Annotated in this window: 54 protein-coding genes and 1 pseudogene (1 of these 55 cut by a window edge); 21 read left to right on the forward strand and 34 right to left on the reverse strand. The window is 71.1% G+C overall.

Going from position 1 to position 55,531, the window contains the following annotated elements; all coding sequences use genetic code 11:
• Window positions 1-72 precede the first annotated feature (72 nt).
• The 9 genes from lpdA to G407_RS0117205 all read right to left on the reverse strand — a co-directional run bounded on the left by lpdA (window position 73) and on the right by G407_RS0117205 (window position 10,821).
• Window positions 73-1,476 (reverse strand): dihydrolipoyl dehydrogenase, encoded by a 1,404-nt coding sequence (lpdA, locus tag G407_RS0117165; protein ID WP_029031811.1) that lies wholly within the window; start codon window positions 1,474-1,476, stop codon window positions 73-75.
• Window positions 1,477-1,551: 75 nt separating this feature from the next.
• A complete protein-coding gene (gene odhB / locus G407_RS0117170) occupies window positions 1,552-2,826 on the reverse strand; it encodes a 2-oxoglutarate dehydrogenase complex dihydrolipoyllysine-residue succinyltransferase (protein ID WP_029031812.1) in 1,275 nt (424 codons plus the stop codon).
• A 78-nt stretch (window positions 2,827-2,904) separates the two neighbouring features.
• Complete coding sequence (locus tag G407_RS0117175) at window positions 2,905-5,868, reverse strand: 2-oxoglutarate dehydrogenase E1 component (protein WP_029031813.1); 2,964 nt, start codon at window positions 5,866-5,868, stop codon at window positions 2,905-2,907.
• Between the two features lie 178 nt (window positions 5,869-6,046).
• A complete protein-coding gene (sucD, locus tag G407_RS0117180) occupies window positions 6,047-6,931 on the reverse strand; it encodes a succinate--CoA ligase subunit alpha (RefSeq protein WP_029031814.1) in 885 nt (294 codons plus the stop codon).
• 23 nt (window positions 6,932-6,954) lie between these two features.
• Window positions 6,955-7,359: a PIN domain-containing protein gene (locus tag G407_RS0117185; RefSeq protein WP_052341508.1), complete on the reverse strand. Its 405-nt coding sequence runs from the start codon at window positions 7,357-7,359 to the stop codon at window positions 6,955-6,957.
• Window positions 7,360-7,363: 4 nt separating this feature from the next.
• Complete coding sequence (locus G407_RS0117190) at window positions 7,364-7,606, reverse strand: ribbon-helix-helix protein, CopG family (protein ID WP_029031816.1); 243 nt, start codon at window positions 7,604-7,606, stop codon at window positions 7,364-7,366.
• Window positions 7,607-7,647: 41 nt separating this feature from the next.
• Window positions 7,648-8,844: an ADP-forming succinate--CoA ligase subunit beta gene (gene sucC, locus G407_RS0117195; protein ID WP_029031817.1), complete on the reverse strand. Its 1,197-nt coding sequence runs from the start codon at window positions 8,842-8,844 to the stop codon at window positions 7,648-7,650.
• Window positions 8,845-8,925: 81 nt separating this feature from the next.
• Entirely contained in the window at window positions 8,926-9,888 is a 963-nt protein-coding gene (mdh, locus tag G407_RS0117200; RefSeq protein ID WP_029031818.1) for a malate dehydrogenase, read from the reverse strand.
• 321 nt (window positions 9,889-10,209) lie between these two features.
• A complete protein-coding gene (locus tag G407_RS0117205) occupies window positions 10,210-10,821 on the reverse strand; it encodes a TetR/AcrR family transcriptional regulator (RefSeq protein WP_245259119.1) in 612 nt (203 codons plus the stop codon).
• Between the two features lie 265 nt (window positions 10,822-11,086).
• On the opposite strand from G407_RS0117205, the gene G407_RS0117210 reads away from it, so the two are divergent.
• Window positions 11,087-13,150 carry a methyl-accepting chemotaxis protein gene (locus G407_RS0117210; RefSeq protein ID WP_029031820.1) on the forward strand — a complete coding sequence of 688 codons (2,064 nt, stop codon included), beginning with the start codon at window positions 11,087-11,089 and terminating at the stop codon, window positions 13,148-13,150.
• Between the two features lie 53 nt (window positions 13,151-13,203).
• Here the strand turns inward: G407_RS0117210 and hisD are convergent, their stop codons facing one another.
• Together hisD and G407_RS0117220 are read right to left on the reverse strand one after the other, a co-directional pair.
• Window positions 13,204-14,496, reverse strand: a complete 1,293-nt coding sequence (hisD, locus tag G407_RS0117215) for a histidinol dehydrogenase (RefSeq protein WP_029031821.1) — start codon at window positions 14,494-14,496, stop codon at window positions 13,204-13,206.
• Window positions 14,496-14,966: a DUF2948 family protein gene (locus G407_RS0117220; RefSeq protein ID WP_029031822.1), complete on the reverse strand. Its 471-nt coding sequence runs from the start codon at window positions 14,964-14,966 to the stop codon at window positions 14,496-14,498. Before G407_RS0117220 ends, hisD begins: the two co-directional genes overlap by 1 nt.
• A gap of 200 nt (window positions 14,967-15,166) precedes the next feature.
• Between G407_RS0117220 and G407_RS30645 the strand changes: the two genes are divergently transcribed.
• On the forward strand, window positions 15,167-15,811 hold the full coding sequence (locus tag G407_RS30645) for a DsbA family protein (RefSeq protein ID WP_029031823.1): 645 nt from the start codon (window positions 15,167-15,169) through the stop codon (window positions 15,809-15,811).
• Window positions 15,812-16,254: 443 nt separating this feature from the next.
• Window positions 16,255-16,527 (forward strand): GIY-YIG nuclease family protein, encoded by a 273-nt coding sequence (locus G407_RS0117230; RefSeq protein ID WP_043540103.1) that lies wholly within the window; start codon window positions 16,255-16,257, stop codon window positions 16,525-16,527.
• Window positions 16,528-16,723: 196 nt separating this feature from the next.
• Here G407_RS0117230 and G407_RS0117235 read toward each other — a convergent pair whose 3' ends face one another.
• Entirely contained in the window at window positions 16,724-19,213 is a 2,490-nt protein-coding gene (locus G407_RS0117235) for a ligase-associated DNA damage response DEXH box helicase (protein WP_029031825.1), read from the reverse strand.
• 55 nt (window positions 19,214-19,268) lie between these two features.
• The gene (locus tag G407_RS0117240; RefSeq protein WP_029031826.1) at window positions 19,269-20,189 is read right to left on the reverse strand and encodes a LysR family transcriptional regulator; all 921 of its coding nucleotides are present in this window, start codon (window positions 20,187-20,189) and stop codon (window positions 19,269-19,271) included.
• Window positions 20,190-20,301: 112 nt separating this feature from the next.
• Between G407_RS0117240 and cuyA the strand changes: the two genes are divergently transcribed.
• The 11 genes from cuyA (at window position 20,302) to G407_RS28360 (ending at window position 28,900) form a co-directional block, all read left to right on the forward strand.
• Entirely contained in the window at window positions 20,302-21,318 is a 1,017-nt protein-coding gene (cuyA, locus tag G407_RS0117245; RefSeq protein ID WP_029031827.1) for a D-cysteate sulfo-lyase, read from the forward strand.
• Window positions 21,319-21,361: 43 nt separating this feature from the next.
• The gene (locus tag G407_RS0117250; RefSeq protein WP_029031828.1) at window positions 21,362-22,264 is read left to right on the forward strand and encodes an amino acid ABC transporter substrate-binding protein; all 903 of its coding nucleotides are present in this window, start codon (window positions 21,362-21,364) and stop codon (window positions 22,262-22,264) included.
• 334 nt (window positions 22,265-22,598) lie between these two features.
• Entirely contained in the window at window positions 22,599-23,318 is a 720-nt protein-coding gene (locus G407_RS0117255) for an amino acid ABC transporter permease (protein ID WP_029031829.1), read from the forward strand.
• Window positions 23,319-23,321: 3 nt separating this feature from the next.
• Window positions 23,322-23,975 (forward strand): amino acid ABC transporter permease, encoded by a 654-nt coding sequence (locus G407_RS0117260; protein WP_029031830.1) that lies wholly within the window; start codon window positions 23,322-23,324, stop codon window positions 23,973-23,975.
• A complete protein-coding gene (locus G407_RS0117265; RefSeq protein WP_029031831.1) occupies window positions 23,972-24,703 on the forward strand; it encodes an amino acid ABC transporter ATP-binding protein in 732 nt (243 codons plus the stop codon). The genes G407_RS0117260 and G407_RS0117265 overlap by 4 nt, the downstream gene beginning before the upstream one ends.
• Before the next feature lie 121 nt (window positions 24,704-24,824).
• Window positions 24,825-25,880: an imelysin family protein gene (locus G407_RS0117270; RefSeq protein WP_029031832.1), complete on the forward strand. Its 1,056-nt coding sequence runs from the start codon at window positions 24,825-24,827 to the stop codon at window positions 25,878-25,880.
• A complete protein-coding gene (locus G407_RS0117275) occupies window positions 25,870-26,991 on the forward strand; it encodes a DUF1513 domain-containing protein (protein WP_029031833.1) in 1,122 nt (373 codons plus the stop codon). The genes G407_RS0117270 and G407_RS0117275 overlap by 11 nt, the downstream gene beginning before the upstream one ends.
• Before the next feature lie 66 nt (window positions 26,992-27,057).
• Window positions 27,058-27,429 carry a YkvA family protein gene (locus tag G407_RS0117280; RefSeq protein WP_029031834.1) on the forward strand — a complete coding sequence of 124 codons (372 nt, stop codon included), beginning with the start codon at window positions 27,058-27,060 and terminating at the stop codon, window positions 27,427-27,429.
• A gap of 63 nt (window positions 27,430-27,492) precedes the next feature.
• The gene (locus tag G407_RS31840) at window positions 27,493-27,855 is read left to right on the forward strand and encodes a hypothetical protein (RefSeq protein WP_156917623.1); all 363 of its coding nucleotides are present in this window, start codon (window positions 27,493-27,495) and stop codon (window positions 27,853-27,855) included.
• Window positions 27,818-28,258 (forward strand): helix-turn-helix domain-containing protein, encoded by a 441-nt coding sequence (locus G407_RS30650; protein ID WP_156917624.1) that lies wholly within the window; start codon window positions 27,818-27,820, stop codon window positions 28,256-28,258. Before G407_RS31840 ends, G407_RS30650 begins: the two co-directional genes overlap by 38 nt.
• Window positions 28,259-28,333: 75 nt before the next feature.
• Complete coding sequence (locus G407_RS28360) at window positions 28,334-28,900, forward strand: DUF421 domain-containing protein (protein ID WP_043540096.1); 567 nt, start codon at window positions 28,334-28,336, stop codon at window positions 28,898-28,900.
• On the opposite strand, the gene G407_RS0117295 is transcribed toward G407_RS28360, so the two are convergent.
• The 6 genes from G407_RS0117295 to G407_RS0117320 all read right to left on the reverse strand — a co-directional run bounded on the left by G407_RS0117295 (window position 28,870) and on the right by G407_RS0117320 (window position 36,428).
• Window positions 28,870-29,724: an ABC transporter ATP-binding protein gene (locus tag G407_RS0117295; RefSeq protein ID WP_029031835.1), complete on the reverse strand. Its 855-nt coding sequence runs from the start codon at window positions 29,722-29,724 to the stop codon at window positions 28,870-28,872. The genes G407_RS28360 and G407_RS0117295 overlap by 31 nt on opposite strands.
• Before the next feature lie 226 nt (window positions 29,725-29,950).
• The gene (locus G407_RS0117300; RefSeq protein ID WP_029031836.1) at window positions 29,951-31,282 is read right to left on the reverse strand and encodes an ABC transporter substrate-binding protein; all 1,332 of its coding nucleotides are present in this window, start codon (window positions 31,280-31,282) and stop codon (window positions 29,951-29,953) included.
• Between the two features lie 91 nt (window positions 31,283-31,373).
• A complete protein-coding gene (locus tag G407_RS0117305; RefSeq protein WP_029031837.1) occupies window positions 31,374-32,459 on the reverse strand; it encodes a branched-chain amino acid ABC transporter permease in 1,086 nt (361 codons plus the stop codon).
• A gap of 112 nt (window positions 32,460-32,571) precedes the next feature.
• On the reverse strand, window positions 32,572-33,528 hold the full coding sequence (locus G407_RS0117310; RefSeq protein WP_029031838.1) for a branched-chain amino acid ABC transporter permease: 957 nt from the start codon (window positions 33,526-33,528) through the stop codon (window positions 32,572-32,574).
• Between the two features lie 16 nt (window positions 33,529-33,544).
• Window positions 33,545-34,411 carry an ABC transporter ATP-binding protein gene (locus G407_RS0117315; RefSeq protein ID WP_029031839.1) on the reverse strand — a complete coding sequence of 289 codons (867 nt, stop codon included), beginning with the start codon at window positions 34,409-34,411 and terminating at the stop codon, window positions 33,545-33,547.
• Window positions 34,412-34,445: 34 nt separating this feature from the next.
• Entirely contained in the window at window positions 34,446-36,428 is a 1,983-nt protein-coding gene (locus G407_RS0117320) for an AMP-dependent synthetase/ligase (RefSeq protein ID WP_029031840.1), read from the reverse strand.
• A gap of 260 nt (window positions 36,429-36,688) precedes the next feature.
• Between G407_RS0117320 and G407_RS0117325 the strand changes: the two genes are divergently transcribed.
• Complete coding sequence (locus tag G407_RS0117325) at window positions 36,689-39,532, forward strand: PAS domain-containing protein (RefSeq protein ID WP_029031841.1); 2,844 nt, start codon at window positions 36,689-36,691, stop codon at window positions 39,530-39,532.
• A gap of 54 nt (window positions 39,533-39,586) precedes the next feature.
• Here G407_RS0117325 and G407_RS30655 read toward each other — a convergent pair whose 3' ends face one another.
• Window positions 39,587-40,204, reverse strand: a complete 618-nt coding sequence (locus tag G407_RS30655) for an I78 family peptidase inhibitor (RefSeq protein ID WP_052341510.1) — start codon at window positions 40,202-40,204, stop codon at window positions 39,587-39,589.
• Window positions 40,205-40,431: 227 nt separating this feature from the next.
• Between G407_RS30655 and upp the strand changes: the two genes are divergently transcribed.
• Window positions 40,432-41,061 (forward strand): uracil phosphoribosyltransferase, encoded by a 630-nt coding sequence (upp, locus tag G407_RS0117335; RefSeq protein WP_156917625.1) that lies wholly within the window; start codon window positions 40,432-40,434, stop codon window positions 41,059-41,061.
• A 19-nt stretch (window positions 41,062-41,080) separates the two neighbouring features.
• Here upp and G407_RS28370 read toward each other — a convergent pair whose 3' ends face one another.
• From G407_RS28370 to G407_RS32605, 13 genes and pseudogenes are all read right to left on the reverse strand, one after another.
• Window positions 41,081-41,674, reverse strand: coding sequence for a TadE/TadG family type IV pilus assembly protein (locus G407_RS28370; protein WP_052341511.1), 594 nt, complete (start codon window positions 41,672-41,674; stop codon window positions 41,081-41,083).
• A gap of 14 nt (window positions 41,675-41,688) precedes the next feature.
• Entirely contained in the window at window positions 41,689-42,192 is a 504-nt protein-coding gene (locus G407_RS28375) for a TadE family protein (protein WP_052341512.1), read from the reverse strand.
• A gap of 249 nt (window positions 42,193-42,441) precedes the next feature.
• A complete protein-coding gene (locus tag G407_RS0117350) occupies window positions 42,442-43,488 on the reverse strand; it encodes a MaoC family dehydratase (RefSeq protein ID WP_029031843.1) in 1,047 nt (348 codons plus the stop codon).
• Window positions 43,489-43,649: 161 nt separating this feature from the next.
• Window positions 43,650-44,804, reverse strand: coding sequence for a glutamate 5-kinase (gene proB / locus G407_RS0117355; RefSeq protein WP_029031844.1), 1,155 nt, complete (start codon window positions 44,802-44,804; stop codon window positions 43,650-43,652).
• Window positions 44,801-45,205, reverse strand: a complete 405-nt coding sequence (locus G407_RS0117360; protein WP_029031845.1) for a type II toxin-antitoxin system VapC family toxin — start codon at window positions 45,203-45,205, stop codon at window positions 44,801-44,803. The genes proB and G407_RS0117360 overlap by 4 nt, the downstream gene beginning before the upstream one ends.
• A 14-nt stretch (window positions 45,206-45,219) precedes the next feature.
• Window positions 45,220-45,660, reverse strand: coding sequence for a hypothetical protein (locus tag G407_RS0117365; protein WP_029031846.1), 441 nt, complete (start codon window positions 45,658-45,660; stop codon window positions 45,220-45,222).
• Between the two features lie 80 nt (window positions 45,661-45,740).
• A complete protein-coding gene (gene obgE / locus G407_RS0117370; RefSeq protein ID WP_029031847.1) occupies window positions 45,741-46,778 on the reverse strand; it encodes a GTPase ObgE in 1,038 nt (345 codons plus the stop codon).
• 37 nt (window positions 46,779-46,815) lie between these two features.
• Entirely contained in the window at window positions 46,816-47,517 is a 702-nt protein-coding gene (locus tag G407_RS28380) for a GNAT family N-acetyltransferase (protein WP_084327608.1), read from the reverse strand.
• 211 nt (window positions 47,518-47,728) lie between these two features.
• Complete coding sequence (rpmA, locus tag G407_RS0117380; protein ID WP_029031848.1) at window positions 47,729-47,995, reverse strand: 50S ribosomal protein L27; 267 nt, start codon at window positions 47,993-47,995, stop codon at window positions 47,729-47,731.
• A 73-nt stretch (window positions 47,996-48,068) separates the two neighbouring features.
• On the reverse strand, window positions 48,069-48,467 hold the full coding sequence (gene rplU / locus G407_RS0117385; RefSeq protein WP_029031849.1) for a 50S ribosomal protein L21: 399 nt from the start codon (window positions 48,465-48,467) through the stop codon (window positions 48,069-48,071).
• A gap of 271 nt (window positions 48,468-48,738) precedes the next feature.
• Window positions 48,739-49,269 carry a helix-turn-helix transcriptional regulator gene (locus G407_RS0117390; RefSeq protein WP_029031850.1) on the reverse strand — a complete coding sequence of 177 codons (531 nt, stop codon included), beginning with the start codon at window positions 49,267-49,269 and terminating at the stop codon, window positions 48,739-48,741.
• A complete protein-coding gene (locus G407_RS31255; protein ID WP_342418140.1) occupies window positions 49,256-49,456 on the reverse strand; it encodes a hypothetical protein in 201 nt (66 codons plus the stop codon). The genes G407_RS0117390 and G407_RS31255 overlap by 14 nt, the downstream gene beginning before the upstream one ends.
• Before the next feature lie 147 nt (window positions 49,457-49,603).
• A pseudogene (locus tag G407_RS32605) lies at window positions 49,604-50,097 on the reverse strand (IS1 family transposase); the annotation flags it as partial.
• A 235-nt stretch (window positions 50,098-50,332) separates the two neighbouring features.
• On the opposite strand from G407_RS32605, the gene sugE reads away from it, so the two are divergent.
• Window positions 50,333-50,653, forward strand: coding sequence for a quaternary ammonium compound efflux SMR transporter SugE (sugE, locus tag G407_RS0117400; protein ID WP_029031852.1), 321 nt, complete (start codon window positions 50,333-50,335; stop codon window positions 50,651-50,653).
• 36 nt (window positions 50,654-50,689) lie between these two features.
• Here sugE and hydA read toward each other — a convergent pair whose 3' ends face one another.
• Window positions 50,690-52,120, reverse strand: coding sequence for a dihydropyrimidinase (gene hydA, locus G407_RS0117405; RefSeq protein WP_052341513.1), 1,431 nt, complete (start codon window positions 52,118-52,120; stop codon window positions 50,690-50,692).
• 127 nt (window positions 52,121-52,247) lie between these two features.
• On the opposite strand from hydA, the gene G407_RS0117410 reads away from it, so the two are divergent.
• From G407_RS0117410 to G407_RS0117425, 4 genes are all read left to right on the forward strand, one after another.
• Window positions 52,248-52,913 (forward strand): GntR family transcriptional regulator, encoded by a 666-nt coding sequence (locus tag G407_RS0117410; protein WP_029031854.1) that lies wholly within the window; start codon window positions 52,248-52,250, stop codon window positions 52,911-52,913.
• A gap of 101 nt (window positions 52,914-53,014) precedes the next feature.
• The gene (locus G407_RS0117415; RefSeq protein ID WP_052341514.1) at window positions 53,015-53,434 is read left to right on the forward strand and encodes a VOC family protein; all 420 of its coding nucleotides are present in this window, start codon (window positions 53,015-53,017) and stop codon (window positions 53,432-53,434) included.
• A gap of 97 nt (window positions 53,435-53,531) precedes the next feature.
• Window positions 53,532-55,097: an ABC transporter substrate-binding protein gene (locus G407_RS0117420; protein ID WP_029031856.1), complete on the forward strand. Its 1,566-nt coding sequence runs from the start codon at window positions 53,532-53,534 to the stop codon at window positions 55,095-55,097.
• A 73-nt stretch (window positions 55,098-55,170) separates the two neighbouring features.
• On the forward strand, window positions 55,171-55,531 hold the 5' portion of the coding sequence (locus tag G407_RS0117425; RefSeq protein ID WP_029031857.1) for an ABC transporter permease. The gene runs 605 nt beyond the window's last position; only the first 361 of its 966 coding nucleotides appear in the window; the start codon lies at window positions 55,171-55,173; the stop codon falls past the right edge of the window.

Below are 55,531 nucleotides of genomic sequence, written 5' to 3' on the forward strand. Positions count from 1 at the left end.
CCTTCCCCTACAGGGAAGGAGAAGGGGGGCGCGCCCGCCGAAGGCCTCCGCGACGCGGCTCGTGCCGCGCCCTCACATGTGCAGCGCGCGCTTCTCCACCGCCAGCGCGGCTTCCTTCACCGCCTCGGCCAGCGTCGGGTGCGCGTGGCAGGTGCGGGCGACGTCCTCGGAGGAGGCGCCGAACTCCATGGCGACCGCGATCTCGTGGATCAGGTTGCCCGCCTCCGGCCCGACGATGTGGGCGCCGAGCACGCGATCGGTCTTGGCGTCGGCCAGGATCTTGACGAAGCCGTCGGTCATCAGGTTCGCCTTGGCGCGGCCGTTGGCCGTGAAGGGGAACTTGCCGACGTTGTAGGCGATGCCCTGAGCCTTCAGGTCCTCCTCCGTCGCGCCGACGGCGGCGACCTCCGGATAGGTGTAGACCACGTTGGGGATGACGCCGTAGTTCACGTGCCCGCCCTTGCCGGCGAGCATCTCGGCCAGCGCCACGCCCTCGTCCTCGGCCTTGTGGGCGAGCATCGGGCCGGTGGTGACGTCGCCGATGGCGTAGATGCCCGGGACGTTGGTGGCGTAGTGCGCGTCGATGGCGACGCGGCCCTTCTCGTCCTTGGCGACGCCGACCTCCTCGAGGCCGAGCCCGTCGGTGTAGGGGCGCCGGCCCACCGCCACGAGCACCACGTCGGCCTCGATGGTCTCGGCCTCGCCGCCCTTCGCCGGCTCGACCTGGAGCGTGACGCCCGCGTCCGTCGCCGTCGCCGCGGTGACCTTGGACGACAGCTTGAAGGTCATGCCCTGCTTGGCCAGGATGCGCTGGAACTGCTTCGCCGTGTCCGCGTCGATGCCGGCCAGGATCCGGTCGAGATACTCGATCACCGTCACCTTGGCGCCGAGACGCCGCCAGACCGAGCCGAGCTCGAGGCCGATCACGCCGCCGCCGATCAGGACCAGGTGGCCCGGCACCTGCTCGAGGTCGAGGGCGCCGGTGGAGGAGACGATGCGCTTCTCGTCGATCGTGATGCCGGGCAGCGAGACCACCTCCGAGCCGGTGGCGACGACGATCGACTTCGTCTCGAGCGTCGTCTTCGTGCCGTCGTCGGCGGTCACCTCGACCTTGCCGGCGGCCAGGATCCTGCCGGTGCCCCGATGGGCGTCGATCTTGTTCTTCTTCAGGAGGAACTCGACGCCCTTGGTGTTGCCGGCGATCGCCTCGTCCTTGAAGGCGAGCATCTTCTGGAGGTCGATCTTGGGCGTGCCCACCTCGATGCCGAAGGCACCGAAATGATGCGCCGCCTCCTCGTAGAGGTGGGACGCGTGGAGCAGCGCCTTCGAGGGGATGCAGCCCACGTTGAGGCAGGTGCCGCCATGCGCCTCGCGCTTCTCGACGACGGCGGTCTTGAGCCCCAGCTGCGCCGCGCGAATGGCGCAGACATAGCCGCCCGGGCCGGTTCCGATGATGACGAGATCGTAGGTGGACATGAAGCAAGCCTCGAAGTCGTGGGCGGCGCGCGGAGGTGCGCGCGCCGGTAAATCGGGAGGGTGGTCGGCGCGGGATCAGAGATCCAGAACGAGCCGCGCCGGGTCCTCCAGCGCCTCCTTCACCCGCACGAGGAAGGTCACGGCCTCCTTGCCGTCGACGATGCGGTGGTCGTAGGAGAGCGCGAGATACATCATCGGGCGCACCACCACCTGGCCGCCGCGCACCACGGGGCGCTCCTCGATGCGGTGCATGCCGAGGATGCCCGACTGCGGCGCGTTGAGGATCGGCGTCGACATCAGCGAGCCGTAGATGCCGCCGTTGGTGATGGTGAAGGTGCCGCCCTGCATCTCGTCGATGGAGAGCTTGCCGTCGCGGGCCTTCTTGCCGTAGACGCCGATCTGCTTCTCGATCTCGGCGATGGACATCTGGTCGGCGTCGCGCACCACCGGCACGACGAGGCCCTTCTCGGTGCCGACCGCGATGCCGACGTGATAGTAGTTCTTGTAGACGAGGTCGGTGCCGTCGATCTCGGCGTTGACCGCCGGGAGCTCCTTGAGCGCCTGCACGCAGGCCTTGGTGAAGAAGCCCATGAAGCCGAGCTTCACGCCGTGCTTCTTCTCGAACACGTCCTTGTAGGTCTTGCGCATCTCCATCACGGCCGACATGTCGACGTCGTTGAACGTCGTCAGCATGGCGGCGGTGTTCTGCGCGTCCTTGAGGCGGCGCGCGATGGTCTGGCGCAGCTTCGTCATGCGCACGCGCTCCTCGCGCGACGCGTCGTCGGGCGCGGAGGGGGCGCGCATCTGCGCGGGCGCAGGGGCGGGAGCGGCCGGAGCCTGGGCGCCGCCGCCGGCGATGGCGGCGAGCATGTCGCCCTTGGTGACGCGCCCGTCCTTGCCCGAGGCCGCGACCTGCGCCGGGTCGACGCCGCTCTCGCGGGCGAGGCGACCCACTGCCGGGCCGTGATCCTCGGTGGCGAGGCCGGTCTTGGGCGCATTGCCGTAGCCCTGCGTCGAGACGGCCGGGGCCTCGGCGGGCTTCGCGGCGGGCGCAGGCTTCTCGGCCGGCTTCTCCTCCGCCTTTTCCGTCTTCTTCGCGGCCGCGGCCGTGCCGCCCTCGTCGATCGTGCCGAGGACGGCCCCCGGCTCCACCGTCGCGCCCTCCGCCTGGACGATCTCGGCGATCACGCCGGAGGCGGGCGCGGGCACCTCGAGCGTGACCTTGTCGGTCTCGAGCTCGACGAGGGGCTCGTCGGCGGCGACGGCCTCTCCGGGCTTCTTGAACCAGCGGGCGATGGTCGCCTCGCTGACGGATTCGCCGAGGGTGGGGACGCGGATCTCAGTGGCCATCGGTTCGGGTCGCTTCATCGCACGGGAGAGGAGGGGCGGGGTGCCCGCCGCGCGGGGCGGCGGGCCGGGGCACCGGCGTCAGCCGGCATAGACCTCGTCGAGGAAGGCCTGGAGCTGGTGGAGGTGCTTCGACATCAGGCCCGTGGCGGTGGCGGCCGAGGCCGGGCGCCCGGCATAGCGCGGGCGCGCCACCTTGGAGCCGGCGTGCCGCAGCACCCACTCGAGGTAGGGCTCGACGAAGGTCCAGGAGCCCATGTTCTTGGGCTCCTCCTGGCACCAGACCACGTCGGCGTTCTTGAAGCGCGAGAGCTCCTGCTGCAGCGACTTGAGCGGGAACGGGTAGAGCTGCTCGACGCGCAGCAGGTAGACGTCGTTGACGCCGCGCTTCTCGCGCTCCTCGAACAGGTCGTAGTAGACCTTGCCGGAGCACAGCACCACGCGGCGGACCTTGTCGTCGCGCACGAGCTGGATGTCGCCGACCCCGTACTGGGCGTCGTCGTGCAGGATGCGGTGGAAGGCGGAGTCCGGCCCGAAATACTCCGCCGTCGAGACGCAGCGCTTGTGGCGGAGCAGGCTCTTGGGCGTCATCAGGATCAGCGGCTTGCGGAACTCGCGCTTGAGCTGGCGCCGCAGGATGTGGAAGTAGTTCGCCGGCGTCGAGACGTTGGCGACCTGCATGTTGTCTTCCGCGCACATCTGCAGGAAGCGCTCGAGCCGTGCGGAGGAGTGCTCCGGCCCCTGGCCCTCGTAGCCGTGCGGAAGCAGGCAGACGAGGCCCGACATGCGCAGCCACTTGCGCTCGCCCGAGGAGACGAACTGGTCGAACACGACCTGCGCGCCGTTGGCGAAGTCGCCGAACTGCGCCTCCCACAGGGTCAGCGCGTTGGGCTCGGCCAGGGAGTAGCCGTACTCGAAGCCGAGCACCGCCTCCTCCGACAGCATCGAGTTGATGACCTCGTAGTGCGCCTGGTCCTCGGCGATGTGGTTCAAGGGCGTGTAGCGCTCCTCGGTCTCCTGGTCGAGGAGCACGGAATGGCGCTGCGAGAACGTGCCGCGCTCGCAGTCCTGGCCGGAGAGCCGCACGCGGTGGCCGTCGAGCAGCAGCGAGCCGAAGGCCAGCGCCTCGGCGGTCGCCCAGTCGATGCCTTCGCCGCTCTCGAGCATCTTCCTGCGGTTGTCGAGGAAGCGCTTGATGGTGCGGTGGACGGCGAAGCCCTCCGGCACCGTCGTCAGCGCCGCGCCGATCTGCTGGAGCATCTCGGGCTCGATGCCGGTGCGGCCGCGGCGGGGATCGTCGACGTCCTCCTTGACGGCCTTGAGGCCGGCCCAGCGTCCGTCGAGCCAATCCGCCTTGTTCGGCTTGAAGGCGGTGGCGGTGTCGAACTCCTCGTCGAGGCGCTTGCGGAACGAGGCCTTCATCTCCTCGATCTCGGCCTCGGTGACGGTGCCGTCGGCCACGAGCTTGCGGCCGTAGAGCTCCAGCGTCGAGGGATGCTCGCGGATGATCTTGTACATGCGCGGCTGGGTGAAGGACGGCTCGTCGCCCTCGTTGTGGCCGTAGCGCCGGTAGCAGAACATGTCGATGACGACCGGCTTCTGGAAGCGCTGGCGGTACTCGGTCGCGACCTTGGCGGCGAAGACCACCGATTCCGGATCGTCGCCGTTGCAGTGCAGGATCGGCGCCTCGACCATCTTCGCCACGTCCGACGGATAGGGCGAGGAGCGCGAGTAGCGCGGGTTCGTGGTGAAGCCGATCTGGTTGTTGATGATGAAGTGGATCGAGCCGCCGGTGCGGTGGCCCTTCAGGCCCGACAGCCCGAGGCACTCGGCCACCACGCCCTGCCCGGCGAAGGCCGCGTCGCCGTGCAGCAGCAGCGGCAGCACCGCCGTGCGCAGGTCCGGCGGGCACTTGTGCTGGTCCTGCTTGGCGCGCACCTTGCCGAGCACCACGGGATCGACGATCTCGAGGTGCGAGGGGTTGGCGGTCAGCGACAGGTGGACGTTGTTGCCGTCGAAGGTGCGGTCCGACGAGGCGCCGAGGTGATACTTGACGTCGCCGGAGCCCTCGACCTCGTCGGGGGCGAAGGAGCCGCCCTTGAACTCGTGGAACAGCGCCCGGTGCGGCTTGCCCATCACCTGGGTGAGCACGTTGAGGCGCCCGCGATGGGCCATGCCCAGCACGATCTCCTTAACGCCGAGGTTGCCGCCGCGCTTGATGATCTGCTCGAGCGCCGGGATCAGGGATTCGCCGCCGTCCAGCCCGAAGCGCTTGGTGCCGGTATACTTGCGGTCGAGGAAGGTCTCGAAGCCCTCCGCCTCGACCAGCTTGTTGAGGATCGCGCGCTTGCCCTCGCGGGTGAAGGCGATCTCCTTGTCGGGACCCTCGATGCGCTCCTGGATCCAGGCCTTCTCGACGGGATCCGAGATGTGCATGAACTCGACGCCGAGCGTCTGGCAGTAGGTCCGCTCCAGGATCGCCAGGATCTCGCGCACGGTGCCGAACTCGAGGCCGAGCACCATGTCGAGGAAGATCTTGCGGTCGTAGTCCTCCGGCGCGAAGCCGTAATGCGCCGGCGAGAGCTCCTCGTCGGAGACGCGCTTCTCGAAGCCGAGCGGGTCGAGGTTGGCGTGCAGGTGGCCGCGCATGCGGAAGGCGCGGATCATCATCAGCGCCCGCAGGCTGTCGCGGGTCGCCTGCTGGACCTCGGCCTGGCTGATCTCGACGCCCTTGGACTGCGCCTTGGCCTTCAGCTTGTCGCCGACGTGCTTCTCGACCTCGATCCAGTTGCCGTCGAGCGCGGAGACGAGCTCGCCGTTCATCGGGATCGGCCAGTTCGGCCGCTTCCAGGAGGCGCCCTGCGCGTTCTTGGCGACGGTGGTGCTCTCCTCCTTCATCGCCCCGAAGAAGGCCTGCCACTCCGCGTCGACCGCGTGCGGGTCGCGTGTGTAGGCGGCGTAGAGCTCCTCGATGTAGGCCGCGTTCGTGCCCGAGAGGAAGGAGGTCTGGAGGAAACCTTCGTTGGCGTCGTTCTGGCGTGCCATGGCGTTCGTTCGTCCGGTTCAGCGCGGTTGCGCTCCGCGCCGGGATCTCGTGGGGGCGATGCCTCGCCCCCGGCTGCCTCACCCGGCCTCCCCCCGGGGCGCGCGCCCCGGCCGGGTCTGGGTAGAGGACGCGGATCCTACCGCGGCCTCCTTCTCGTCGCGTTAACCAACGCGCGTCTCAGCCCTTCAGGACCTCGACCAGCGTCTTGCCGATGCGCGCGGGCGAGGGCGAGACCCTGATGCCCGCCGCCTCCATCGCCGCGATCTTGTCCTCGGCGCCGCCCTTGCCGCCGGAGATGATGGCGCCGGCATGGCCCATGCGCCGGCCGGGAGGGGCCGTGCGGCCGGCGATGAAGCCGACCATCGGCTTCTTGCGCCCGCGCTTGGCCTCGTCGGCCAGGAACTGCGCCGCGTCCTCCTCGGCCGAGCCGCCGATCTCGCCGATCATGACGATCGACTGCGTGGCGTCGTCGGCGAGGAAGTGCTCGAGCACGTCGATGAACTCGGTGCCCTTCACCGGGTCGCCGCCGATGCCGACCGCGGTGGTCTGGCCCAGGCCCTCGTTCGAGGTCTGGAACACGGCCTCGTAGGTCAGCGTGCCCGAGCGCGAGACGATGCCCACCGAGCCCTTCTTGAAGATGTTGCCCGGCATGATGCCGATCTTCGATTCGCCAGCGGTGACCACGCCGGGGCAGTTCGGCCCGACGAGCCGCGACTTGGACCCGCAGAGGGCGCGCTTCACCTTCACCATGTCGAGCACCGGGATGCCCTCGGTGATGCAGACGATGAGCGGGATCTCGGCGTCGACCGCCTCGAGGATGGCGTCGGCGGCGCCCGGGGGCGGCACGTAGATCACCGAGGCGTCGGCACCCGTGGCCTCGCGGGCCTCGCGCACCGTGTCGAAGACGGGCAGCCCGAGGTGGGTCGCGCCGCCCTTCCCGGGCGAGGTGCCGCCGACCATCTTCGTGCCGTAGGCGATGGCCTGCTCGGAATGGAAGGTCCCGTTCTTGCCGGTGAAGCCCTGGCAGATGACCTTGGTGTTCGCGTCGATGAGAATGGACAAGTGAGCCTCCGGGCCGGGCAGCCTCAGTTCGGGCGAAACGGATTGACGACTTGGACGGCGCCGTAGCGCTGCCCGTGATTCAGGTCTTCGGTGTAGAGGACGGGTGCGTCGAGCGCGTGCGCGGCGGCGAGGATGGCGCCGTCCCAATACGAGATCCGGTACTCGGTCGCGATGGCTGCGCCCCGACGCACCAGCGCGGCGTCGATCGGAATGCATGGCATCGGGCGGAGCGCGTCCAGCCAAGCCTGCGCATCGGCAGTCGACCAGGAGCGGTGCACCTTGCGGGTGGTCGTGACGATGAACTCCTGAAGCACCTGCGCGGAGATCCCGATCCGAAGACGGTCGAGGAGATCGGCGGCGGCGCGCGTCTTGTCGGCGTCGATCTCGGCATGAGAGGCCGCGTAGACGAGAACGTTCGTGTCGACCATCGCATCAACGCTCATAGAGCGACTCCCGCGTCCAGGTCACGGGCCCGACCTCGAGCGGTGACTGCGCGCGTAGCTCGCGAATGCGACGGCGCATGGCCTCGAGATCGGCATCCGCATCGGTCGGCCCCTTCGCGAGCTGCTCCAGGTAGTCCCGCAAGAGCCCGTCCGGCGTCGTGCCGCGGGCCGCCGCGTGGGCGGCGACCTTCTCGAGCAGCTCGTCGTCGATCTCGACGGTGATGGACGTCATGACGTCTCTCCTCGGGCAGCGCGCGTCGGCGCCTTCCTCAGTTAGCCCCCGCGGACCGCGGCGACGATCTTCTGCGCCGCGTCGTCGAGGTCGTCGGCGGGGATGACGTTGAGGCCGGACGAGCGGATGATCTCCTTGCCCTCCTCGACGTTCGTCCCCTCGAGGCGCACGACCAGCGGCACCTGCAGGCCCACCGCCTTCACCGCCGCGATCACGCCCCGCGCGATGACGTCGCACTTCATGATGCCGCCGAAGATGTTGACCAGGATGCCCTTCACGTTCGGGTCGGCGGTGATGATCTTGAAGGCCGCGGTGACCTTCTCCTCGGAGGCGCCGCCGCCGACGTCGAGGAAGTTCGCCGGCTCCTCGCCGTAGAGCTTGATGATGTCGAGCGTCGCCATGGCGAGGCCGGCGCCGTTGACCATGCAGCCGATCGTGCCGTCGAGCGCGATGTAGGCGAGGTCGTACTTCGAGGCCTCGATCTCCTTGTCGTCCTCCTCCGTCAGGTCGCGCAGCTCGGCGACCTCGGGATGGCGGAACATGGCGTTCGAGTCGAAGGAGACCTTGGCGTCGAGGCAGCGCAGCCGGCCGTCCTTGGTGACGATCAAGGGGTTGATCTCGAGCATCTCCACGTCCTTCTCGACGAAGAGCGTGTAGAGCTGCCCGATCAGCGTCGCCGCCTGCTTGGCGAGATCGCCCGAGAGGCCGAGGGCCTTGGCCACCGAGCGGCCGTGATGCGGCATCGGGCCGGTGACCGGGTCGACGGTCAGCGTGAGGATCTTCTCGGGGGTCCGGTGCGCGACCTCCTCGATGTCCATTCCGCCTTCGGTCGAGACCACGAAGGCGACGAAGCCGGTCGAGCGGTCGACGAGGGCGGAGAGATAGAACTCCTTCTCGATGTCCGAGCCGTCCTCGATGTAGAGGCGGTTGACCTGCTTGCCCTCGGGCCCGGTCTGGGCGGTGACCAGCGTGTTGCCGAGCATCTCGCGGGCGAACTGCTTCACCTCGTCGACGGACCTGGCGAGCCGCACGCCGCCCTTCTCGCCGGCGGCGGCCTCCTTGAACTTGCCCTTGCCGCGGCCGCCCGCGTGGATCTGGCTCTTGACGACCCAGAGCGGGCCGCCGAGCTCGTTGGCGGCGGCTTCCGCCTCCTCGGCCTTGAAGATCGCGACGCCGCGGGAGACGGGCGCGCCGAACTCCTTCAGAAGCGCCTTGCCCTGGTATTCGTGGATGTTCATGAGATCGGTCCACCCTTGTGGGGATCGGGACGGGCGGCGGCGCGGCCGGGGGCCTCGCGCCGTCGCGTGCGATGCGTGACGTCAGGCGAGCGCCGGCTCGATGCCCTTGCAGGCCTCGATCAGCGTCTTCACCGCGGCGACCGACTTCTCGAACATCGCCTTCTCGTCGGCGGTGAAGGAGACCTCGACGATCTTCTCGACGCCGTTGGCGCCGATCACGATCGGCACGCCCACGAACATGTCGGAGACGCCGTACTGGCCCGTGAGGTGCGCGGCGCAGGGCAGGACCCGGCGCTTGTCCTTGAGGTAGCTCTCGGCCATGGCGATGGCCGAGGCCGCCGGCGCGTAGAAGGCCGAGCCCGTCTTGAGCAGGTTGACGATCTCGCCGCCGCCCTTGCGGGTGCGCTCGACCATGGCGTCGAGCTTCTCCTGGGTGGTCCAGCCCATCGCCACGAGGTCCGGCAGCGGGATGCCGGCGACCGTCGAGTAGCGCACGAGCGGGCACATGTCGTCGCCGTGGCCGCCGAGCACGAAGGCGGTGACGTCCTCCACCGAGACCTGGAACTCGTCGGCCAGGAAGTGGCGGAAGCGCGCACTATCGAGCACGCCGGCCATGCCGACGATCTTGTTGGCGGGCAGCCCGGAGAACTTCTGCAGCGCCCAGACCATGGCGTCGAGCGGGTTGGTGATGCAGATCACGAAGGCGTCGGGGCAATGCGCCTTGATGCCCTCGCCGACCGCACGCATGACCTTGAGGTTGATGCCGAGCAGGTCGTCGCGGCTCATGCCCGGCTTGCGCGGGACGCCGGCGGTGACGATCACCACGTCGGCGCCGGCGATGTCGGCGTAGTCCTGCGTGCCCCTGTAGGCCGCGTCGAAGCCGTCGACCGGGGCGCTCTCGGCGATGTCGAGGCCCTTGCCCTGGGGCACGCCCTCGGCGATGTCGAACAGGACCACGTCGCCCAGCTCCTTGAGGCCGACGAGGTGGGCGAGCGTGCCGCCGATCTGGCCGGCGCCGATGAGCGCGATCTTCTTGCGTGCCATGAGGGAAACGCCTCTTCCAGGTTTTGACCGTCGAGCCGCGACCCTCTCGCGTCGCGGACGCCGGGCGCGGGTTTCCGCGTGCTTAAACCCCAAGAGCCGTTCGCGTTCAACCCGTTGCAAACCCTAGGCTCTCGGACGGGGTCGCGGCCGCCGCGCACCCGACGAGCGTCGCAGGCGCCGCGAAAAAAAGAGGCAAGTCAACGACTTGGAGGGGAGGCAGGAGTGCCGGCCGGCCGGCGGCAGCATCCAGCGAGTGGAAATGACGGATTACAATTCTCGACATTCGTCATGGTTGATGATTCCCTGCCGCACGCGGAGACTTCAAACCCAGCCCGCGTGCAACGCGCGCAGAACGACGTCGAGCATGGTCGAGAGCCGCTGGTCGAGGACCGAGGCGGGCACCCGCACGTCGATGCGCACCATGACGGGGTTCACGAAGCGCTGCACGGCGTCGATCACGAAGGCCATCGCCCGCTCCCGGTCCCGCGGCGCGAAGGCCTCGGTGGCGATCCCCTCCTCGAGGATGCGCTCCAGCAGCCGCAGCTGGCGGCCGCGGTGCTTGCGGGCGATCCCGCGCGAGGCCTCCACCGCCGAGACGTAGACGTCGAACACCGCCTGGTTCTCCACCGCGCAGTCGCGGTAGGCGCGGGCGATGGCGAGCACGAAGCGCTCCAGCTTGTCGTCGACGGGGTCGGGCCCGTCGACGATGTCGGCGAGGGCGTCCTCGACCTCCCGCAGCCAGCGCCCGGCGATGGCGTCGATCAGGTCGGCCTTGGACGGGTAGTAGCGGTAGACGTTGGCGTGCGTCATTCCCGCCTCCTCCGCGACGCCGGTGACGGTCAGCCGCCGCGGCCCGAAGCGCGCGAGGTGGTCGGTGGCGATGCGCAGGAGGCGCACGTCGGTAGCGGTCTCGGCGGGCGGGCGCGGCGGCAAGGGGCGGGCTCCTCGTGCGGGCTCCTGGGGCGATCGGCGCATCCTAGAGCAAGATCGCGGCCGGCACCTCCCCGCCCCGCTTCCTCGACCGACGCAGGACCCTGCTGCCGGCGCCGGCCACCGCGGGAGGTGGCGGGCGCCCGCTGCACCGGACGCGAAAGCAATCTCTAGTATCGGTGCCGTTTTACCAAAGGGAAACTCTGATCACCTATCCAGAACTCATCGTCCATGCGGACGTCTCCGGCACGCCTGCAAGGGGGTCGACGTGCAGTTCACCAACCTCTCCATCCGCTCCAAGCTCATCGTGCTTTCGGGCCTCCTGTTCGTCGTGGCGATGGCGGCCGTCACCTTCATCGGCTCGGCGATCATGACCGCGTCCGTGCGGGCGCAGTCCGAGCGCACGGCCGCCGCCGAGCTCGAGCGCACGGCGGCGACGGTATCGGAGGACATCGGCCGCGCGGTGCTCGCCGCCCGGATGGGCGCGCGCGGCGTGTCGGGCATGCTGGCGCAGGGAACGGTCGACCGCGACGCCCTCGGCGCCTACGTCGCCGCCAACGTCGAGGCCCAGCCCGAGCTCGTCGGCATGACGCTCGCCTTCGACGCGAACGCGCTCGACGGCCGCGACGCCGACCATGTCGGCCATCCCTATTCCGACGATGCGGGCCGGTTCGTGCCCTACTTCTTCCGCGCCGCGGACGGCTCGCTCGGCGTCGAGAAGCTGATCATGACCCCCGAAGCCGGCACCGAGGGCTGGTACGACCGGCCGATGCGCGAGAACCGCGACCTGATCACCCCGCCCTACACCTACCCGGTCGAAGGCGTCGACGTGCTGATGACCACGGTGAGCACGGTCGTGCGGCGCGAGGGCCGCGCGGTAGGCATCTTCACCGCCGACCTGCCCCTGACCGACGTCTCGGCGGCGATCGGGGAGCTGCGTCCCTTCGGCGTCGGCTCGGTGATGCTGGTGGCGACCGACGACCTCTACGTCGCCCATCCCGACGCGGCGCGCCTCGGCCAGCCGGTGACGGACCCCGCGATCCGCGAGATGCTCGCGGCGCCCGCGGGCGTCGGGCGCGCGCTCGTCGACGCCGCCGGGGTGGAGCAGTTCGCGCTCTCGACGCCGGTCGCCTTCGACGGGCTCGACGAGACCTGGCGCCTCGTCGTCACGGTGCCGATGGAGGCGCTCGTCGCCGATGCGGTGTCCGCGCGCAACTCGATGATCCTCGCCGCGCTCGCGGCGCTCGCGGTCGTGCTCGTCGTCGTCTGGTTCACCGCGCATTCCCTGGCCCGGCCTATCCTCGCCATGACGGCGCGGATGCGCGTCCTCGCCGAGGGCGACACCGGAACCGAGATCGCCGGAACCGAGCGCGGCGACGAGATCGGCGAGATGGCGCGCGCGGTCGCGGTGTTCCGCGACGGCGCGCTCGAGCGCGAGACGCTCTCCGCGGATCAGGCGCGGGCGCAGGAGCGCGACCGGGCCCGTCAGGCCCGCATCGAAGGCCTCGTCGAGGGCTTCCGCGCCACCGCCGAGGCGCTGGTGCGGCGGGCAGCCGCCTCGGCGAGCGACCTCGACCGCGTCTCGACCGAGCTCACCGCGCTCGCCGACGGCAGCGCCGGGCGCGCGGAGAGCGCCCGCCAGGCGGCCGGGCGCGCCTCCGAGGACGTCCGTGCCGTGGCGACCGCCGCCGAGGAGCTCTCCGCCTCGATCGGCGAGATCGCCTCGCAGGTCACCCGCACGACGGAGATCGTGGCGGTCGCGTCCGAGCGCGCCCAGCGCTCCAACGTCAAGGTGGGCGAGCTCGCCTCGGCCGCGAGCCGGATCGGCGAGGTGATCGGGCTGATCCAGGCGATCGCCGAGCAGACCAACCTGCTCGCGCTCAACGCCACGATCGAGGCCGCCCGCGCGGGCGAGGCCGGTCGCGGCTTCGCGGTGGTCGCGGCCGAGGTCAAGAACCTCGCCGAGCAGACCGCCAAGGCGACCGAGGAGATCGCGAGCCAGGTCTCCGCCATCCAGGAGGCGACCGGCGAGACGGTGGAATCGATCGCCGGCATCACCACGACCATGGACGACGTGCGCGGCTACGCCACCGCCATCGCCTCGGCGATCGAGGAGCAGGGCGCGGCGACCGGGGAGATCAGCGGCAACGTCGAGAGCGCGGCGTCGCAGACCGGCGTCGTCGCCGACGACATCGGCCGCCTCACCGCCGCCGTGGGCGAGACCAGCACGACCGCGGGCCGCGTGCTCGAGGCGTCGCGCACGGTCGGTGCCGCGACGAGCGACCTCGAGCGCGAGATCGAGACCTTCCTGAAGTCCGTCGCCGCGGCCTGAGCCGGTGCAGGGAGCGGTCCGCCGGACCGCGCCCCGCCCGCCGGCCCGCCTCGTCAGAGGTTGAGCCGGATCGCCACCGAGCGGGCGTGGCCGTCGAGGCGCTCGGCGCGGCCGAGCGCGATCGCGGCGGGGCCGAGCGCGCGCAGGGCCTCGGGCGTCAGCGACAGGATGGAGGTGCGCTTCATGAAGTCGAGCACCGACAGGCCCGACGAGAAGCGCGCCGAGCGCGCCGTCGGCAGGACGTGGTTGGGCCCGCCGACGTAATCGCCGATCGCCTCTGGCGTATGGGCGCCGAGGAAGATCGAGCCGGCATTGCGCACCCGCGCGGCGAGCCGCTCGGGATCGGCGGTCTCGATCTCCAGATGCTCCGGCGCGAGCCGGTCGACGAGCGGGATCGCGCCGTCGAGATCCGGCACCACGATCACGGCGCCGAAGTCGCGCCAGGAGGCGCCTGCGATCTCGGCCCGCGACATCGTCGAAAGCGCCCGCTCCACCGCCGCCTCGACGGCGTCCGCCAGAGCCGCGCTGTCGGTGATCAGGATGGACTGCGCGGCGGCGTCGTGCTCGGCCTGGGCCAGGAGATCGGCGGCGACCCAGTCGGGGTTCGCCTCGCCGTCGGCGAGGATCAGTACCTCGGAGGGGCCGGCGATCATGTCGATCCCGACCTGGCCGAACACGCGGCGCTTGGCGGCGGCGACGTAGGCGTTGCCCGGGCCGACGATCTTCGCCACCGGCGCGATCGTCGCCGTGCCGTAGGCGAGCGCCGCGACCGCCTGCGCGCCGCCGACGCGATAGACCTCGTCGACGCCGGCGATCCGCGCGGCGGCGAGCACCAGCGGGTCGACCGCGCCGTCGGGGGTCGGCACGCACATGACGATCCGCTCGACGCCCGCCACGCGGGCGGGGACCGCGTTCATCAGGACGGAGGAGGGATAGCTCGCGGTGCCGCCGGGAACGTAGAGCCCCGCGGCCTCCACCGCGGTCCAGCGCCAGCCGCGGGTGACGCCGAGCGCGTCCGTCTCGCGCATGTCCTGCGGCTTCTGCGCCGCGTGGTAGCTGGCGATGCGCTCGCGGGCGAGATGCAGCGCGTCGAGCGCCGTGCGGTCGCAGGCGGCTTCCGCGGCTTCCAGCTCGCCGGCGCCGATGCGCAGGCCGTCCGCCGCGAGGGTCAGGCGATCGAAGCGGGCGGTGTAGTCGACGAGCGCGGCGTCGCCCCGGGCGATCACGTCGGCGATGATGTCGCGCACCACGCCGTCGACCTCCTCGGAGGCCTCGCGCTTCATGCCCAGCAGGGCCTCGAAGGCCTCGGCGAAGCCGGGGGCGCGCGCGTCGAGACGGATCGGCATCAGCCCCGGTCCCCGCGGGGCTCGGGCGCGACGTCGAGGATCGCCGGCGCCTCGTGCGCCGGGCGGTTCTCCACCTCCCAGACGGGACCCATGTCCTTCATCTGCGCCTCGAGGCACTCGACCTCGACGCGGATGGCGCGGTCCTCGGAGAAGATCAGCGTCACGCAGCCGGCGGGCGCGGCCATCGGCTCGAAGGTGACGGCGAGCAGGTTGAGGACCTCGTCCTTGCGGCGCGGGTCCATGTTCCTGCAGCGCACGGCGAGCACGCGCTCGAAATGCAGGCCGGTGAGGCGCCGGCGCGGCGGCTCGTCGGGGTCGCTCTCCCAGTCGAAGCGGCGCGCGCACAGGGCGAAGCGGCCTTCCTTCGGGAGATAGGCGACGTCCTCCACGCGCACGGCGGCATCCTGGAGGTGGGCCGACACCACGGCGAGGTCTTCCTCGTCGAACGCGACCAGCTTGAGGAGATCCATCGGTTCACACCTCGGCAGCACGGGGTTTCCAGTGAGATAGAGAGGGGGCCTCCCCCGCGCAACCGCCCGCCCGCGCATGCCGTGCTTTCGTGCGTCGCGCCTTGCGCGCGGGCCGGCGCGACCCATGGCTTTCGCGCGCCGCGCCTTGCGCGCGGCACGGCGCGACCCATGTCCGGCACATGCTTCAGGAGGTGCCGCGCATGACCGCCCTGCCGACGCTCGTCGTCGCCCACGACCCGCTCTGCGGCTGGTGCTGGGGCTTCGGCCCGACGCTGCGCCGGCTGCGTCAGCGCTTCGCCGGCGAGGCGAGGTTCCGCGTCGCGATGGGCGGCCTCGTCACCGGCTCGCGCGAGCGCATGATCGGGCTCGACGCGCCCTACCTGATGCGCGGCCTGCAGGAGGTTCGCGCCCGCACCGGCGTGAAGGCGGGCCCGGCCTTTTTCGAGCGCGTGCTCGAGCCCGGCCGCTGGGTCTCCCGCTCCGAGCCCGCCTGCCGCGCCGCGCGGATCGCCCGGGAGATCGGGGGCGAGGAGGCCGGGCTCGACGTCGCGACGGGGCTCTGCGAGGCCCTCTACGGCGAGGGCCGCGTCCCCGACGACCCGCGCACCGTGGTGCGCGTTGCCGCCGCAGCCGGGCTCGACGCGGAGGCGCTCCTCGCGCGCTGGACGGCGCCGGAGGCCTTCGCGGAGACGATGGCGATGTTCGACGCCGAGCGGAAGCGCGGCATCGTGAGCTATCCCGCGCTGTTCCTGGAGGACGCGGACGGCGGGCTCGTGGAGATCCTCGCCGGGGCTGTGGCGCCGGAGGAGGCGGTGGCGATGGTGGAGGCGGCACTCGCCCGCTGACCGCTGTCACCCCGGGTCGCGAAGCGGGCCCGGGGCCCAGATCCATAGGTGTTCTGTTCAGCGTGCGCGAAGCGCGCGCGTCCATGGACGCTGCCGGAAGCCGTTCCCGCCGCGGCGCTGGCGCGCCGCTCGATGGGGACCTGTGGTTCTGGGTCCCGGATCGGCTTCGCCGTCCGGGATGACACCTCTGTCACCCCGGGTCGCGAAGCGGGCCCGGGGCCCAGAAACACAGGTTTGTCTCTCAGCGTGCGCGAAGCGCGCGCGTCCATGGACGCTGCCGGATGCCGTCCCCGCCGCGGCGCTGGCGCGCCGCTCGATGGGGGCCTGTGGTTCTGGGTCCCGGACTGCCTTCGGCATCCGGGATGACAGGGGTTGCGCTTGTAACGCAGGTTGCATATTCTGGAGAGAGTCGACACGAGATCGCTCCCGTGTACTACGTCTACATGCTCGCCAGCCGCATGCACGGAACGCTCTACCTCGGCGTGACCCGCGACCTCGCGCGGCGCCTGCACGAGCACAAGCTCGGTGTCTACAAGGGGTTCACCGAGCGATACGGCGTGCACCGGCTCGTCTGGTACGAGGGTCACGAACGCATCGACGAGGCCATCTCGCGCGAGAAGCGGCTGAAGCGATGGCGGCGGGACTGGAAGATACGGCTCGTCGAGGACATGAACCCGCTCTGGTCCGACCTGACGCCACCGCTCTCGGACTGGTAGTCACCGGCAGGGCTGTCACCCCGGGTCGCGAAGCGGGCCCGGGGCCCAGAACCGCTGGGGTGTGTCTCAGCGTGCGCGGGAGCGCGCGCGTCCATGGACGCTGCCGGAAGCCGTTCCCGCCGCGGCGCTGGCGCGCCGCTCGACGAACACCTGTGGTTCTGGGTCCCGGACTTGCTTCGCAATCCGGGATGACACGCTAGCCGCCCAGCGCCTCCTCCATCAGCATCGCCTCCGCTTCCGCCAGGATCTCGTCCGAGCCCTCGCCGTAGACCGTCTCGCGGCCGATCTCGAGCATCACCGAGACGGCGAGCGGGGAGACGCAGGGCAAGGACCGGTGGGTCAGGCGGCCGCTGATGCGGGCGAGGAGGGCGGCCAGCCGCTCGAGGTCGAGGAGGCCGGTGGCGGCGTCGGCGCGGGCGGCGCGCAGGAGGATGTGGTCCGGCTCGTGCCGGCGCAGGACGTCGTAGACGAGGTCGGTCGAGACCGTGACCTGGCGCTGCGTCTTCTTCTGGCCGGGGAAATTGCGCTCGATCAGCCCGGCGATCACCGCGCAGTAGCGGAAGGTGCGCTTCATCAGCGCGGATTCCTCCAGCCACTCCTCGAGGTCGTCGCCGAGCATGTCCTGCGCGAACAGCTCGGCGAGGAAGCCGGGGTTGCGCGCCTCCTCCAGCGAGAGGTCGCGCAGGCCCCACACCGCGAGGCCGTAGTCGTTGCAGACGAAGCCGAGCGGCTTGAGCCGCGCGCGCTCGAGCCGCCGCGTCAGCAGCATGCCCAGCGTCTGGTGCGCGAGGCGGCCCTCGAACGGGTAGGCGACGAGGTAGTGCCGCCCGGCGCGGGGGAAGGTCTCGACGAGAAGCCCCTCGCGGTCCGGCAGGAGCGAGCGCTCTCCCTGCGCCTCGAGCAGCTCGACGAGCTGGGCGGGGAGCCGCTCCCAGCTGTCGCGGTCGGCGAGGAAGCCGCGCACGCGCTCCGCGAGGAAGGTCGAGAGCGGGAACTTGCCGCCGGCGTAGGAGGGGATCTTCGGGTCGGTGCCCGCGCTCGCCCGCGAGACCAGCGCCGCGTCCTCGGTGAGGCCGTGGAAGGTGAGCACCTCGCCGGCGAAGAGGAAGGTGTCGCCGGGCGTCAGCGTCTCGGCGAAGTACTCCTCGACCTCGCCGAGCACGCGCCCGCCGCGGGACATCGGCCGCCCGGCGGCGGCGGGGCGGCCGAGCCGGACCTTGACCATCGTCGCCTCGACGATGGTGCCGACGTTCATGCGGTATTGCTGGGCGACGAAGCGATCGCGCACGCGCCAGCGCCCGTCCGGGCCCTCGACGATGCGGGCGAAGCGCTCGTAGGAGCGCAGCGCATAGCCGCCGGTGGCGACGAAGCTCATCGCCTTGTCGAAGGTCTCGCGGTCGAGCCCGCGATAGGGCGCGGCGCCGACCACCTCGCGGTAGAGGTCGTCCGCCTGGAACGGCTCGGCGCAGGCCATGCCGAGGATGTGCTGGGCGAGCACGTCGAGGGCGCCGGGATGGGGGTCGGGCGTGTCCTGCGCCGCCTCCTCGACCGCGTCGAGGGCGGCGCGGCATTCCAGGATCTCGAAGCGGTTGGCCGGGACGAGGTAGGCGCGCGAGGGCTCGTCGAGCCGGTGGTTGGCGCGGCCGATGCGCTGGATGATGCGGCTCGCCCCCTTGGGCGCGCCGACGTTGACGACGAGATCGACGTTGCCCCAGTCGATGCCGAGATCCAGCGTCGAGGTGCACACGACGGCCTTCAACTTGCCCGCCGCCATCGCCGCCTCCACCCGGCGGCGCTGCTCGACGTCGAGCGAGCCGTGGTGGAGCGCGATGGGCAGCGCATCCTCGTTGAGGCGCCACAGCGCCTGGAAGACGTATTCCGCCTGCATGCGGGTGTTGACGAAGACGAGCGAGGTGCCGTGCTCGCGGATCAGCCGGTAGATCTCCGGCATCGCCGCCGCCGCGGTATGGCCCGCGGCGGGCAGCCGGGGACCCTCGAGCATGCGGATGTCGGGCGCCGCGCCGGGCGGCGCGACGACGATCTCGGCGGGCCGATCCGGGTCCGCGGTCAGGTAGCGGGCGAGGACGACGGGGTCGCGCACCGTCGCGGACAGCCCCACGGCCGAGGCCTGCGGCGCCAGCGCGAACAGCCGCGCGAGGCCGAGCGAGAGCAGGTCGCCGCGCTTCGAGGGCGCGAGCGCGTGCAGCTCGTCGAGGACGATGCGGCGCAGGTTGGAGAACAGGTCGCGGGCGTCGGGATGGGCCAAGAGCAGCGCCAGCTGCTCGGGGGTGGTGAGCAGGATGTCCGGGGGCCGCGCGATCTGGCGGGCGCGCTTGTGCGAGGGCGTGTCGCCGGTGCGGGTCTCGATGGCGAGCGCGAGGCCCATCTCGGCGGCGGGCGCCTCGACGTTGCGGGCGACGTCGACGGCGAGCGCCTTCAAGGGCGAGACGTAGAGCGTGTGCAGGCTGCGCCGGTTCGCCCGCGCGTGCCGGGCGCCCGAGAGCTCGACGAGCGAGGGCAGGAAGCCCGCCAGCGTCTTGCCCGCCCCCGTCGGCGCCACGAGCAGCGCCGAGCGGCCCTCTTCGGCGAGCGCGAGGAGCGACAGCTGGTGCGCGCGCGGCGCCCAGCCGCGGCCGGCGAACCAGGCCTGGAAGCGTTCGGGAAGGATGGCGGGAGCGGCTGGCACGCCCGGTGATATGGGGTCTGCGTGCGGGGCGGACCAGACGCGCCGTCGGGCCGCGTCAGGGCATCGCGTCCGGCGCCGCGCGCGCCGCGTCGAGCGCGACGATCCGCGGCCAGGCGGCGGCCAGCGCCGGTGAGGCGACGCCGCGCAGGCGGGTCGCGATCAGCCGCATGGCCACCACGGGGAGCGTCCGCCCGAGATCGACGAGCGTGCCCGCCGCGATGTCGTCGGCGGCGAGCGAGCGCGGCACCCAGGCGACGCCCAGCCCCGCGCGGGCGCATTGCAGGGCGGCGGTGGTCAGCGCGGTCTCGAGACGGATGCGCAGGCGCAGGCTGCCGCGCAGGGGGGCGAAGACGCGCGCGCGCTGGACCGCGCCGAGAAAGACGTCCTCCGGATAGGCGACGATCGGCAGCTCTCCGCGCACCCAGCCTTCGTCCAGCGCGCCGAGCGCCGCGCGGGACGCGACCGGGACCAGCGTCTCGGTGCCGATCGTCTCGACGACGAGGTAGTCCGCGCCATCCAGCGGTGCGCTGCCGTCGACGTCGTATACGAGCGCGAGGTCGGCCCGGCGGGTCAGCAGCTGGGCGAGGCACTCGTCGCGATTGGCCGAGCGCAGCCGCACGTCGAGATCGAGGCCCGAGACCCGCTCGACCAGGGCCGGCGCCGTCGCCGTCGTGATCGCGTGCTGGCAGGCGATGACGATCCGCGAGCGCGCGGCGTCGGCGTCCTCGCGGAAATGGGCGGAGAGCTCGCGCAGGCCCGCCGCGATCTCGCGCATGGCGTCGAGGCGGGCGACGACGTGCGGCAGCGGCCGGGCCGGCTTGGCGCTGCGGTCGAAGAGGCGCACGCCCAGGCTCTCCTCGATCGTGCGCAGGCGCCGGGAGAAGGCCGGCTGCGTCACCCGGCGGCGCTCGGCGGCGGCCTGGAACGAGCCCGTCTCCGCCACCGCCAGGACGTCCTCGATCCAGTCGTGCCGCATCCCGCCCCCGCAGATTATGCCGATCGTGCATGATCTCGCGCGTATTTGGCATTTGATCGGCCGCCCTGTCGAGACGCAGAATCGTCCTCGACGCTCATCGGAGGGGCCCTTCATGCATCTCGCCCGCATCCCGCGCATCCGGGTCGCGCACCTGCCGACCCCGCTCGAGCCGCTCGAGCGCCTGAGCGCCGCGCTCGGCGGGCCGGAGATCTGGATCAAGCGCGACGACTGCACGGGGCTCTCGACCGGCGGCAACAAGACCCGCAAGCTCGAGTTCCTGATGGCGGAGGCGGTGGCCGAGCGCGCGGACGTCGTCCTGACCCAGGGCGCGACGCAGTCGAACCACGCCCGCCAGACGGCGGCCTTCGCCGCGCGGCTGGGGATCGCCTGCCACGTCCTGCTCGAGGACCGCACGGGCTTCCGCGAGGCGGACTACACGGACAACGGCAACGTCCTGCTCGACCGCCTGCACGGCGCGACGATCGAGCACCGGCCCGGCGGCACCGACATGAACGCGGCGCTGGACGAGGTCCGCGCGCGCATGGCGGCGGAGGGACGCCGGCCCTACGCCATCCCCGGCGGCGGCTCGAACCCGACGGGCGCGCTCGGCTACGTCGACGCGGCACAGGAGCTGATGGCCCAGGCCGACGCGATGGGGCTCGCGATCGACCACCTGGTCACCGCGACCGGCAGCGCCGGGACGCAAGCGGGGCTCCTCGTCGGGCTCGAGGGCGTGAACGCGCAGGTGCCGCTGCTCGGCATCGGCGTGCGCGCGCCCCGCGAGAAGCAGGAGCAATCGGTCTACGCGCTCGCCTGCGCCACCGCCGAGCGCCTCGGCGTGCCGGGGATCGTGGCGCGCGAGGATGTCGTCGCCAACACCGACTACGTCGGCGCCGGCTACGGCATCCCGACGCCCGGGATGATCGAGGCGCTCGAGATGTTCGCCCGGCTCGAGGGCATCCTGCTCGACCCGGTCTACTCGGGAAAGGGGGCGGCGGGGCTGATCGACCTCGTCCGCAAGGGGCGGTTCCGCAAGGGAGAGCGGATCGTGTTCCTGCACACCGGCGGATCGGTCGGCCTGTTCGGCTACGGATTCGCGCTCGACGCGCCGAAAGAGCGCGCGGCGTGAGCTTCGGCACCACGACCACGACAACGACAGAGGGGATCGACAGATGAGACGCGTACTACGGAACCTCGCTCTCGGCGCCTGCGCGCTCGGGGCGACGCTCGCCGCCGGCGCCGGCGCTCAGGCGCAGGAGCTCTACGGCACGCTCGCCAAGATCGACGCGGCGAACGAGATCGTCATCGGCCACCGCGAGACCTCGATCCCGTTCTCCTGGATCGGGTCCGACGGCGGCGCGCCGCAGGGCTACTCGGTGGACCTGTGCCTGCGCATCGCCGACGCGGTGAAGGAGGAGCTCGGCAAGCCGGATCTCGCCGTGCGCTTCGTGCCCGTCACGCCGCAGACGCGCATCCCGCTCATCGCCAACGGCACGATCGACATCGAGTGCGGCTCGACCACGAACAACCTCACGCGCCAGCAGCAGGTGTCCTACCTGCCGGTGACCTTCATCACCGGCACGAAGCTGCTCGTGAAGACGGATGCGGGCATCGAGACGCTGGACGACCTCGAGGGCAAGCGCATCGCGCTCGCGCAGGGCACCACCAACGAGCGCGTCATCAAGGAGGCGATCGAGGCCGGCGGGCTCGACATCGACGTGCTCAATGTCAAGGACCACGCCGAGGGCTTCCTCGCGCTCGAGACCGACCGCGTCGACGCCTACTCGACCGACCACATCCTGCTCTACGGCCTGATCACCCGCGCCCGCGACCCCGAGAGCTACGCGGTGGTCGGCGACTTCCTGTCCTACGACCCCTACGCCATCATGGTGCGGCGCGACGACAGCGCCTTCCAGCTGCTCGGCACGAAGGTGCTGGCGGACCTGTTCCGCACCGGCGAGATCGAGGAGATCTACGCCAAGTGGTTCCAGCCCTTCCCGACGAACGAGTCCGTCTCCGAGCCGCCGACGGATCTGCTGCGGGCCGCCTGGCGCCTGAACGCGCTGCCCGAGTGACGATTGCCGACGAGCCCGGCGCAGGCTGCGCCGGGCTCCGGTTCTGCACGATCGGCATCCCGGAGACGACGCGCCGCGCCTTCTCCCTTCCCTGTAGGGGAAGGTGGATCGCCGCGACAGCGGCGAGACGGATGGGGCGCGCAGGATGCGCGTTCGGCGAAGCCGAAGAACAACGGCGGGATCGGACGCGGTGGCTTCCGCTTCGCGGAACGCGTCGCTTCCGCGCCGCGCCCCATCCGTCACCGGCTTCGCCGGTGCCACCTTCCCCTACAGGGAAGGAGAGAAGCGCCGCAGCGGCCCGAGCGGGCAACGAACGGAGGGGAGCGGGGCGCGCATGAGCTACAATTGGAACTGGGGCGTCCTCCTCCAGGACCCCTATCTCGGCTGGCTGATCTCCGGCGTCGGCTGGACGCTCGCCGTCTCCGCCGCGGCCTGGGTGATCGCCTTCGCGCTCGGCTCGATCGTGGGCGTGGCGCGCACCCTGCCGAACCGGTTCGTGCGCGGCGCCGCCACCGCCTTTGTCGAGCTGTTTCGCAACATCCCGCTGCTCGTGCAGCTGTTCCTCTGGTACTTCGTCGTGCCCGAGCTGCTGCCGGAGGACTGGGGCCGCTGGGTCAAGCGCGACCTGCCGCTGCCGGAGTACACGACCGCGGTGGTCGGCCTCGGCTTCTACACCGCCTCGCGGGTGGCCGAGCAGGTCCGCTCGGGCATCGAGTCGATCCCCCGCGGCCAGACGCTCGCGGGCTATGCGAGCGGGCTCACCACGGGCCAGCTCTATCGCTACATCCTGCTGCCGGTGGGCTACCGCCTGATCATCCCGCCGCTGACGTCCGAGTTCCTGACGATCTTCAAGAACTCCTCGCTGGCGCTGACGATCGGCGTGCTCGAGCTGACCGCGCAGAGCCGGCAGATCACCGAGTACACCTTCCAGGGCTTCGAGGCCTTCACCGCCGCGACCGTGATCTACGTGGTCATCACCCTCTCCGTCACCGCCGCCATGGGCCTGGTCGAACGCCGCGCCCGCATGCCCGGCTTCATCGCGGGAGGGCGCTGAGCCATGTCGTTCGATCTCGGCGTGATCCTCGACGCCCTGCCCTTCCTCGCGCAGGGACTCGGCCTCTCGCTGCTGCTCACCGTGCTCGCGGCGGCGGGCGGGATCGTGCTCGCGGTGCTGCTCGCCCTGATGCGCCTGTCGGGCTTTCGCGCGCTGCGGCTCGTCTCCGCGGCCTACGTCAACTTCTTCCGCTCGATGCCGCTGATCCTGGTGATCTTCTGGTTCTTCTTCCTGGTGCCGCTGATCATCGGCCGGCCGGTGGGCGGCTTCTACTCGGCACTGATCGCCTTCACCCTGTTCGAGGCGGCCTACTATTCCGAGATCGTGCGCGCCGGCATCCAGTCCGTCTCCAAAGGCCAGGTCGCCGCCGCCTACGCCACGGGCATGCGCTACGGGGCGACGATGCGCTTCGTCGTGCTGCCGCAGGCCTTCCGCAACATGACGCCGGTGCTGCTGACCCAGGCGATCATCCTGTTCCAGGACACGAGCCTCGTCTTCGTCGTGTCGCTGCGCGACTTCATGACGGCGTCGACGATCGTCGCCCGCAACGAGGGCCGGCTGGTGGAGATGTACGTCTTCGCCGCGGCGGTGTACTTCGTGATCTGCTTCAGCGGCTCGATGTGGGTCCGACGCCTGCAGAGGAAACACGCGACATGATCGAGATCCGCGACCTCGACAAGCGCTACGGCGACTTCCACGTGCTCAAGCGCTGCAGCACCAGCGTGGCCAAGGGTGAGGTCGTCGTCGTCTGCGGCCCCTCCGGCTCGGGCAAGTCGACGCTGATCAAGTGCGTCAACGGACTGGAGCCGTTCGACTCGGGCACGATCACCGTCGACGGCATCTCGGTCGGCGACAGGCGCACCGACCTGCCGAAGCTGCGCGCGCGCATCGGCATGGTGTTCCAGAACTTCGAGCTGTATCCGCACATGACGGTGACGCGCAACATCTGCCTCGCGCAGGAGAAGGTGCTGGGGCGCTCGCGCGACGAGGCCGAGGCGAAGGCGGCGTCGCTGCTGGCCCGCGTCGGCCTGTCGGACCAGGCGCACAAGCACCCCGGCCAGCTCTCGGGCGGCCAGCAGCAGCGCGTCGCCATCGCCCGGGCGCTGGCGATGGACCCGATCGCCATGCTGTTCGACGAGCCGACCTCCGCGCTCGACCCGGAGATGATCTCCGAGGTTCTCGACGTCATGGTCGAGCTCGCGCAGGAAGGCATGACGATGATGGTCGTCACCCACGAGATGGGCTTCGCCCGCAAGGTGGCCGGGCGCGTCGTGTTCATGGATTGCGGCGAGATCGTCGAGGACGCCGACACCGCGAGCTTCTTCGGCTCGCCGCGCAGCCCGCGGGCGCAGGCCTTCCTGTCGAAGATCCTCGACCACGTCTGAGGCCGGGCCCGAGACCGCGGCGGCGCGAGCGCGGCGCATGCCCCCATGCGCGGGCGATCGTCGACCGGGCCGCGTCGATCTGCTAGGCGGGAAGCCTCGCAGCGATCGACCGGGAGCCCCCATGCGCCTCTTCGCAGCCCTCGCGGCACCGCTCCTCGCCGCGGGTCTCGCCGCAGCGGCTCCGCTGGCGGCGCAGCCGCTCGATCCGCGGGCCGCCGCGCTGCGCGCCGGCGAGACGGTGCTGGCCCCCGCCTACGATGCGCTCGCCGAGGCGACGGCGGCGCAGGCCTCCGCCTGGGAGGCGGCCTGCGCCGCGCAGGGCCCCTCCGTCGACCGCGCGCCCCTCGACGCCGCCTTCCACGAGGCCGCCGACGCCTATGCCCGCATCGAGCCGGTGCGCACCGGCCCGGTGGCCGAGGACTTCCGCTTCGAGCGCCTCGCCTTCTGGCCGGAGCGGCGCAACGCCTCGGGCCGGGCGCTGGCGCAGCTCGAGGCGCTGGACGACGAGGCGCTGCTCGCGCCCGAGCGCTTCGGCGAGACCTCGGTCGCCGGCCAGGGCTTCACCGCGCTGGAGCGCCTCCTGTTCGACGCGGACACCCGCGCGGCGCTCGCCGAGGGCGGGGAGCGCGCACCGCGGCTGTGCCGCATCGGCGAGGCCATCGCCGGGGCGCTGGCGACGACCGCCGGCGAGATCGCGCGGGCCTGGCGGGACGAGACCCTTCCCGCGCTCGCGAGCGACGCGGGCGAGGCGCAGCGCGCGGCGGCGCGGCTCGCGACCGACATGCTCTCCGGCCTCGAGGCGATCGAGACGCTGAAGCTCGGCCTGCCGATCGGCGCGGATCTCGCCGATGCCCGCGCCACACGCGCCGAGATGTGGCGCTCGGGCCGCTCGGCCCGGCAGATCGCGCTCAACCTCGAAGGCACCGAGGCGCTGGTGCGCGCCCTCGTCGACGGCGACGAGACGCGCGCGCCCGATACGCTGCGGGCGCTGGCGCAGGCCGAGCGCCTCGCCCGCTCCGCGCCCGCGGATCTCGGGGAGGCCGCGGCCGATCCGGCGCGGCGCGGGCGCGTGCTGCTGCTCGCCGCCGCGGTGGCGAGCGCCCGCTCGAACGCGGCCACCGAGCTGCCGCCGGCGCTCGACGTGGTCACGGGGTTCAACGCGCTCGATGGCGACTGACCGGGCGATCGACCGCAGATCCTTCGTCGCCGGGCTCGGCGCGGCGCTGGGGAGCGCGCTCGCCGGCGGGCCGGCCCGCGCCGGCGCGCCGGTGTACGTCGCCTGTGCGCAGGGGCCCGACGGAATGCAGCGCGTGTGCGCCTTCACCGGCGAGGGGCGGCTCCTGTTCGAGACGGCGCTGCCCGAGCGCGGGCACGACGTCGCGGCGCAGCCGGGCGGGCGCGATCTCGTCGTCTTCGCCCGGCGCCCCGGCGGCTGGATGGCGATCGTCGATCGCGACACCGGTGCGGTGACGAAGGTCGTCCTCGCCGCCCAGGGGCGGCACTACTACGGCCACGGCGCCTTCTCCGCCGACGGGCGGCTGCTCTGGGCGACCGAGAACCAGGTGGAGACCGGCGCGGGCGTTCTCGGCGTCTACGACGTCGCGGCGGGCTATGCCCGCATCGGCGAGATCTCCACCGGCGGCATCGGTCCGCACGACCTCGCGCTCTTGCCGGGAGACGGCGCGGCGCGGCTCGTCGTGGCGAACGGCGGCATCCGCACGCATCCCCGCACCGGGCGCGAGATCCTCAACGCGGGTTCGCTCGCGCCGCGCCTCGCGGTGCTGCGGCCGGAGGACGGCACCGTCGAGGAGGTGCATGACCTCGGGTCGGATCTCGCCGACCTCTCGATCCGCCATCTCGCGGTCGCGCCGGACGGGGAGAGCGTGTTCGGCTGCCAGTTCGCCGGCGATCCGCTCGCCGTCGTGCCGCTGGTCGGCGCGCGCGACGCGTCGGGCCGCGTGCGGCTGTTCGAGATGCCCGAGGACGACCTGATCTCGATGGACAACTATGTCGGCTCCGTCGCTCTCGACCCGTCCGGCGCGATCGTCTGCGCCACCAGCCCGCGCGGCTCGGTCGCGGCCTTCTTCGAGCGCGCCACCGGCCGCTATCTCGGGCGCCGGCGGATGTCGGACGTCTGCGGCGCGGCGCCCGGCGCGGTGGCGGGCACCTTCCTCGTGACGTCGGGCAACGACGGCGTCGCCATCGCCCGGGTGCCGGACGGCGATCTCGCCGACCTCGGCGCGGCGCTGGCGTCCGCCGTGTGGGACAACCACGCGCTCCGGATCTGAGCGGGGCCGTTGCGCGTTGGCCCGCCGTGACTATCTCATGGCGAGGTCAGACGCAGGGAGGACGAGATGCGCCTCGACGAGCCTTTCACCGCCGAGGAGATGGAGGCCATGCGCCGCGCCGGCCGCGGCGACGAGGCGCGCACGCTGCGCGACGCCTTCGGCAAGGCGCGCGCCGTCGGCAAGCGCCTGCCCTTCGCGCAGGACGTGCTCGCCGCCTACTACTGCGTCCAGGACCCGGCGACGCCGCGCCGGGTGAAGTGGATCCTGCTCGGCGCGCTCGCCTATTTCGTGCTGCCCACCGACATGGTCGCCGACTTCCTGCCCGTCGTCGGCTTCACCGACGACATCGCCGTCCTCACCGCCGCCTTCGGCGCGGTCGCCACCTCCATCCGCCCGGAGCATCGGGAGGAGGCCAGGAAGGCGATCGAGGAGGGGTGAGGAGCGAGAAATCCGCTTGTTTTTGATGGGCCATTGAACCAGTATCCCTGTCGGGGTGCTGGAATGGTCTTTTCGGCGGGCGAGATCGAATTCGAGATCGTCGAAGCCGATCGTCTGGCGGTCGTCTCGGTTCGCGTGACGACGCCACTCGGTGTGCTGCTCGCGATGGCCGAGGCAGCGGAGGAAGACGAAGGCCGGACACTGCGCCTCGTCGGCTTTCACGTTCAGCCGGAGACGCTCGGCCCGAACGCTCTCGGTCCGGCCAATCTTCGGAGCCTCGTCCAGGCGCTGCGGGAAAGGATGGGTTATGACACGGTCGTCATTGAGGGAGCGGTTCGAACGACTGGGGCCGGTCCGGGGCGTCGACCGCGTGCCCTTCGGTTCACCGGTGACGATCGTCCTGCGCCCAATGAGAGGCTTCGATGAGATCAAGCGCGTCAGCGCCGCGATGATGCTCGCGAAGCGCGGCGTGTCTCTCTTGGGAGCGAAGCGTGCCGTCGAGCGATTGCTCGAGCATGGGGAGACCGTGCTGCGCGTGCCGACGGTCGAGCGGGCGGCCGCTCTGGCGGAGGATCTCGAAGACGCCGGCTGCCGCATGACCATCGTTCCCCTTCCGGAGCCGATCGACGTCCGGTCCCTGAGGGCAGGCCTGGGCATGACACGCGAGCAATTCGCTTTGCGGTACGGTCTCGATCCGGAGGCTGTCCGCAATTGGGAGAGGACGTCGGGCGGGCGTGCTCCCGACCTCGCCGCTACGCGGTATCTACAGGCGATCGCACGCGATCCGGACCTCGTCGGTACCCTGATCGAACGGGAGCCTCGGGACTGACGCTCCCCCCGGGGCGCGGAACCGCCCCGCCCGTGCCGGGCTTGTGCTCCCGTCCCGCACGAGCCCGGAGCGCCCATGCCAGCCGACGCCTTCCTCGCCCCCTGGAGCGACCTCCTGCGCATCGTCGTGGTGGGCACGCTCGCCTATGCCGGGCTCGTCCTCGTCCTGCGCGTCACCGGCAAGCGCACGCTGACCAAGCTCAACGCCTTCGATCTCGTGGTGACGGTGGCGCTCGGCTCGACGCTGGCGACGATCCTGCTCAACCGCGACGTGGCGCTCGCCGAGGGCCTCACGGCCTTCGCCACGCTGATCCTGCTGCAATGGGTCGTGACCTTCGCCTCGGTGCGCTCGCGGCGCGTCCACACGCTGGTCAAGGCGACGCCGCGGCTCCTGGTGCATCGCGGCGAGATCCTGGAGGACGCGCTGCGCCAGGAGCGCGTCAGCCGGGCGGAGGTGCTCGCCGCCGCGCGCAGCTCGGGCGCGCCGGAGCTCTCGGCGGTCGGGGCCGTCGTGCTCGAGACCGACGGGTCGCTGTCGGTCCTGTCCGAGGTGCGCGACGTCGGGGCGGCGGGCTCGACCCTCGCCACCGTCGCGGGCACGGGCGCGCGCGATCAGGCCAGCCAGCGCTTGCGGCGCTTGTAGCTCTTCACCTCGCGGAAGCTCTTGCGGTCGGCGCCGGCGACGCCGAGGTAGAACTCCTTCACGTCCTCGTTCTCGCGCAGCATCCTGGCGTCCCCGTCCATGACGACGCGGCCGGTCTCGAGGATGTAGCCGTAGGTGGCGTAGCGCAGCGCCATGTTGGTGTTCTGCTCGGCCAGCAGGAAGGACACGCCCTCCTTGGCGTTCAAGTCCTTCACGATCTCGAAGATCTCCTCGACGATCTGCGGGGCGAGGCCCATCGAGGGCTCGTCGAGCAGGATCATCTTCGGGCGGCTCATCAGGGCGCGGCCGATGGCGCACATCTGCTGCTCGCCGCCGGAGGTGTAGCCGGCCATCGAGCCGCGGCGCTCCTTCAGGCGCGGGAAGTAGGCGTAGACCTTCTCCATGTCCGCCTTGATGGCGGCGTTGCCGTCGCGGCGGGTGAAGGCGCCGGTGAGCAGGTTCTCCTCGATCGTCAGGTGGCCGAAGCAGTGGCGGCCCTCGAGCACCTGGATGCAGCCGCGGCGCACGAGCTCGTTGGGTGACAGCTTCTCGATGCGGTTGCCGTCGAACTCGATCGAGCCCTTGGTCACCTCGCCGCGCTCGGCGCGCAGCAGGTTCGAGATCGCCTTGAGCGTCGTGGTCTTGCCGGCGCCGTTGGCGCCGAGGATCGCGACGATGCCGCGAGTCGGCACGGTGAGCGAGACGCCCTTCAGCACCAGGATGACGTGGTCGTAGATCACCTCGATGTTGTTCACCGACAGGATCGGTGCCGCCGCGGCGGGGGCCGGGGTCTCGGTCGAGGCGGGCGTGGCGAGTGCGGTCATCGGGCGGGCTCTTCGCGGGTGATGAGGGGTGAGCGTCCCGCGTGCGGGGCGCTCGTCTCTGCTTCCCTGCAGGGGAAGCTGGCACCGGGCCGAGCCCGGTGACGGATGGGGCACGCCGGAGGCGTGTTCGGCGAAGCCGGAGCCGGCGCCCGACGATCGGGCGACGGACCCCACCCCCGGCTCGCTTCGCGAGCAGTCCCCTCCCCGATGGGGAGGGAGCGCGACCTCAATTGTCGCAGGTCTCCGTGCGCGCCGGCCAGCCGGGATTGGCGGCGGCGTAGTCCTGGGCGGCCTGGAGGATGAGCGGACGCACGCGCTCCGTCATCGGCTCGGTCCAGTCCTGGCCCACCGTCCACTTCTCGCCGTCCCACTCGGCCACGAAGACGTCGTGGTTGCCCGAATGGTTCTCGCAGGTGACGTCGAGCGGCGCGGCGAAGCCGGTCATGCCCATCTCGGCCAGCCGCTCCTCCGTGACGTTCAGGTTCTCGAGGCCGCGGCGCACGTCCTCGCCGGTGACCACGCTCTTGCCCGTGATCTCCTGCGCGGTGCGGATCGCCTCGGCGATCAGCATCGAGTTGTACATGCCGCGATTGTAGAGCATGTCGCCGATGCGCTCGCGCGGGAACTGCGACAGGCCCTTGTCGTGGACGTGGGTGATCACGTCCTGGATGAAGGGGAAGTCCGTCCCGGCGCCGTTGAAGGAGAGCGCCTTGTAGCCCGCGGCGTCGGCGCCGCCGGCCCGGGCGTCCTCGTCGCCGCCGGCCCACCACACGCCGATCATGTTCTCGATCGGGAAGCCGGTGCGGATGGCCTCGCGCACGGCGGTGGGGTTCATGGCGCCCCAGCCCTGCAGGTAGATGTAGTCCGGCCGGTCGCGGCGGATGTTGAGCCAGACCGAGCCCTGGTTCTGCATGTCCTGCGCGGCGACGGGGTAGAGCTTCAGCTCGAAGCCGTGCTCCTCGGCCAGCGCCTCGAGCACCGGGATCGGCTCGCGGCCGTAGGGCGCGTCGAGGTGGAGGAGGCCGACGGTCTTGCCGGCGAGGCTCTCGAAGCCGCCCTCGCGCTCGGCGATGTGCTTCACGAACACGGAGGCGCCGTCCCAGTAGGTCACCGGCGGGTTGAACACCCACGGGAAGGTCTCGCCGTCGGCCGAGGCGGAGAGGCCGTACGCCATCGAGAGCACCGGGATCCGGTCGACGGCAGCGCGCGGGATCAGCTGGAGCGTGATGCCGGTCGAGTAGGGGTTCACCACCACCGGGTTCTTGGCGCGCACCGACTCGTAGCACTCGACGCCGCGCTTGGTGTCGTACCCGGTCTCGCACTCCTCGATGACGATCGGGACGCCGCCGATGCCGCCGTCGCGCTCGTTGAGCATGGTGAGGTAGTCGTGCATGCCGTCGGCGATCGGGATGCCCGAGCCGGCGAAGGCGCCGGTGCGGTAGGTGAGGAGCGGCACGTAGATGCCCTCCTGGGTCTGCGCGCTCGCCGGGGCGACGAGCGCGGTCGTCGACACGATCGCGCCCGCGATCGCGGCGATGGTCAGGTGGCGTAGCGACATGGCGTGATGTCCTCCCTCGGGTTCCTCTCGGTGGCCGGATCTCCGGCCGTTCCCTCTCTCGTCTCCGGGGCCTTCGTTGTTGTCGCCGCCCTCAATAGGGGAACGGCCAGACCCGGAGCTTCTGCTTACCGATCTGCCAGAGCCGCGCGAGGCCGTGCGGCTCGACGATCAGGAAGAAGATGATCAGCGCACCCACGATCATGAAGCGCAGGTGCTCGATGGTGGCGGCGCCGACCGTGATTCCGAAGGGCTCCGTGATCGCCGGCAGGACGATGCCGAGCCCGATCGGCAGCATGAAGATCAAGGCCGCTCCCATGAACGACCCGATCAGCGAGCCGAGCCCGCCGATGATGATCATGAACAGGATGAAGAACGACTGGTCGATGTTGAAGACGTTGTACTCGGCGCCGCCGTACCACAGGAACACCATCATCGCCCCGGCCACGCCCACGAAGTAGGACGAGCAGGCGAAGGCCATGAGCTTGGCGTGGAGCGGGCGGATGCCGATCAGCTCGGCGGCGATGTCCATGTCGCGGATCGCCATCCATTGCCGGCCGATGCGGCCGTGGACGAGGTTCGACGCGAGCCAGGTGAGCCCGATGACGAGCGTGAGCACGACGAGGTAGCGGGCCTCCGCGGTGGCGGTGGCGCCGGTGATCGGCACGCCGAACAGCGTCGTCAGCGGCGCCTCGATCGCCCCGGAGATGTTGTAGTTGTACAGCCAGGGGATGCGGTTGAAGGACCATTGCAGGAAGAACTGCGCCGCGAGCGTCGCCACGGCGAGGTAGAAGCCCTTGATGCGCAGGGAGGGCAGGCCGAAGAAGACGCCCACCGCCGCCGAGAAGAACCCCGACATCAGGATCCAGACGACGACGTTCACCTCCGGGAAGGCGGTCATCAGCTTGTAGCAGGCGTAGGCCCCCACGCCCATGAAGGCGCCGGTGCCGAGCGACAGCAGGCCGGCGTAGCCGACGAGGATGTTGAGCCCGATCGCCGCGAGCGAGAAGATCAGGAACGGGATCAGCACCGCCTGGAGCAGGAAGTCCGAGCCGAACACGCCCGCCGCATAGGCGGCGGCGATGATCACGGCGATGCCGATCCGGTCCTGCCTCAACGGGAAGACCGCCCGATCCGCCTCGTAGCTCGTCTTGTACTGGCCCGACTCGCGATAGATCACGACCGTTTCCTCGCTCTGGCTCTCCTTCCCCGAGCGGGAAGGTCGCGGATCCCGAGGGACCCCACCCTGGGCTCGCTGCGCGAGCCGTTCCCTCCCCGACGGGGAGGGAGGTTCAGACGCGCTCGATGATCTTCTCGCCGAACAGGCCCTGCGGCCTGAACAGCAGGAAGATCAGCGCGATGACGTAGGCGAACCAGCTCTCGATGCCGCCGCCGATGATCGGGCCCCAGTAGAACTCGCCGAGCTTCTCGCCGATGCCGATGATCAGCCCGCCGACGATGGCGCCGGGGATCGAGGTGAAGCCGCCGAGGATCAGCACCGGCAGCGCCTTGAGGGCGATGATCTGCAGGGCGAAGGACACGTCCGAGCGCGCGCCCCACATGATGCCCGTCACCAGCGCGACGATGCCGGCCGCGAACCAGACGATGACCCAGATCTGGTTCAGCGAGATGCCCACCGACAGCGCCGCCTTGTGGCTGTCCGCCACCGCGCGCAGGGCGCGCCCGATGCGCGTCTTGGAGAAGAAGACGCCGAGCGTGGCGATCATGATCGAGGCGATCACGGCGGCGGCGATGTCGAGGTGCTGGATGCGCACGTAGCCGCCGCCGAACTCGAAGTCGCTGGCGCCGGTGGGCAGCATCAGCTCGTCGGTGATCATCTGCTTGGGCTCGCCGCCGAAGACGAGCTCGCCGAAGCCGATCAGGAAGTAGGTGAGCCCGAAGGTCGCCATGAACAGGATGATGTCGGGCTGGTTCACGAGCGGGCGCAGCACCACGCGCTCCACCGTCCAGGCGAGCGCGAACATGACCGCGACCGCGAGCACCAGCGCCCCGATCGCCGGCACGCCCATGGCGTAGAAGCCGACCAGGGTGAGGGCCGCGAACACGACCATGATGCCTTGGGCGAAGTTGAAGACGCCCGACGCCTTGAAGATCAGCACGAAGCCGAGCGCGATCAGCGCATACAGCACGCCCGAGACGAAGCCCTCCCAGAGCGTCTGCACCAGGAGGTCCGGCATCTCGACCATGAGCGCGAAGGGCTCGACGAAGATCTGCGAGAGGAGGTCCATGGAAACGCGTCGCTCCTCAGTGCGGGACGCCGAGATAGGCGTCGATGACGGCCTGGTTCGCCTTCACCTCGTCGGGCGTGCCGTCGGCGATCTTGCGGCCGTACTCGAGCACGACGACCCGGTCCGACAGGTCCATGACGACACCCGTGTCGTGCTCGATCAGGGCGATCGTGGTGCCGAACTCCTGGTTCACGTCGAGGATGAAGCGCGACATGTCCTCCTTCTCCTCGAGGTTCATGCCGGCCATCGGCTCGTCGAGGAGCAGGAGCTCCGGCTCCATGGCCAGCGCCCGGCCGAGCTCGACGCGCTTCTGCAGGCCGTAGGGCAGCTTGCCGACGGGGGTCTTGCGGATGTGGGGAATCTGCAGGAAGTCGATGATGTCCTCGACCTTGCGGCGATGCTCCACCTCCTCGCGCGTCGCCGGGCCGAAGCGCACGAGCTGCCAGAACAGGTTGGCGCGCATCTTCAGGGAGCGCCCGGTCATGATGTTGTCGAGCGTCGACATGCCCTTGAACAGCGCCACGTTCTGGAAGGTGCGCGCGATCCCGCCGGCGGCCGCCTCGTGCGGGCGCATCTTCTGGCGGGTCTCGCCCTTGAAGGTGATCCGCCCCTCGGTCGGGTGGTAGAAGCCGTTGATGCAGTTGAGCATCGAGGTCTTGCCGGCGCCGTTGGGGCCGATGATGGCGCGGATCTCGCCCTTGCGGATGTCGAAGGAGACGTCGGTGAGCGCCTTCACCCCGCCGAAGCCGAGCGAGACGTTCTCCACCGCGAGGAGGACCTCGCGCGCCGCGGCGTCGGGGCGGGCGACGACGGCGGCGCCGCCCTGCGCAACGGGAGCCGCCTGCGGCGCCGCGACCCGCTCGACGGTCGTATTCGCGTTCATCGGGCGATCTCCTCGCGGACGGATTTCGGGGTGATCATTCCGCCGCCTCCCGCATCGGCGCCGGCCCCTCGGCCGGATAGACCGCCATGTCGCGGATCTTCACCCGCGCCGCGATGACGCCCTTGCGGCCGTCCTCGAAGGTGACCTCGGTCTTGATGTCGGCCTCGCCGGAGCCGTCGTAGAGCGCGTCGATCAGCGGGGCGTAGCGCTCGGCGATGAAGCCGCGGCGGACCTTCTGGGTGCGGGTGAGCTCGCCGTCGTCGGCGTCGAGCTCCTTGTGCAGGATCAGGAAGCGCTTGATCTGCGCGCCGCCCATCATCGGCTCGGCGGCGAGCGAGCGGTTCACCTCGTCGACGTGCTCGGCGATCATCTCGTAGACGCGCGGGTGCTGCGCCAGCTCCTGGTAGGAGGCGTAGACGACGTTGTTGCGCTCGGCCCAGTTCCCCACCGCGGTCAGGTCGATGTTGACGAACACGGCGACGTGGTCGCGCTCGTGGCCGTAGGCGACGGCCTCCTTGATGTTCGGGTAGAACTTGAGCTTGTTCTCGACATACTTGGGCGGAAACAACGAGCCGTCGTTCAGCTTGCCGACGTCCTTGGCCCGGTCGATGATCTTCAGGTGGCCGTTCTCGGCGAAGAAGCCGGCATCGCCCGAGCGCACGAAGCCGTCGGGCGTCTTCGTCTCGGCGGTCTTGTCGGGGTCCTTGTAGTAGGCCTGGAAGACGCCCGGCGAGCGGAACAGGACCTCGCCGTTGTCGTCGATCTTGATCTCGACGCCCGGCACCGGGCGGCCCACCGTGTCGGCGTAGATCTCGCCGTCGGGCTGCATGGTGACGTAGACCGAGGCCTCCGTCTGCCCGTAGAGCTGCTTCAGGTTGACGCCGATCGAGCGGTAGAAGCGGAAGATCTCGGGCCCGATCGCCTCGCCGGCGGTGTAGCCGACCTTGATGTCGGTGAGGCCGAAACGGTTGCGCAGCGGCGCGTAGACCAGGAAATCCCCGATCGCGTAGAGCGCCCGGTCCCGGGCGTCGACGCGCTCGCCGTTGAGGATGCGCTCGCCGACCTTGCCGGCGTGGTCGATGAAGAAGCGGAACATCGCGCGCTTGAGCCGCCCCGCGTCCTCCATGCGCACCATGGTGAGGGTGAGCATGTTCTCGAACACGCGAGGGGGCGCGAAGGCGTAGGTCGTGCCGATCTCGCGGCGGTCCTCGACGATGGTCTCCGGGCTCTCCGGGCAGTTGACGCACAGCCCCGCCAGGATCGCCTGCGCGTAGGAGAAGATGTGGTCGCCCACCCAGGCCAGCGGCAGGTAGGCGATGATCTCGTCGGTCTCGTCGAGCCGGTCGAAGTCGCAGCCCATGCGCGCGGCGGCGAGCACGTTGTCGTGGGTGAGCATCACGCCCTTGGGCCGGCCCGTCGTGCCCGAGGTGTAGAGGATGATGGCGAGGTCCGCGCCGGAGCCGGCGGCCAGCGCGCCGTCGATCACGGCGGCGAGATCGGCGTCGCGGGCGAGGCGCGCTTCGCCCTCGGCGATGAACTCGGTGAGCGGATGGAGGCGGGAATGGTCGTAGTCGCGCAGCCCCCGCGGCTCGTCGTAGAGGATGTGCCCGAGGGTGGGCACGTCGCCGGCGACGGAGAGCAGCTTGTCGACCTGCTCCTGGTCCTGCACCACGGCGGTGACCACCTCGGCATGCGCCAGCACGTAGGCCATCTCCTCGGCCACCGAATCCGCGTAGACCGGCACCGGCACCGCGCCGATCCACTGCGCCGCGGCGATGGCCCAGTACAGCCGCGGGCGGTTCGCGCCCACGATCGCGACCTTGTCGCCCTTGCGGACGCCGAGCCCGTGCAGGCCCGCGGCGAAGCCGCGCACGCCGTCGTGAACGCGACGCCAGTCCCACGACTGCCAGATGCCGAGATCCTTGTGGCGAAAGGCGGTTCGCCGCGGCCGGACGCGGGCGTTGCGCACGATCAGCTTCGGAAACGTGTCCTCGCGCGCGGCGTCTGCCGTCGTCACGGGCTTCTCCCTCTCTCGACGTCCGCGGGCCGTTTTCGGCCTCTGCGCACGCTGGTGTTCCCTCTCCGGACGCGCGGTGGACCGCGTTCTCTCCGTTTCGCGGCCTATTAGTACCCGCGGCATGGCCGGGGGCAAGTCCCGACTTTCTGATGAGGCGGCGCGCCGCGGGCCCCGCCCGCGCGCCGGGCGCGTTGTTGCAAATCCGGTCGCCGGCCCGCATGGTGCCGCCGGGCCGGGATGCCAGCGACACGGGGGAGAGCTTGAGCGCGACCGGGAGCGCGACACGGCACGGCCGCCCGCTCGTCTGGCACCTCGCCGTCTTCGGTGCGGCGCTGACGGCGCCGGTCTTCGTGTTCGTCGCCATCCTGATGTGGTGGGTGGCGCAGGCCGAGGAGGCGCGCTTCGAGCGCTCGGCGGCGAGCCGTGCGGTGGAGATCGCCGCCGCGGTGGACCGCGAGCTCGCCGGCCTCGCCGCGGCCGCGCGCGCCCTCGCCACCGATCCCGCCCTCGCCGAGGGACGGCTCGAGGTCTTCGCCGGCCGGGCCATGGCGGCGATCGGATCGGCCGAGGCCGCCGTGCTGGTGACCACCCGCGAGGGCGAGCGCCTGCTCGACACCCGCCTGCCCCGCAGCGCACTCCCGGCGGCGCCGAGCGAGGCCTATGCCTGGGAGCGGCTGTCGCCGGGCGGCGCCATCGTCTCCGACCTGATCCTCGCCGGCCCCGGCGCCGACGTGCCGGGCGAGCCGATCGTCGCTGTGAACGCGCGCGCGCTCGTCGGGGATTCGGTGCCGGCCCTCGTCAGCATCGCGCTGCCCGCGAGCGCCCTGCTCCACGGGCTCGGCATCCGCGAGCCGCTCGTCGCGGTGCTGTTCGACCGGCGCGCCGTCGTGCTCACGCGCTCGCGCGATCATCCGGACTACGTCGGCGACCGGGCGCCGGAGATCCTGCTCGAGCGCACGGCGGGACTGCCCGGCGTGTTCCGGGCGCCCACCCGCGACGGCGTGCCGAGCCTGTTCGGCCATGCGCGGACGCGGCTCGGCCAGTGGACGGTCCTCGCCTTCGTGCCGGAGAGCGTCGCCTCGGCCTCGGCGCGGACGATGCTCGGCACACTGGCCGCCCTCGGGCTGACGCTCGCCGCGCTGGCGGGCGGGCTCGCGGCGCTGTTCGGGCGCCGCGCCGCGGCCGCGATCCGCCGCGTGCGCCGCATGGCGCGGCTCGTCGGCCAGGGCGAGACGCCCGATCCCGTCGTCACCTCGGTGCGCGAGGCGAACGAGGTCGGCGAGGCGCTGGCCCTGGCCGCGCGCGACCTGCGCGATCGCTCGGCCGACCTCGCGGCGTCCGAGCGGCGCCTGACGGAGACGCTCGACAACCTCATCGCCCTCGTCGCCGTGCTCGAGCCCGACGGCACCCTCGCCGACATCAACCGGGGTCCCCTGCGCACCATCGGCCGAGCCCGCCAGGAGGTCCTGGGGCGCAAGCTGTGGGAGATCCTGCCCGGGGGCGGCGAGGCGCCGGCGCGCGAGGCCCTTCGCCGGCTGGTGCGCGAGGCCGCCGCCGGCGGCGCGCCCCGCACCGACCTCGAGGCCCCCCTCGCGGACGGCTCGCGCCTCGTGCTCGACGTGCAGATCGCGCCCCTGCGCGATGCCGACGGGCGCGTCTCGCGCCTCGTCGTCTCGGCGCTCGACGTCACCGAGCGCGAGCGCGCGAGCGCCTCGCTGCGCGAGAGCGAGGAGCGCCTGCGGCTCGCGATCGAGGCGGGGCGGCTCGGCTCCTGGGACGTCGCCCTCGACACCGGGCGCTGCGTGGTCTCGGAGCGCACGGCGGAGATCTTCGGCGTGGAGCCCAGGGCGCTCGCGTTGCACGCGGACTGGCTGCAGTTCGTGCTGCCGGAGGACCGGGCGAAGATCCAGGAGGCGCTCGCCGTGGCGATCGCCGAGGACCGGCCCTACAGGACGGAGTTCCGGGTGGTGCGGCCGTCCGGCGAGACCCGCTTCGTCGCCTCGAGCGCGGTGATCAAGCGCGACGCCCGCGGGCGCGCCGAGCACGTCATCGGGGTGCACCTCGACGTCACCGACGAGCGCCGGGCGGAGGAGGAGCTGCGCCGGGCGGTCGACCTCCTGCGGGTCATCGGCGAGACGGCGCCCGACCCGATCTGGGTGCGCGACGCCAAGGGCCGCTTCGCCTTCGCCAACCCGGCGCTCGCCAAGATCGTGGGCACGCCGCCGGAGAGGCTCGTCGGCTGGACCGGTCCCGACGACGACGCGGACGGCCAGACCGAGGGCGGCATCGCCGGCTTCGCCGCCGACATGGCGGTGATCCGGGCCGGCGAGGGCAGGACCGTGGAGGAGGAGAGCGCCGCCCCCGGCTCGACGCGGAGGATCTACCTCGTATCGAAGACGCCGATGCACGACGAGCGCGGGCGGGTCTCGGGCCTCGTGTGCGTGGCGAGCGACATTTCCGAGCACAAGCGCGCGGAGGAGCGCCAGGCGCTGATGGTGCGCGAGCTCCACCATCGGGTGAAGAACTCGCTCGCGACCGTCCAGGCCATCGCCAACGCGACCGCGCGCACGGCCACGGACATCGCCGCCTTCCGCGAGGCGTTCAACGCGCGCATCGTCTCGCTCGCGCGCACGCACACGCTGCTCACGGAGAACGCCTGGGGCGTCATCCCGCTGCGCGATCTCCTGGTGGCCGAGCTCGCGCCCTACGAGGGCGGCCCGATCGGGGCGGAGGGGACCCCGCGCGTCGTGATGCGCGGGCCGGACGTGGCGCTGCCCTCGGACGTCGCCCTCTCCATCGGCATGGCCGCGCACGAGCTCGCCACGAACGCCGTGAAATACGGCTCGCTCTCGGTGCCCACGGGCACGCTGCGGGTCTCCTGGGACGTCGAGACGAGCGGGGGACGGCGGTCGCTGCGGCTGTCCTGGGTCGAGCGCGGCGGCCCGCCCGTCGCCCCGCCGACGCGCCAGGGCTTCGGCACGCGGCTCCTGCGCCACATGCTCGGCGGCCAGTTCAGCTCGGACGTCGACATGCGGTTCGACCGCGAGGGCCTCACCTTCACCCTCGGCGTGCCGCTGGTCGAGCGCGCGGCGGCCGCCGAGTGAGAGGGGGGCCGTCGCCGGCGAGCGACGGTCTCCGACGCCGCCGGCGGCCGGCGCTCAGCGGCAGGCGACGTCGACGACGATCTCGCGCCGGTCGACGCGCACCGTCAGCCGGTCCCGGCGGAGCTCCTGCGTGTAGGCGTAGCCGGGCTCCTCGACCCGCAGCCGCCTGGCGCCGGAGGCGTCGAGCGCCGCCTCGAGGCGGCGCTCGGTCGCCCGCTCGCCGACGAGCCAGCGCGCCCGGCGCGCGTCGCAGGACGCGGGCGCGGCGCGCGGGGGATCGACGCGCGGGGGCGGGGGTGGCGGCGCGGGCCACGCCGGGTCCGGCCGCACGGGTCCCGGCCGTACCGGACCCGGCGCGGCGCCCAGGCGCAGATGGCGGCGGCTCGCCCAGCCGACGCGGCCGCGGTGCCCGACCTCGCACCAGGCGCGCACGCAGGTCCGCACGTCGACGAGGCTGCCGCGCGGCATCGCGGCGACGATCCGGTAGCCGGTGCCGGGCCCCTCGCGCAGGTTCAGGTCGGCGGTCGTGCGTGCCGGCTCCGCCAGCGCCGGACCGGCGAGGAGGAGGGCGCCCGCGAGCGCGCCGACGGCGCCGTTGCGCCGGCCCCGCGCGGCGGCCGCGCGGGTCGGCGTCGTCCCGTTCGCCTCGAGCTCGTTCGTCGTCGTCTCCATGCGTCTCCTCCAGTCGCCGGGAAGCCTCGTCGCCCGCGAGCCCCGTCGCCCGCGAGCCCCGTCACGCGCAAGCCTCGCGATCGGAACGCCGCGCCCCGGGACCGGGTTGCGGCCGCGCTCCCGTCCTGCATTCCCGTCTGTGCGTTCCCTTGCCGCCCGCCTTGGGCTAGGAGGGACCCCAGGCCCGGGAGACCGGGCGCCGAGCCGTCGAGATGAGGAGCGCGCACATGCAGGGCGTCACGGTCGTCGATCACCCCCTGGTCCAGCACAAGCTGACGCTGATGCGCGCGAAGGAGCGCTCGACCAAGGGCTTCCGACAGCTCCTCAACGAGATCGGGATGCTGCTCTGCTACGAGGTCACGCGCGACCTGCCGCTCGAGCACGTCACCGTGGAGACGCCGCTCGCGTCGATGCAGGCGCCGCAGATCGCCGGCAAGAAGCTCGTCTTCGCGCCGATCCTGCGTGCGGGCGTCGGCTTCCTCGACGGGATGCTCGACCTCGTGCCGTCGGCGCGCGTCGCCCATATCGGCCTCTACCGCGATCCCGAGACCCTGCAGGCGGTGGAATACTACTTCAAGGCCCCGTCCGACCTCGCCGACCGGCTCGTCATGGTGCTCGACCCGATGCTCGCGACCGCGAACTCGGCGGTGGCGGCGATCGACCGCCTCAAGCAGCGCGGCGCGCGGGACCTGCGCTTCGTATGCCTGCTCGCCGCGCCCGAGGGCGTCGCGCGGATGCAGGAGGCGCATCCGGACGTGCGGATCTGGACGGCGGCGATCGACGAGCGGCTGAACGAGCACGGCTACATCGTGCCGGGGCTGGGCGACGCGGGCGACCGGATGTTCGGCACCCGCTGACCGGCCGAGGAGCGCGCCCTCAGCAGGGCGCGACGCCGGAGAGCTCGACCTGGGTCGTGTTGCGCACCGGCCAGACCGTCTCGTCCCACAGGTCGATCGTGGTGAACAGGTTGTCCATGCTGAAGATCGGCCGATAGGGCATCCTCACCTCCGCCAGGATGAAGGACGAGCCGTCCTGGTCGAAGCCGGCGGGGATCGGCACGTCGCTGTTGGCGGCACGCGCAGTTCCGTTGGCGTTGGCGCGGCTCCAGCAGACCCACGCCGCCATCGGGTCCGGACCCGCGGGATCGCGCACGACCACGCTCGAGAGCACGATCGAGACCTCCGTATCGTCGTAGGGCTCGAGCACGACGGAGGCGGCGCGCATGATGCCCTGGACGTCGGCGGTGGTGACGGTCCCCACGCGCCCGACCAGGTCGGCGGCCGTGCGCCCGAGCAGCGTCACCTTGCGGTCCATGCTCAGGGCGACCGTGATCTGCGACATGCCGATGAAGAGCACCAGCATCACCGGAAGCACGAAGGCGAACTCGATCGCGGCGACGCCGGCGCGCGCCTCCGCGAAGCGGCGGGCGAAGGCGCGCAGGGCGCCCACGACGCGGATCGGTCGGGTCATCGTCGTCGTCTCCCTCAATTGCCGAACGGCTCGTTGCGGAAGGCGGCCGACGCCATGATCAGCCGGCGCCCGTCGGGGAGGTTGGCGCCCGAGCCGTCGAGGATCGTCGTGAAGACGGGGTAGTCGATCGCCGCGCGCACCACCACGACCTGCCCCGCGCCGGAGCTCTGGAAGGCGAAGGCGTCGTCGTCGATGGCGCCCTCGTCGTCGAGGACCGCGCCGAAGGTGACGCCGTCGAAGTCGCCGAAGCTGCGCACGTCGACCCGCAGCGTCGCCTCGCAGTCGAACAGGGCGACGACCCGCGCGCAGATCTCTCGCCTGAAGGCGGTCTGCAGCTGGGCCGCGTCGGTGATCGCCCGGTTCTCGGACTGGAACTGGCCGGTGTAGATGCGCCGCGAGGCGTCGGAGACCGCGGTCTCGAGCACCTGCTGCGTCCAGAACACCAGCGCCGCCTCGATGATGGCGAAGAGGAGCGCGAAGAAGGGGATCGCGACGAAGGCGAACTCGATCGCCGTCACGCCCTCCTCGTCCCTGCGGAAGCGCTTGACGAAGCGGAGCCGGGATCGGTGTGCGACGGAAAGGCCGTGCGAAACGCCGTGCGAATGGCCGTGTCTGGGCGCCATGGCTCTACCCCGAGAGTTCCGGGCGGCGCACGCCGGCGCGCCGCGCCGGTCTCACGAGTAGCGACGAAAGCTTTCCGTTCGGTTGCGCGACGATCCCGAATCTCGACGAAGCGCCCGGATTCCGGCGTGATCGATCACAGCGCCTCAGCGCGGGATCAGGACCCAGTAGTCCAGGTCGAGGATCACGCCCTCGGCATAGCCCTCGCCCTCGCGTCCCGCGAAATCGCCGCTCGGGCGGTTCTTCACGGCGACCGTGCGCAGGCGCAGCGCGCCGACGTCGTCGCGGCCCGCGAGCGGGCAGGTGGCGAGGACCTCGCTCCAGGCGCTCACGGTGTCGCCCGCGAACAGCGGCGCGACGTGGCGCCCGGCGTTGACGGCCGCCACCGTGAAGGCGTTCGCGAGCCCGTTGAAGGAGAGCGCCCGGGCGAGCGAGATCACGTGCCCGCCATAGATCAGCCGCTTGCCGAAGCGGCTCTTCTCGGCGGCCATCCGGTCGAAGTGGACCCGCGCCGTGTTCTGGTAGAGGCGGGTGGCGAGCTGATGCTCGGCCTCCTCCACCGTCATCGCGTCGACGTGGTCGATCCGCTCGCCGTCGGAATAGTCGCCGAAGCGATCGGCGGCGCCGGCGAGGTCGAAGTCGTAGCTGTCGATGGTGAGCGCCGGCGCGTGCCGGGCGATCTCGTCGGCGGCGACGACGGGCGCCAGCGTCGGCACGTGCGGCTCGGGCGCGGGGGAGGCGGGGTCGCGCTTGCGCACCAGCACCCAGCGGCAATAGGAGAGCACCCGCGCGCCGTCCTGGTTGAAGCCGGTCGTGCGCACCCAGACGATCCCGGTCTCGCCGTTCGAGCTCTGCTTGAGCCCGATCACCTCCGAGACCGCCCACAGCGTGTCGCCGGGATAGACCGGCGCCAGGAAGCGCCCCTCGGCGTAGCCGAGGTTGGCCACCGCGTTCAGGGAGACGTCCGGCACCGTCTTGCCGAAGACCGTGTGGAAGACGAGGAGGTCGTCGAGGGGCGCGCGGTCGTAGCCGATCGAGCGGGCGAAGTGCTCCGAGGAGGAGACCGCGAAGCGCGAGCCGTAGAGGGCGGTGTAGAGCGCCTGGTCGCCCACGGTGAGCGTGCGTGGCGTCGCGTGGCGGATCGTCTCGCCCAGCGAGAAATCCTCGAAGAAGCGTCCGGCGTTCGTCTTCATGGGAGCCCTCCGCTCGGGATGCGCGTGCGCACGATCTCGCGCGCCGGGGGCGGTCCGGTCAAGCGGGACGCGGGTGGCAAATGGACGAAGGCGCGACGTTCGGGTCTCGTCCGCGCCGGCGCTCGCCTGCGCGAGCCCTCGCCGGCTCGGCCTTCGCCCGCTCAGCCCTCGCCGACCAAAGCGAGGTCGTCGCGGTGGATCATCGCGTCGCGGCCGCGAAAGCCGAGGATGGTCTCGATCTCGCCGGTCCTGCGCCCGGCGATCCGCCCGGCGTCGTCGCGATCGTAGGCCACGAGGCCGCGCGCGATCTCGCGCCCCGCCTCGTCGCGCACGCACACGGCGTCGCCGCGGGCGAAGCCGCCCTCGACGCGCTTGACGCCCGCCGGCAGCAGGCTCGCCCCCGCGCGCAGGGCCTTGGCCGCGCCGGCATCGACCACGAGCACGCCCTTGGGCTCGAGCGCGCCGGCGATCCAGGTCTTGCGCGCCCGCTCGGGGGAGGATTGCGGCGCGAACCAGGTGCAGCGCGCGCCGCCCGCGACCGCGCGCAGCGGGTTCTTCGGCCCGCCGTGCGCGATCAGCATGGCGGCGCCCGACGCGGTCGCGATCTTCGCAGCCTCGATCTTGGTGCGCATGCCCCCGCGCGAGAGCTCGGACGCCGCCCCGCCGGCCATCGCCTCGATCTCGGGCCCGATCCGCTCGACCACGGGGATGTGCGCCGCGCTCGGATCGCTCGCCGGCGGCGCGGTGTAGAGGCCGTCGACGTCGGAGAACAGCACGAGCAGGTCCGCGCCGATCATGGACGCGACGCGGGCGGCGAGGCGGTCGTTGTCGCCGTAGCGGATCTCGCTCGTCGCCACGGTGTCGTTCTCGTTGACCACCGGCACGGCCCGCATCTCGAGCAGCTTCTTCAGGGTGGCGCGGGCGTTGAGGTAGCGCCGGCGCTCCTCGGTGTCGCCGAGCGTCACGAGGATCTGCCCGGCGGTGATGCCGTGATGGGCGAGCACCTCGGCCCAGACGCGGGCGAGCGCGATCTGCCCGACGGCGGCCGCGGCCTGGCTCTCCTCGAGCCGCAGCGGCCCGGCGGGCAGCGCGAGCACGGAGCGGCCCATGGCGATGGCGCCCGAGGAGACGACGAGCACGTCCGCCCCGCGGGCGTGCAGCTCCGCGATGTCCTCCGCCAGCGCCGCGAGCCAGGCCGCGTTGAGCCGGCCGCGGGCGCGGTCGACGAGCAGCGCCGAGCCGACCTTGATCACGATCCGGCGGTAGGAGGCGAGGGCGGGGGGGTGCGTGGCGGCGTGGGGGGCGGCGGCGGTCACGGGGCGGATCCTGGCGCGGAGGCCAGGTCGGTGTGCCCGAAATCGCCGCCCTTGTACAGGAGCGGCGCGGCGGCCCGTCTTGCGACGGCGTAGGCGAGGCAATCGCCGAAGTTCAGCCGCGCCGGGTGGTCGCGCCCCTTGCCGAACCGGCGGAACGCGTCGGCGGCGAGGAGGAAGTGGTCCTCGTCGAAGGGCACCACGGTGACATTGGGCTGGGCGATCAGCGCCTTGATCGCGGCGAGGGCCTCCTCCTCGCCGCGCCGGGTGGAGACCACCTGATACAGCTCGACGAGGGTCGGTGCACCGATGATGCAGGCCGCGCGCTCGAGCCACGTCTGAAAACGGGCGCGGTCAGGCTCGTCGAGGAGAATGGCTGCCAGAACGGACGTGTCGACGGACACCCTCGACCCGTCCGTCATATGGGGAGGCCATTCTCGTCGTACATGTCGGCATGATCGTAGCTGCCCTCGGACGGGTGACCACGATTGATCCAGGTGATCAACGCGTTCAGCTCCGCGCGCCGCCGCGCAATCGCCGCCTCCGAGAAGATATCCTCGCCTTCGACGGTCGTCTCTCGGCGTCGCGCCGCGATGTCTCTCCTGGCCGCCTCGATGATCGCATCCGCAGAGCGGTTCTCGGGGTCTCTCGGAGAGCTTCGCGCCGTGAGGTCGGCCGGGCCGTCGACAGCTCCTTCGGAGTCGTCTCGCGCGTCGCGGGGAGCCAGCGCCGCATGGCGCTGCGCCATCGCGCGAAGCGCTTGCTCGACCACCGCATCGACGCTCTCGCCCGTCTGCTCCGCGAGCCGGTGCGCCGCGTCGTACGCCGCATCGCTGTGGACCTTCAGCTCACGACCCATCGCGCCCTCCCGTCACCGTCCCGAGGATACGCATCTGCAACCCCAGCGTCAATGCACGACGGATATACCCGTCTCGTGCGTCACGGCCGCCACTCCGCCGCGGGCGCCGCCTCCTCGCGCTCCTCCGCCGCGAGCTCCGACACCTCGGCGAGGATCAGGCGCAGCGCCGTCTCGACGCCGGTGCCCGACACCGCCGAGAGCACGAGCGGGGTCCGCCCGCAGGCGCGGCGCAGGCGCTCCTTCTGCGTCTTCAGCGTCTCGGGGTCGAGCGCGTCGGCCTTGGAGAGGGCGACGATCTCGGGCTTGTCCTCGAGCCCGTGGCCGTAGGCCTCGAGCTCGCCGCGCACCGTCTTGTACGCCTTGCCGGCGTGCTCGCTCGTGCCCTCCACGAGGTGCAGCAGCACGCGGCAGCGCTCGACGTGGCCGAGGAAGCGGTCGCCGATGCCGGCGCCCTCGTGGGCGCCCTCGATCAGGCCGGGGATGTCGGCGAGCACGAACTCGCGCTCGTCGACGCGCACGACGCCGAGCCCCGGATGCAGCGTGGTGAAGGGGTAGTCGGCGATCTTCGGCTTCGCCGCCGTGGTGGCGGCGAGGAAGGTCGACTTGCCGGCGTTGGGCAGGCCGACGAGGCCGGCGTCGGCGATCAGCTTGAGGCGCAGCCAGATCCAGCGCTCCTCGCCCTCGAGCCCGGGATTGGCGCGGCGCGGGGCGCGGTTCGTCGAGGTGGTGAAGTGGGCGTTGCCGAAGCCGCCGTTGCCGCCCTTGCACAGCAGCACGCGCTGGCCGACCTCGACGAGGTCCGCCAGCACGGTCTCGCCGTCCTCGTCGAGGATCTGGGTGCCGACGGGGACCTTCAGGATCACGTCCTCGCCCGAGGCGCCGGTGCGGTTGCGGCCCATGCCGTGCACGCCCTTCTGCGCCTTGAAGTGCTGCTGGTAGCGGTAGTCGATCAGCGTGTTGAGCCCCTCGACGCAGTGCGCCCAGACGTCGCCGCCGCGCCCGCCGTCGCCGCCGTCGGGCCCGCCGAACTCGATGAACTTCTCGCGGCGGAAGGAGACGGCGCCGGCGCCGCCGTCGCCCGCCTTCACGTAGATCTTGGCCTGGTCGAGGAACTTCATCGGGCGTCTATCCTGGTGGGTACGGCCCCGCGGCGGATCACTCCGCCGCGAGGAAGAGGGGACGGCCCGCGGCCGTGGAGGCGGCGGAGCCGGACGCCGGCGCGGCCGGCGCGATCTCCGCGACGTGGAGGTCCGGGGCCTCGGCCGTCGGCGCCCAGCCGTCGCGGCTCCAGGCCTTGAGGCTCGCCCAGTCGCGGCGGCTCAGGCGGAACGTGTCGACGGGGAAGCGGCCGCGCAAGGGTGAGTCCTGGAAGCCCGGCCCCTCGGCGAGGAAGCCGCACTTCTCGAGCACCCGCTGCGAGGCCGTGTTGCCGACTCGCACCGAGGCGGAAAGCGCCTCGATGCGGGTGAAGGCGAAGACCGCGTCGATCATCGCCCGCGTGGCCTCGGTCGCCAGCCCACGGCCCCAGAAGGGCCGGCCCAGCCAGTAGCCGAGCACGGCCTCGCCGGAGCCGTTCGGCTCGACGCCGATCATCCCCAGGAGGCGCGTGGGCTGCGCCTTCGGCGCCAGCGCCAGCCGCAGGCTCTCGCCGCGCAGGGCCGCCGCCCGGCTCTCGATCACGAAGGCGTCGGCGGCCTCGCGCGGGTAGGGATGCGGCAGGCGCGCGGTGGTCTCGGCGACGGCGCGATCGCCCGCCAGCGTGGCGATCTCGCCGGCGTCGCCGTGGCGCGGCCAGCGCAGCCACAGCCGTCTGGTCTCCAGCCGGAAGACGTCGTCGCGGGTCAGGTCGGGGAACATGTCTCGGCTCCGGGTCGCGGCGCCGAACCCCTCGCGGGAGGCCTGGAGCGCCGAATGAGAAACGACGAAGGGGAGGTGGCGCCCCACCTCCCCTCGTCGGTCTCTCCGAGAGCCTGTCCCGCCTGGGGCGGGTCCGGCGTGTCTCTCGAAGCTCTCGCTCGGGTCTGGTGGGACCGGCGGGAGCTTCGGGGTCAACGCTCGCTCTCGCCGCTTACTCTGCCGCCTGTGCGGCGGGAATCACGGATACGAAGGATTTGCCGGCTCGCTTGCCGAACTGCACGCGCCCGTCCGTGAGGGCGAAGAGCGTATGATCCTTGCCGCAGCCGACGTTGAGGCCCGGGTTCACGCGCGTGCCGCGTTGGCGCACGATGATGTTGCCGGCCACGACGGCCTCGTTGCCGAACTTCTTGACGCCGAGGCGCCGACCTTCGGAGTCGCGACCGTTGCGCGACGAACCGCCAGCCTTCTTGTGAGCCATGGGTCTACTCCCGTCTCGTCTCTCGCCTTGCGATCGCGGGCTCGCGCCGCGCCGATCGCGCAGAATTCGTGGTTCAGGCCTCGGCGGTGTCGCCCGCCTCGGCCTCCGGCTTCGCCGTGCTCACCGCCTTGCGCGGCGTCGCCTCGGCCTTGACCGTCTTGCCGTTCGCCGAGATCTCGACGATGCGCAGGGACATCAGGTCCTGGCGGTGGCCCCGCTTGCGCTTCGAGTTCTGGCGGCGGCGCTTCTTGAAGGCGATGACCTTCGGCCCGCGCGTGAGCGCGACCACCTCGGCCTTCACCGACGCGCCGTCCACGGTCGGCGCACCGACCTGGACGTCCTCGCCCTCGCCCACCATCAGAACGTCGAGCTCGACGGTCTGGCCCGGCTCGGCGGAGAGCCTCTCGATCGTAATCACGTCCGACGCGGCAACGCGGTACTGCTTGCCGCCGGTCTTGATCACTGCGAACATCGTTTTCTCCTCGTGTTCGATCCGGCTCTCCGCGCGGTCGCCAGGGGCGATCGACGGGACCGGCTTCTTTGCAGCATCCGGCATCCCCCGCGCGCGAACGCGCTGCGGGAAGCGAGGGAGGTAGTCGCAAACGGCGCGCCTGTCAACGAAAGATGCGCGCGGGTGATGTCTCCGTTTGAATTTTGAGGCGCTCGTTTTCGGATCGGTTCATTGGCCTATGCACCCGTGGCCGGCGCGCCAAAGAAAAACCCCGCCGAAGCGGGGCTCGTGTTTAGGCGCAGCTTTTTTGCCGTTGTGCGGTCTCGCGTAGCGTTGCCCGAAGCGCGAAATCGTCCAGATTGAGATGCTCGTTGGCAGATCGAATTATCGCCGCCTCTACCACATGCTCTTCTCGCAGAGTCCCTCTCAGGTGCATCCAAGTGGCGACGGCCTGCCACTGGTAAAGCGGACTCTCAGATGTGACCCGAACCGCCGGGGCTGGGAAGCCCTCCCCCCGCTGCTCTTTAGCGTAGAGACTGACAGCCGCTCGTGAGAGATTCGTCCGGTGCGCAATCTCGGAGAGGCTTACCAACGGGTCTGGCTCGACCCGGTCAACTGCCGCGCCCGCAGCCCGCACGTCGGCTATCGCTGAAGAGATCGCCTCGTCCAGAGATACTGCCTCTCGCGCGAAGTCGATTATTACGTGTCCTCTCTGGAATGAGACGGTCGCGTCATCGCAGCCGGCGTCATAGAAGCGGCTCTCAAAGTCCTCGGCCTTCGGGTCTGGGCCTGATGCGATGATGCTGAACTCAAACGTCTTCATCGTCGGCCTCCTTCTTATGCGGGCAGCGGTCCACTGCCCGGACGATCTGGCGTGCGTGATTCCCACCGTTCTTGGGGGTTCCGTTTACGCCGACTTGGCAGCCGTCGCGATCGGCCTTGGCGCAATAGAGCCGGCCCCAGTGACCCTGCTTGCGCAAGCTCCAGCCCTGCGATTCGGCATACGCCACGGCATCCTCAACCTCCTTGTTGGGGTGTCGCGACCTAGACATCACGCCACCGCAAAATGACGCCACCGTCAACATATGTCAACACAGGTCGTTCCCCAATTTCCTGACGCGGTAAAGCGTCGCCGAAAGCTCTCCCGACGGGCTTCATTAAGTCCGGGGTGTATGAGGCTCCCGCTTCCCTGGCTTCGGCAGACTCGCCTCAACCAGCTCCGCCACATCCTCCATGGACCAGAGGCGGTCCGGCATGCCAGCAGCCATCGCAGGTGTGAGCTTGTGCCCCTTGTGGATCTTAACGAAACGGTACCACACGGTATAGAGCGCAACCATATGGGCGTGGTTCTCGAACTTCTCCGAGAAGGCGCTCGTCAGCCGCGTGAACCGGCGCATCTGCATCTGCGTGGTGAGGTTCTGGCGCTCGGCGTAGGACGTGGAAACGTGCTTGCGATCGGGACGTCCCTCGACCGTTTCCTTGCGAGCCCCGACGCATTTCGCGGGGCTGCTCGCTCTTGGGCATCCCCGTAGAGCTTCACAAGCATCGCATAATCGACGCCCGCGCCGAACGCCTTCTCCACCGCCTCGAGGTACGCCTTGTGACCGTCCAACGTGAGCTGGACACGGCCGGCGAGCCGATCGGCAACGTCCTGCATGGCCTCGAAATTCAAACTGAGACATCACTTGCGCGCGAGCCGCATCTCGATCCCGCATCTTGGTCCCGGGTGTCGATCGTCGGTCGCGGGCTCCGGCTCGCCCCGGAAGCGCGGAAAAGCCTTGCGCCGGAGCCGCCGGCCGGCCACATGGGACCCGCGAGGCCACGTCCTCCCCCCAGCGTCGGGTTCAGGTCCGGGACGGCCCGGCTGCTCCGTGGAGGGCGCTGTCGTGGCTTGGCTCATCCTTTTCGTCGCCGGATTGTTCGAGGTCGTCTGGGCCTTCTCCATGAAGCAGTCCGACGGCTTCACGCGCCTGCAACCCACCATCGTGACTCTCGTCGCGATGGCGATCAGCTTCGGCCTGCTGGCATGGTCGATGCGGGTCCTGCCGCTCGGCACGGCCTACACGATCTGGACCGGCATCGGCGCCCTCGGCGCGTTCGTCGTCGGCATCACGGTGCTGGGCGAGCCCGTCAACGCCACGCGCCTCCTCGCCGCCGCGCTCATCGTCGCCGGGCTCCTGCTCATGAAGCTGTCGAGCGCAGGCTGAAGCCGGCACCCGCAAGCGACGGCGACGCCGCCGGTCTCACGGGTCGAGCCGCCCCGCCGGCGGGTCGGCCTGCGGGCGCATGGCGGGGGAGACCGCCATGGGAACGCGCCGGCCGCTCCCCGGCGCCGCGGCGAGCGCGCCGTCCTCGACGACGACCTCGCCCCGGCGCAGCACGGTGACCGGCCAGCCCGTCACGGTGCGGCCGGCGAAGGGGTTGTAGCCGGTGCCGTCGTGGAGGTCGTCCGTCCCGAACGTGCGCGTCGCCGTCGGGTCCCAGATCGCCACGTCGGCATCGCAGCCGGGCAGGAGCCGGCCCTTGCCGGCGAGCCCGAAGATGTCCGCCGGCGCCGTCGCGGTCAGCGCGACGAAGCCGTCGAGCCCGAGCCTCCCCTTCGTCACCATGGCGTCGAACAGGAGCGGCAGGCGCGTCTCGAGCCCGGGCATGCCGTTCGCCATGCGGGTGAAGGGCGCGTCGCGGCCGTGGGCGTACTTGCCGGTCTCGTCGAGGCGATAGGGCGCGTGGTCGGAGGAGACGAGGTCGAGGTCGCCGCGCGCGAGGCCGGCCCACAGCGCCTCCTGGTCCGCCGTCCCGCGCTGGGGCGGCGAGCACATCAGCCCTGCGGGCTCGACGGCCGCGCTCGCGAAGTCGGCGGCCGTCATGAACAGGTAGTGCGGGCAGGTCTCCGCCACGATCGGCGCGCCGCGCCCGCGCGCCTCGCGCACCACGCCGACGCCCTCGGCGCAGGAGACGTGGAACAGCATCACCGGCTGGCCGGTGAACTCGGCGAAGCGGCACATGCGCGAGAGCGCCTCGATCTCGGCCGCGCGCGGGTGCGAGATCGGGTGATGATGCGGCGCGATGCGGCCGCTCTCGACGAGGCGGCGCACCATCCAGCGGATCAGCCCGTCGTTCTCGGCGTGGACGCAGACGATGCCGCCGTGCGCCCGCGCGGTCCAGAGCACGTCGAGGATCTCGGCGTCGCCGACGCGCACCTTGTCGTAGACGGTGAAGAGCTTTATCGAGCGGTGGCCGGCCGCCATCAGCGCCGGCAGGTCGGCCGTCAGGTTCTCGCCGGAGACGTCCGAGACGATGATGTGGAAGGCGTGGTCGGTCATGGCGCCGCGCGCGGCCAGCGCCTCGTAGTCGGCGACCACCGTCGAGAGCCGCATGCCCGGGTGCTGGGCGGCGAAGGAGACGGTCGTCGTGGTGCCGCCCATCAGGGCCGAGCGCGTCGCGGTCTCGAACGTGTCGGCGTTCATCAGGCCGGCGCCGGACAGCTGCTCGATGTGGCAGTGCGAATCGACGCCGCCGGGCAGCACGAGCTTGCCCGCGGCGTCGATCTCGCGCCGCGCCGGGCCGAGCCCCGCGCCGAGCGCGGCGACCTTGCCGTCGCGGATCGCGAGATCGGCGTCGACGCTGCCCCCGCCGGTGGCGACGCGGCCCCCCCTGATCACGACGTCGTGCATCCCGCGCTCCCCTCGCATCCCGTGGCCTCGTATTGCTTGCATCAGGATACGGCGTGTATACACTGATGACAAGCGGGCGCGATCCACGACGCCCGCGGCGTGCGGAACGCGCGGGGAGGCCGGCGTCATGCGCCACGATCGGACGACCGCGGAGGCGAGCCCCAAGCTCGGCGACGCGACACACGAGCGCCTGCGCGCGATGATCCTGTCGGGCGAGCTGCCGGCCGGGATGCGCCTGCAGGAGAAGCCGCTCGCCGAGCGCCTCGGCGTCTCGCGCACGCCGGTGCGCGAGGCGATCGCGCGGCTCTCGAGCGAGGGGCTGGTGTCGCGGGTCGCCGGCAACGCGCCGACGGTGAGCACGGTCTCCGTCACGGAGATCATGGAGATCCTCCACGTGCGCCGCCTGCTCGAATGCGAGGCGGCGCGCCAGGCGGCGACCGTGGTGATCTCGCCCGAGCCGTTCCTGGAGATGCGCGCCCGCGTCGAGCGCTTCCTCGGCCCGACGCGGCCGGACCCCGCCACGCACATGCGCCTCGACGAGGACCTGCACGGCGGCATCGCCCGCGCGTCGGGCTCGGCGCTGCTGCACGACATGATCCTCGGGCTCAAGCTCAAGACCCGGATGTACGACAAGGGCTCGATCCCCGAGCGCTTCGAGCCCGGCTGCCACGAGCACATCGCCATCCTCGACGCCATCATCGCCCGCGACCCCGAGCGCGCCGAGGCCGCGATGCGCACGCATCTGGAGAACGTGCGCGCCGGCATCCTCGTGCATCTGTCGCGTCTGTTCTGAGGCCTGCCCGAAAAAGCGCCACGCTGCCCGGAGCAGGTCGTTGACAGCGCACACACCGTGTATACCATCTCCATACGTAAGCCATCCGGAGAGCGCGACGCATGACAGAAGAAGCGGCCAGGCACGCGCCGGACGGGACGCCCGCGCGCCCGCAGGCCCCCGTCGAGCTGGCGATCACGTTCCTCTATTATCGCGACCTGCCCCGGGCGATCGCCTTCTACGAGGGGGTGATGGGCTTCGGGCTCGCCATCGACCAGGGCTGGTCGAAGATCTACCGCATCGCGGATCGCGCCCATGTCGGCCTCGTCGACGAGACCCGCGGCATGCATCGCGCCGCCGACACGAAGCCCGTGCAGCTGTGCATCCGCGTGCCCGACGTCGACGCCTGGCACGCCTGGGCCGCGGCCAACGGCGTCGCGAACCTCACCGAGCCGCGGGATTCCGCGTCTCTCGGGATCCGCGCCTTCGTCTTCGACGACCCGGAAGGCTACCAGATCGAGGTGCAGAGCGCGCTCGCCTGAGCGCGCAGCCGTCCCGCTCCCGCACGGAGCGCCCCCGGTTTCCACACGAAGAGGGCGGGAAACGCCCCTCGGCCAGACCCAGAGAGGACCCACGACCATGCATGCCCGCACGCCCCTCCGGCACCTCCTCGCCGGCGCCGCCCTCGCCGCCGTTCTCGCCACGCCCGCGCTGGCGCAGGACGCGGAGAAGACCCTCACCGTCGGCCTCACGGCGGACGCCGTTCACCTCGACCCGCAGGCGGGCGAGGAGCTGTCGTCGAACATCATGTTCTACCACATCTACGACCCGCTGATCCGGCGCGACGCGAACCTGAACTTCGGTCCCGGCCTCGCCGAATCGTGGGAGCTCGTGGATGACACGACCTGGCGCTTCCGGCTTCGCGACGACGTCACCTTCCACAACGGCGAGCCCTTCACCGCCGACGACGTCGTCTTCACGCTGGAGCGCCTGAAGGCCTCGCTGATGGCGAACCTCGCCAAGAACATCGAGAGCTTCTCGGCGATCGACGACCGCACGGTGGAGATCGTGACGTTCCAGCCCTACGCGGCGCTGCCGAACGACCTTGCCGCGATCCTCATCCTCAACCGCGAGCACGTCACCGGCGTCGGCGAGGAGCAGGTCGATCTCCAGCCCGTGGGCACCGGCCCCTACGAGCTCGAGGAGTGGGTCAAGGAGGACCGGCTCGTCCTCGAGGCGAACGAGGACTACTGGGCGGGCGCGCCCGAGATCGACCGCGTCGTCTTCCGCCCGATCACCAACCCGGCGACGCGCACGGCGGCGCTGCTGACGGGCGAGCTCGACATCGTGCAGGACCTCTCGGTGCGCGACGTCGAGCGCGTGCGCCGCGAGGACGGCTTCGAGGTCATCACCCGCCCGAGCCTCTTGAACCTCGTGCTCGCGCTCGACATGCGCGACAAGTCGCCGACGATCCCGCTCGACACGAACCCGATGCAGGACAAGCGCGTGCGCGAGGCCATCGCCCGGGCGATCGACGTCGACACGCTCTCCAAGATCGTCATGAACGGCCTCTCGACGCCCTCCGAGCAGTACGTGCCGGAGACCCATATCGGCTATGTCGAGGGCGCGAGCTTCCGCGAGATGTATCCGTTCGACGTCGAGCGGGCGCGCGCGCTGATGGCCGAGGCGGGCTACCCGGACGGCTTCGAGATGACGCTCGACGCCACCAACAACCGCTACGTCAACGACGCGCAGATCGCCCAGGCGCTCGCCTCGATGCTCTCCCAGATCGGCATCGATCTCGAGCTCAACATGATGCCGCGGGCGAACTTCTTCGGCTACATCCGCGTCCCGTCCGAGCAGTCGAGCTTCATCATGTCCGGCTGGGACGTGCCCTCGGGCGATGCCGGCTCGATGTACGCGGTGATGTTCTACACCCGCGGCCAGAAGGAAGGCTACGGCCAGGTCAACCGCGGCTCCTACTCGAACCCCGAGGTGGACCGGCTGATCGAGGCGGCCGACTCGACGCCCCGCATCGAGGAGCGCGACGCGCACCTCCAGGAGGCGACCAAGATCCTGCTCGAGGACATCCCGATGATCCCGGTCCACTACGAGCAGGACATCTACGCGGCGCGCGACGGCGTCGTCTTCGAGCCGCGCACGGACAAGTTCCTGTGGGCCTACGAGATGGACGTGCAGGACTGATCGTCCCGATCGTCACCGCGCGGCGCCGGGGCAGCCCGGCGCCGCGTCTCGTTCCAGGCGCCGAGGAACCGCGATGCTGGCCTATGCGATCAAGCGGCTCGTCCAGATGGCGATCGTCCTCTGGGCGGTGTCCGTCATCGTCTTCCTGATGATGAGCTTCACCGGCGATCCCGTCTTCATGGTGATCCCGATCGATTCGACCGACGCCGAGATCGAGCAGGCGCGGCGCATCCTCGGCCTCGACCGGTCGATGCCGGAGCAGTACTGGCTCTTCCTGCAGAACCTCGTGCAGGGCGATTTCGGCCGCTCCTACGTCTTCCGCCAGCCGGCGATGGACCTCATCCTCGAGCGGCTGCCGGCGACGCTGGAGATCGTCGTCGTCGCCATGCTGATCGCCGCCGTCGTCGCGATCCCGCTCGGCGTCTATGCCGGCG

The sequence above is a fragment of the Salinarimonas rosea DSM 21201 genome (assembly GCF_000429045.1).
In the GTDB taxonomy this organism is placed as follows: Bacteria; Pseudomonadota; Alphaproteobacteria; order Rhizobiales; family Beijerinckiaceae; genus Salinarimonas; species Salinarimonas rosea.

Excerpts from the sequence above, each read along its gene's own strand:
- lpdA (WP_029031811.1), bottom strand. The coding sequence starts at position 1,476 with ATGTCCACCTACGATCTCGTCATCATCGGAACCGGCCCGGGCGGCTAT.
- odhB (WP_029031812.1), bottom strand. The coding sequence starts at position 2,826 with ATGGCCACTGAGATCCGCGTCCCCACCCTCGGCGAATCCGTCAGCGAG.
- G407_RS0117175 (WP_029031813.1), bottom strand. The coding sequence starts at position 5,868 with ATGGCACGCCAGAACGACGCCAACGAAGGTTTCCTCCAGACCTCCTTC.
- G407_RS0117185 (WP_052341508.1), bottom strand. The coding sequence starts at position 7,359 with ATGGTCGACACGAACGTTCTCGTCTACGCGGCCTCTCATGCCGAGATC.
- G407_RS0117190 (WP_029031816.1), bottom strand. The coding sequence starts at position 7,606 with ATGACGTCCATCACCGTCGAGATCGACGACGAGCTGCTCGAGAAGGTC.
- sucC (WP_029031817.1), bottom strand. The coding sequence starts at position 8,844 with ATGAACATCCACGAATACCAGGGCAAGGCGCTTCTGAAGGAGTTCGGC.
- mdh (WP_029031818.1), bottom strand. The coding sequence starts at position 9,888 with ATGGCACGCAAGAAGATCGCGCTCATCGGCGCCGGCCAGATCGGCGGC.
- hisD (WP_029031821.1), bottom strand. The coding sequence starts at position 14,496 with ATGCCGATCCGTCTCGACGCGCGCGCCCCCGGCTTCGCCGAGGCCTTC.
- G407_RS0117220 (WP_029031822.1), bottom strand. The coding sequence starts at position 14,966 with ATGGATCTCCTCAAGCTGGTCGCGTTCGACGAGGAAGACCTCGCCGTG.
- G407_RS30645 (WP_029031823.1), top strand. The coding sequence starts at position 15,167 with ATGACCGCCCTGCCGACGCTCGTCGTCGCCCACGACCCGCTCTGCGGC.
- G407_RS0117230 (WP_043540103.1), top strand. The coding sequence starts at position 16,255 with ATGCTCGCCAGCCGCATGCACGGAACGCTCTACCTCGGCGTGACCCGC.
- G407_RS0117240 (WP_029031826.1), bottom strand. The coding sequence starts at position 20,189 with ATGCGGCACGACTGGATCGAGGACGTCCTGGCGGTGGCGGAGACGGGC.
- cuyA (WP_029031827.1), top strand. The coding sequence starts at position 20,302 with ATGCATCTCGCCCGCATCCCGCGCATCCGGGTCGCGCACCTGCCGACC.
- G407_RS0117250 (WP_029031828.1), top strand. The coding sequence starts at position 21,362 with ATGAGACGCGTACTACGGAACCTCGCTCTCGGCGCCTGCGCGCTCGGG.
- G407_RS0117255 (WP_029031829.1), top strand. The coding sequence starts at position 22,599 with ATGAGCTACAATTGGAACTGGGGCGTCCTCCTCCAGGACCCCTATCTC.
- G407_RS0117260 (WP_029031830.1), top strand. The coding sequence starts at position 23,322 with ATGTCGTTCGATCTCGGCGTGATCCTCGACGCCCTGCCCTTCCTCGCG.
- G407_RS0117265 (WP_029031831.1), top strand. The coding sequence starts at position 23,972 with ATGATCGAGATCCGCGACCTCGACAAGCGCTACGGCGACTTCCACGTG.
- G407_RS0117270 (WP_029031832.1), top strand. The coding sequence starts at position 24,825 with ATGCGCCTCTTCGCAGCCCTCGCGGCACCGCTCCTCGCCGCGGGTCTC.
- G407_RS0117275 (WP_029031833.1), top strand. The coding sequence starts at position 25,870 with ATGGCGACTGACCGGGCGATCGACCGCAGATCCTTCGTCGCCGGGCTC.
- G407_RS0117280 (WP_029031834.1), top strand. The coding sequence starts at position 27,058 with ATGCGCCTCGACGAGCCTTTCACCGCCGAGGAGATGGAGGCCATGCGC.
- G407_RS31840 (WP_156917623.1), top strand. The coding sequence starts at position 27,493 with ATGGTCTTTTCGGCGGGCGAGATCGAATTCGAGATCGTCGAAGCCGAT.
- G407_RS28360 (WP_043540096.1), top strand. The coding sequence starts at position 28,334 with ATGCCAGCCGACGCCTTCCTCGCCCCCTGGAGCGACCTCCTGCGCATC.
- G407_RS0117295 (WP_029031835.1), bottom strand. The coding sequence starts at position 29,724 with ATGACCGCACTCGCCACGCCCGCCTCGACCGAGACCCCGGCCCCCGCC.
- G407_RS0117300 (WP_029031836.1), bottom strand. The coding sequence starts at position 31,282 with ATGTCGCTACGCCACCTGACCATCGCCGCGATCGCGGGCGCGATCGTG.
- G407_RS0117310 (WP_029031838.1), bottom strand. The coding sequence starts at position 33,528 with ATGGACCTCCTCTCGCAGATCTTCGTCGAGCCCTTCGCGCTCATGGTC.
- G407_RS0117315 (WP_029031839.1), bottom strand. The coding sequence starts at position 34,411 with ATGAACGCGAATACGACCGTCGAGCGGGTCGCGGCGCCGCAGGCGGCT.
- G407_RS30655 (WP_052341510.1), bottom strand. The coding sequence starts at position 40,204 with ATGGAGACGACGACGAACGAGCTCGAGGCGAACGGGACGACGCCGACC.
- upp (WP_156917625.1), top strand. The coding sequence starts at position 40,432 with ATGCAGGGCGTCACGGTCGTCGATCACCCCCTGGTCCAGCACAAGCTG.
- G407_RS28370 (WP_052341511.1), bottom strand. The coding sequence starts at position 41,674 with ATGACCCGACCGATCCGCGTCGTGGGCGCCCTGCGCGCCTTCGCCCGC.
- G407_RS0117350 (WP_029031843.1), bottom strand. The coding sequence starts at position 43,488 with ATGAAGACGAACGCCGGACGCTTCTTCGAGGATTTCTCGCTGGGCGAG.
- G407_RS0117365 (WP_029031846.1), bottom strand. The coding sequence starts at position 45,660 with ATGGGTCGTGAGCTGAAGGTCCACAGCGATGCGGCGTACGACGCGGCG.
- obgE (WP_029031847.1), bottom strand. The coding sequence starts at position 46,778 with ATGAAGTTCCTCGACCAGGCCAAGATCTACGTGAAGGCGGGCGACGGC.
- G407_RS28380 (WP_084327608.1), bottom strand. The coding sequence starts at position 47,517 with ATGTTCCCCGACCTGACCCGCGACGACGTCTTCCGGCTGGAGACCAGA.
- rpmA (WP_029031848.1), bottom strand. The coding sequence starts at position 47,995 with ATGGCTCACAAGAAGGCTGGCGGTTCGTCGCGCAACGGTCGCGACTCC.
- rplU (WP_029031849.1), bottom strand. The coding sequence starts at position 48,467 with ATGTTCGCAGTGATCAAGACCGGCGGCAAGCAGTACCGCGTTGCCGCG.
- G407_RS0117390 (WP_029031850.1), bottom strand. The coding sequence starts at position 49,269 with ATGAAGACGTTTGAGTTCAGCATCATCGCATCAGGCCCAGACCCGAAG.
- hydA (WP_052341513.1), bottom strand. The coding sequence starts at position 52,120 with ATGCACGACGTCGTGATCAGGGGGGGCCGCGTCGCCACCGGCGGGGGC.
- G407_RS0117410 (WP_029031854.1), top strand. The coding sequence starts at position 52,248 with ATGCGCCACGATCGGACGACCGCGGAGGCGAGCCCCAAGCTCGGCGAC.
- G407_RS0117415 (WP_052341514.1), top strand. The coding sequence starts at position 53,015 with ATGACAGAAGAAGCGGCCAGGCACGCGCCGGACGGGACGCCCGCGCGC.
- G407_RS0117420 (WP_029031856.1), top strand. The coding sequence starts at position 53,532 with ATGCATGCCCGCACGCCCCTCCGGCACCTCCTCGCCGGCGCCGCCCTC.